General features: G+C 67.8%; 51 protein-coding genes, 1 pseudogene and 2 riboswitches (2 of these 54 only partly in view). Of the genes and pseudogenes, 25 read left to right on the top strand and 27 right to left on the bottom strand.

The window, feature by feature from the left end:
* Positions 1–892, top strand: partial view of a PH domain-containing protein gene (locus AASM09_RS19700; RefSeq protein WP_049428936.1) — the 3' portion only. It extends 647 nt beyond the left edge of the window; only the last 892 of its 1,539 coding nucleotides appear in the window; the start codon falls outside the window, past its left edge; it ends in the stop codon at positions 890–892.
* A gap of 69 nt (positions 893–961) precedes the next feature.
* Here the strand turns inward: AASM09_RS19700 and AASM09_RS19705 are convergent, their stop codons facing one another.
* Positions 962–2,020, bottom strand: coding sequence for a CDP-glycerol glycerophosphotransferase family protein (locus AASM09_RS19705; RefSeq protein WP_049428935.1), 1,059 nt, complete (start codon positions 2,018–2,020; stop codon positions 962–964).
* Here AASM09_RS19705 and AASM09_RS19710 point away from each other — a divergent pair.
* Entirely contained in the window at positions 2,019–2,837 is an 819-nt protein-coding gene (locus AASM09_RS19710) for a glycosyltransferase family 2 protein (protein WP_049428934.1), read from the top strand. The genes AASM09_RS19705 and AASM09_RS19710 overlap by 2 nt on opposite strands.
* A gap of 43 nt (positions 2,838–2,880) precedes the next feature.
* Entirely contained in the window at positions 2,881–4,002 is a 1,122-nt protein-coding gene (locus AASM09_RS19715) for a glycosyltransferase family 4 protein (protein WP_049428933.1), read from the top strand.
* On the opposite strand, the gene AASM09_RS19720 is transcribed toward AASM09_RS19715, so the two are convergent.
* The 5 genes from AASM09_RS19720 to def all read right to left on the bottom strand — a co-directional run bounded on the left by AASM09_RS19720 (position 3,975) and on the right by def (position 10,018).
* Entirely contained in the window at positions 3,975–5,264 is a 1,290-nt protein-coding gene (locus AASM09_RS19720) for an O-antigen ligase family protein (protein WP_049428932.1), read from the bottom strand. The genes AASM09_RS19715 and AASM09_RS19720 overlap by 28 nt on opposite strands.
* Before the next feature lie 117 nt (positions 5,265–5,381).
* Positions 5,382–7,103, bottom strand: coding sequence for an ArnT family glycosyltransferase (locus AASM09_RS19725; protein WP_049428931.1), 1,722 nt, complete (start codon positions 7,101–7,103; stop codon positions 5,382–5,384).
* Between the two features lie 23 nt (positions 7,104–7,126).
* A complete protein-coding gene (gene rsmB / locus AASM09_RS19730; RefSeq protein WP_049428930.1) occupies positions 7,127–8,458 on the bottom strand; it encodes a 16S rRNA (cytosine(967)-C(5))-methyltransferase RsmB in 1,332 nt (443 codons plus the stop codon).
* 3 nt (positions 8,459–8,461) lie between these two features.
* Entirely contained in the window at positions 8,462–9,385 is a 924-nt protein-coding gene (fmt, locus tag AASM09_RS19735) for a methionyl-tRNA formyltransferase (RefSeq protein WP_049428929.1), read from the bottom strand.
* 120 nt (positions 9,386–9,505) lie between these two features.
* The gene (gene def / locus AASM09_RS19740; RefSeq protein WP_010481177.1) at positions 9,506–10,018 is read right to left on the bottom strand and encodes a peptide deformylase; all 513 of its coding nucleotides are present in this window, start codon (positions 10,016–10,018) and stop codon (positions 9,506–9,508) included.
* Positions 10,019–10,144: 126 nt separating this feature from the next.
* Between def and AASM09_RS19745 the strand changes: the two genes are divergently transcribed.
* The 9 genes from AASM09_RS19745 (at position 10,145) to AASM09_RS19785 (ending at position 19,772) form a co-directional block, all read left to right on the top strand.
* Positions 10,145–11,278, top strand: a complete 1,134-nt coding sequence (locus AASM09_RS19745) for a LysM peptidoglycan-binding domain-containing protein (protein ID WP_049428928.1) — start codon at positions 10,145–10,147, stop codon at positions 11,276–11,278.
* A 198-nt stretch (positions 11,279–11,476) separates the two neighbouring features.
* Positions 11,477–12,604, top strand: a complete 1,128-nt coding sequence (gene dprA / locus AASM09_RS19750) for a DNA-processing protein DprA (protein ID WP_049428927.1) — start codon at positions 11,477–11,479, stop codon at positions 12,602–12,604.
* 43 nt (positions 12,605–12,647) lie between these two features.
* Positions 12,648–13,121 (top strand): DUF494 family protein, encoded by a 474-nt coding sequence (locus tag AASM09_RS19755; protein WP_005411195.1) that lies wholly within the window; start codon positions 12,648–12,650, stop codon positions 13,119–13,121.
* A 39-nt stretch (positions 13,122–13,160) separates the two neighbouring features.
* Positions 13,161–13,919, top strand: coding sequence for a pilin (locus AASM09_RS19760; protein WP_049428926.1), 759 nt, complete (start codon positions 13,161–13,163; stop codon positions 13,917–13,919).
* A 49-nt stretch (positions 13,920–13,968) separates the two neighbouring features.
* On the top strand, positions 13,969–14,901 hold the full coding sequence (locus AASM09_RS19765; protein WP_049428925.1) for an RDD family protein: 933 nt from the start codon (positions 13,969–13,971) through the stop codon (positions 14,899–14,901).
* 193 nt (positions 14,902–15,094) lie between these two features.
* The gene (locus AASM09_RS19770) at positions 15,095–17,575 is read left to right on the top strand and encodes a DNA topoisomerase I (protein WP_100443699.1); all 2,481 of its coding nucleotides are present in this window, start codon (positions 15,095–15,097) and stop codon (positions 17,573–17,575) included.
* A gap of 94 nt (positions 17,576–17,669) precedes the next feature.
* On the top strand, positions 17,670–18,260 hold the full coding sequence (locus AASM09_RS19775) for a Sua5/YciO/YrdC/YwlC family protein (RefSeq protein WP_080354994.1): 591 nt from the start codon (positions 17,670–17,672) through the stop codon (positions 18,258–18,260).
* Between the two features lie 43 nt (positions 18,261–18,303).
* Entirely contained in the window at positions 18,304–18,993 is a 690-nt protein-coding gene (locus AASM09_RS19780; protein WP_049428924.1) for a DUF4124 domain-containing protein, read from the top strand.
* Positions 18,994–19,028: 35 nt separating this feature from the next.
* Positions 19,029–19,772 (top strand): hypothetical protein, encoded by a 744-nt coding sequence (locus AASM09_RS19785; protein ID WP_100443700.1) that lies wholly within the window; start codon positions 19,029–19,031, stop codon positions 19,770–19,772.
* Positions 19,773–19,887: 115 nt separating this feature from the next.
* Here the strand turns inward: AASM09_RS19785 and AASM09_RS19790 are convergent, their stop codons facing one another.
* Positions 19,888–20,664, bottom strand: a complete 777-nt coding sequence (locus AASM09_RS19790) for an SDR family oxidoreductase (protein ID WP_019660789.1) — start codon at positions 20,662–20,664, stop codon at positions 19,888–19,890.
* A gap of 111 nt (positions 20,665–20,775) precedes the next feature.
* On the opposite strand from AASM09_RS19790, the gene AASM09_RS19795 reads away from it, so the two are divergent.
* Positions 20,776–20,988: a hypothetical protein gene (locus tag AASM09_RS19795; protein ID WP_049427513.1), complete on the top strand. Its 213-nt coding sequence runs from the start codon at positions 20,776–20,778 to the stop codon at positions 20,986–20,988.
* 120 nt (positions 20,989–21,108) lie between these two features.
* On the opposite strand, the gene sppA is transcribed toward AASM09_RS19795, so the two are convergent.
* The 4 genes from sppA to AASM09_RS19815 form a co-directional block, all read right to left on the bottom strand.
* Positions 21,109–23,031, bottom strand: coding sequence for a signal peptide peptidase SppA (sppA, locus tag AASM09_RS19800; protein ID WP_049427515.1), 1,923 nt, complete (start codon positions 23,029–23,031; stop codon positions 21,109–21,111).
* 115 nt (positions 23,032–23,146) lie between these two features.
* Complete coding sequence (locus tag AASM09_RS19805) at positions 23,147–24,511, bottom strand: MATE family efflux transporter (protein ID WP_014038646.1); 1,365 nt, start codon at positions 24,509–24,511, stop codon at positions 23,147–23,149.
* Between the two features lie 295 nt (positions 24,512–24,806).
* Positions 24,807–25,391 carry a DUF3106 domain-containing protein gene (locus AASM09_RS19810; RefSeq protein ID WP_049427519.1) on the bottom strand — a complete coding sequence of 195 codons (585 nt, stop codon included), beginning with the start codon at positions 25,389–25,391 and terminating at the stop codon, positions 24,807–24,809.
* Positions 25,384–26,388 carry a hypothetical protein gene (locus AASM09_RS19815; RefSeq protein ID WP_049427521.1) on the bottom strand — a complete coding sequence of 335 codons (1,005 nt, stop codon included), beginning with the start codon at positions 26,386–26,388 and terminating at the stop codon, positions 25,384–25,386. The genes AASM09_RS19810 and AASM09_RS19815 overlap by 8 nt, the downstream gene beginning before the upstream one ends.
* 413 nt (positions 26,389–26,801) lie before the next feature.
* Between AASM09_RS19815 and AASM09_RS19820 the strand changes: the two genes are divergently transcribed.
* On the top strand, positions 26,802–28,979 hold the full coding sequence (locus AASM09_RS19820; protein WP_049427526.1) for a primosomal protein N': 2,178 nt from the start codon (positions 26,802–26,804) through the stop codon (positions 28,977–28,979).
* Positions 28,980–29,075: 96 nt separating this feature from the next.
* Here the strand turns inward: AASM09_RS19820 and AASM09_RS19825 are convergent, their stop codons facing one another.
* Positions 29,076–29,696 (bottom strand): glutathione S-transferase family protein, encoded by a 621-nt coding sequence (locus AASM09_RS19825; RefSeq protein WP_049427522.1) that lies wholly within the window; start codon positions 29,694–29,696, stop codon positions 29,076–29,078.
* A 79-nt stretch (positions 29,697–29,775) separates the two neighbouring features.
* Between AASM09_RS19825 and AASM09_RS19830 the strand changes: the two genes are divergently transcribed.
* Positions 29,776–29,967 carry a hypothetical protein gene (locus tag AASM09_RS19830; RefSeq protein WP_152906551.1) on the top strand — a complete coding sequence of 64 codons (192 nt, stop codon included), beginning with the start codon at positions 29,776–29,778 and terminating at the stop codon, positions 29,965–29,967.
* A gap of 34 nt (positions 29,968–30,001) precedes the next feature.
* Here the strand turns inward: AASM09_RS19830 and AASM09_RS19835 are convergent, their stop codons facing one another.
* Entirely contained in the window at positions 30,002–30,781 is a 780-nt protein-coding gene (locus AASM09_RS19835; protein ID WP_010481148.1) for an NYN domain-containing protein, read from the bottom strand.
* Between the two features lie 123 nt (positions 30,782–30,904).
* On the opposite strand from AASM09_RS19835, the gene AASM09_RS19840 reads away from it, so the two are divergent.
* The gene (locus AASM09_RS19840; protein WP_049427525.1) at positions 30,905–32,185 is read left to right on the top strand and encodes an NAD(P)/FAD-dependent oxidoreductase; all 1,281 of its coding nucleotides are present in this window, start codon (positions 30,905–30,907) and stop codon (positions 32,183–32,185) included.
* Between the two features lie 128 nt (positions 32,186–32,313).
* On the opposite strand, the gene AASM09_RS19845 is transcribed toward AASM09_RS19840, so the two are convergent.
* The 3 genes from AASM09_RS19845 to AASM09_RS19855 form a co-directional block, all read right to left on the bottom strand.
* Positions 32,314–32,769: a hypothetical protein gene (locus AASM09_RS19845; protein WP_049427680.1), complete on the bottom strand. Its 456-nt coding sequence runs from the start codon at positions 32,767–32,769 to the stop codon at positions 32,314–32,316.
* Positions 32,770–32,772: 3 nt separating this feature from the next.
* On the bottom strand, positions 32,773–33,204 hold the full coding sequence (locus tag AASM09_RS19850) for a nuclear transport factor 2 family protein (RefSeq protein WP_049427681.1): 432 nt from the start codon (positions 33,202–33,204) through the stop codon (positions 32,773–32,775).
* Between the two features lie 147 nt (positions 33,205–33,351).
* Positions 33,352–33,627: a GIY-YIG nuclease family protein gene (locus AASM09_RS19855; protein ID WP_049426995.1), complete on the bottom strand. Its 276-nt coding sequence runs from the start codon at positions 33,625–33,627 to the stop codon at positions 33,352–33,354.
* Positions 33,628–33,667: 40 nt separating this feature from the next.
* Positions 33,668–33,757: riboswitch (glycine riboswitch) on the top strand.
* Between the two features lie 13 nt (positions 33,758–33,770).
* Positions 33,771–33,874, top strand: a riboswitch (glycine riboswitch).
* Between the two features lie 84 nt (positions 33,875–33,958).
* Here AASM09_RS19855 and AASM09_RS19860 point away from each other — a divergent pair.
* Positions 33,959–34,576, top strand: coding sequence for a trimeric intracellular cation channel family protein (locus tag AASM09_RS19860; protein ID WP_049426993.1), 618 nt, complete (start codon positions 33,959–33,961; stop codon positions 34,574–34,576).
* 197 nt (positions 34,577–34,773) lie between these two features.
* Here AASM09_RS19860 and AASM09_RS19865 read toward each other — a convergent pair whose 3' ends face one another.
* The 7 genes from AASM09_RS19865 to AASM09_RS19895 all read right to left on the bottom strand — a co-directional run bounded on the left by AASM09_RS19865 (position 34,774) and on the right by AASM09_RS19895 (position 40,219).
* Positions 34,774–35,847: a 3-deoxy-7-phosphoheptulonate synthase gene (locus AASM09_RS19865; protein ID WP_049426992.1), complete on the bottom strand. Its 1,074-nt coding sequence runs from the start codon at positions 35,845–35,847 to the stop codon at positions 34,774–34,776.
* A gap of 296 nt (positions 35,848–36,143) precedes the next feature.
* The gene (locus AASM09_RS19870) at positions 36,144–36,401 is read right to left on the bottom strand and encodes a hypothetical protein (RefSeq protein ID WP_049426991.1); all 258 of its coding nucleotides are present in this window, start codon (positions 36,399–36,401) and stop codon (positions 36,144–36,146) included.
* A gap of 90 nt (positions 36,402–36,491) precedes the next feature.
* Positions 36,492–36,830, bottom strand: a complete 339-nt coding sequence (locus AASM09_RS19875) for a DUF6616 family protein (RefSeq protein WP_100443701.1) — start codon at positions 36,828–36,830, stop codon at positions 36,492–36,494.
* Between the two features lie 46 nt (positions 36,831–36,876).
* Positions 36,877–37,617 carry a DNA alkylation repair protein gene (locus tag AASM09_RS19880; RefSeq protein ID WP_049432067.1) on the bottom strand — a complete coding sequence of 247 codons (741 nt, stop codon included), beginning with the start codon at positions 37,615–37,617 and terminating at the stop codon, positions 36,877–36,879.
* Positions 37,614–38,108 (bottom strand): MarR family winged helix-turn-helix transcriptional regulator, encoded by a 495-nt coding sequence (locus tag AASM09_RS19885; protein WP_049432069.1) that lies wholly within the window; start codon positions 38,106–38,108, stop codon positions 37,614–37,616. Before AASM09_RS19885 ends, AASM09_RS19880 begins: the two co-directional genes overlap by 4 nt.
* Positions 38,109–38,180: 72 nt before the next feature.
* Positions 38,181–39,479, bottom strand: coding sequence for a sensor histidine kinase (locus AASM09_RS19890; RefSeq protein WP_049432072.1), 1,299 nt, complete (start codon positions 39,477–39,479; stop codon positions 38,181–38,183).
* A gap of 32 nt (positions 39,480–39,511) precedes the next feature.
* Positions 39,512–40,219 (bottom strand): response regulator transcription factor, encoded by a 708-nt coding sequence (locus AASM09_RS19895; protein WP_049432076.1) that lies wholly within the window; start codon positions 40,217–40,219, stop codon positions 39,512–39,514.
* A 106-nt stretch (positions 40,220–40,325) separates the two neighbouring features.
* On the opposite strand from AASM09_RS19895, the gene AASM09_RS19900 reads away from it, so the two are divergent.
* A complete protein-coding gene (locus AASM09_RS19900; protein WP_049432078.1) occupies positions 40,326–41,255 on the top strand; it encodes a pepsin/retropepsin-like aspartic protease family protein in 930 nt (309 codons plus the stop codon).
* Positions 41,256–41,325: 70 nt separating this feature from the next.
* Positions 41,326–42,490, top strand: a pseudogene (locus tag AASM09_RS19905) (serine hydrolase domain-containing protein).
* Between the two features lie 28 nt (positions 42,491–42,518).
* On the opposite strand, the gene AASM09_RS19910 reads toward AASM09_RS19905, so the two are convergent.
* The 3 genes from AASM09_RS19910 to AASM09_RS19920 form a co-directional block, all read right to left on the bottom strand.
* A complete protein-coding gene (locus AASM09_RS19910) occupies positions 42,519–43,130 on the bottom strand; it encodes a DUF6445 family protein (RefSeq protein ID WP_049432082.1) in 612 nt (203 codons plus the stop codon).
* Positions 43,131–43,263: 133 nt separating this feature from the next.
* Entirely contained in the window at positions 43,264–44,913 is a 1,650-nt protein-coding gene (gene groL, locus AASM09_RS19915; protein WP_100443702.1) for a chaperonin GroEL, read from the bottom strand.
* Between the two features lie 81 nt (positions 44,914–44,994).
* A complete protein-coding gene (locus AASM09_RS19920; protein WP_049427125.1) occupies positions 44,995–45,282 on the bottom strand; it encodes a co-chaperone GroES in 288 nt (95 codons plus the stop codon).
* A 351-nt stretch (positions 45,283–45,633) separates the two neighbouring features.
* Here AASM09_RS19920 and AASM09_RS19925 point away from each other — a divergent pair, with 351 nt between their 5' ends.
* The 5 genes from AASM09_RS19925 (at position 45,634) to AASM09_RS19945 (ending at position 53,925) form a co-directional block, all read left to right on the top strand.
* Positions 45,634–47,424 (top strand): endonuclease, encoded by a 1,791-nt coding sequence (locus AASM09_RS19925; protein ID WP_049427126.1) that lies wholly within the window; start codon positions 45,634–45,636, stop codon positions 47,422–47,424.
* 68 nt (positions 47,425–47,492) lie between these two features.
* A complete protein-coding gene (gene cutA, locus AASM09_RS19930; protein ID WP_343368575.1) occupies positions 47,493–47,831 on the top strand; it encodes a divalent-cation tolerance protein CutA in 339 nt (112 codons plus the stop codon).
* Entirely contained in the window at positions 47,828–50,209 is a 2,382-nt protein-coding gene (locus tag AASM09_RS19935) for a protein-disulfide reductase DsbD family protein (RefSeq protein ID WP_049427130.1), read from the top strand. Before cutA ends, AASM09_RS19935 begins: the two co-directional genes overlap by 4 nt.
* Positions 50,206–50,769 (top strand): TlpA family protein disulfide reductase, encoded by a 564-nt coding sequence (locus AASM09_RS19940; RefSeq protein WP_049427132.1) that lies wholly within the window; start codon positions 50,206–50,208, stop codon positions 50,767–50,769. The genes AASM09_RS19935 and AASM09_RS19940 overlap by 4 nt, the downstream gene beginning before the upstream one ends.
* Before the next feature lie 633 nt (positions 50,770–51,402).
* Positions 51,403–53,925 carry a PepSY domain-containing protein gene (locus AASM09_RS19945; protein WP_100443704.1) on the top strand — a complete coding sequence of 841 codons (2,523 nt, stop codon included), beginning with the start codon at positions 51,403–51,405 and terminating at the stop codon, positions 53,923–53,925.
* 120 nt (positions 53,926–54,045) lie between these two features.
* On the opposite strand, the gene AASM09_RS19950 is transcribed toward AASM09_RS19945, so the two are convergent.
* Positions 54,046–56,586 (bottom strand): methyl-accepting chemotaxis protein, encoded by a 2,541-nt coding sequence (locus tag AASM09_RS19950; protein ID WP_049428688.1) that lies wholly within the window; start codon positions 56,584–56,586, stop codon positions 54,046–54,048.
* Positions 56,587–56,789: 203 nt separating this feature from the next.
* On the opposite strand from AASM09_RS19950, the gene AASM09_RS19955 reads away from it, so the two are divergent.
* On the top strand, positions 56,790–56,995 hold the start of the coding sequence (locus AASM09_RS19955; RefSeq protein WP_100443705.1) for an arylamine N-acetyltransferase family protein. 634 nt of this gene lie beyond the right edge of the window; only the first 206 of its 840 coding nucleotides appear in the window; it begins with the start codon at positions 56,790–56,792; its stop codon lies beyond the right edge, outside the window.

Raw genomic sequence — 56,995 nt, forward strand, 5'->3', positions numbered from 1 at the left:
GCGGCCGGTGATGGACGATGCCATCCAGCGCGGCGGCCGTGAGGCCTTCGGCTATGCCAGCCACCTGCATCCCGGCGTGACCGGTGCCTTCCTGCTGGTGGCGGCAGCCCTGCTGCTGGGCTGGCTGGCGCTGCGCATGCTGTCAGTGGTGCTGACCCTGTTGCGTTACCACGGCTTCACCCTCGTCGAGCAGGACCGCCGCCTGACGGTGTCGGCCGGGATGTTCAGCCGCACCCGCAGCAGCGTGGCACGTCGCCGCATACAGGCCTGGACCCTGCGCGAAGGCACCCTGCAGCGCTGGTTCGGGCTGCGCCAGCTGCGCATCGACAGTGCCGCCGGTGGCCCTTCGCGTGATGAGGACCGCGCCCTGCGCGAACTGGCGCCGCTGGCAACCCGCGAACACTGCACACAGCTGGTGCAGCACCTGCTACCCCAGCTGCACTGGCCGCCAGCGCAATGGCAGTCCATTCCGCAGCGCGGCTGGTGGCGGCTGTGCCTGGGCGCGCTGCTGCTGGTGCCACTGCTGGCCGTCGCCGCGTACTGGCGTTGGGGCCCCTGGGGCCTGGTCGTGCTGGCCTGGCTGCCGGTCGCACTATTGGTCGCACACCGGCAGATGGCGCGCATGGGCTGGTATCTGGACGAGCACTATGTGGCCGTGCGCGGCGGCTGGTGGAAACGCTGGTGGCGCTGGGCCGAGCTGGACAAGGTGCAGGGCCTGCGCCTGCAGCGTTCACCGCTGGACAAGCTGCTGGGCACCAGCAGCCTGCAACTGGATACCGCCGGTGCACATGGCGACGTGGCACTCACCCTGCATCATCTGCCGCAGGCACAGGCACAGCAGGCGATGGATCAACTGGCGGCCGCGCTGGCGCGGCGCAAGCTGCGCTGGTGATGCGGGCATCCACGCATGGCGTGGATCTACTGTAGAGCCGAGCGTGGGCTCGGCTCTACATCCCCCCGATCATCGCTGCGAGGGGCCCCAGTAGCCCAGATCCTTGCGGATCTGCAGGTCGCGCATCCAGCTGCCGAACGGCTTGCGGCGCAGCGCCCCCATTTCACCGGACAGGAAATCCTCGGTGGCCGCGATCACGCGCTCGCTGGAAAGGCCATCGCGGTACGGGTGGATGGCATCGGCGTAGCGCACGATTTCCGCCTGCAGCGCGGCGTCCGGGTGCAGCGCGCGCTGCAGCATCGCCGGCAACTGTGCCTGGTCGTCGAAATCAATCATGTGCGGCTTCGGCACGCGGTTGCGGAAGGTCACCACCGGCTTGTGCTGGACGATGAATTCCGAAACGATCGACGAGGTGTCCGACACCAGCACATCGGCGGCACGCTGCGCGGCCATCACCTGCTCCGGCTCGATGAAGCGGGCATTGGTACCGGCCAGCGCGCGGTAGCGCTCGAACAGTTCCGGCGGACATTTGGGATGCAGGGTCAGCAGCCAGTAACGCCCACCGGCCGCGATATCGGCGGCGATCTGCGGATGCAGGTGCGGGGCCGCGCTCAGCCGCTCGGTGAAGGTAGAACCAAACAGGATCACCGGGCGGTCGCCGGCCGGCGCGCGCAGTGCGGCGCTCTCGCCACCGTCATCGCGGAACAGCGGGTCCAGCTTCGGCCAGCCGGTCTCGGCCACCGCGAAGTGGCCCTGCTGGGCCGCGATCTCGCGGAACGGCGTGGTGGTGGCCGGCCCCTGCGTGCAGTACAGGTCGAACATGCCGCGCACCCGGAAGTGGCCGCGCGCACTGTCGCGCTTTTCCACATTGAAGCCATGGAACAGCTGTACCTTGGCCCCCGAAAGGAAGGTCGGCACCCAGTTGGCCGCGCTGAACACCGCCCGCGGGCGCATTGCCAGGGCCTGCTTCAGGCCAACGTTGGGCACCCCCGGCAAGCTGCTGCCGGCTGCGCCGCCTTCGAACCAGGCCGCAACTTCCTGCCCGGACGCGTGCAAGGCCTGCGCCAACGGGGCGAGAATAGGCAGCGCATAGCGCTCCGTCGCAAACAACAGGTATCCGGCCATCATGTCCTCCACGACCGCTCCCATCGAACGGCCTCGCATCTCGGCGTGCATTATCGCGTTCAACGAGGCCGGGCGCATCGGCGACTGCCTGGCCTCGCTGGCCTTCTGCGATGAGATCGTGGTGGTGGACTCGCAGTCCACCGATGCCACCGTGGCCATCGCCGAGGCGGCCGGTGCCCGCGTGCTGCAGCGCGTGTTCGAGGGCTTCCGCAGCCAGAAGGCGTTCTGCGTCGAACAGGCCAGCCACGACTGGGTACTGTGCCTGGATGCCGACGAGCGCATCAGCCCCGAGCTGCGTACGGCCATCGAACAGGCCCGTGACGGCGGCTTCGCCGACCACGCCGGCTACCGCTTCGCTCGCCTGTCCGAATACTTTGGCAGGTTCCTGCGCCACGGCAATGCCTACCCGGACCGGGTGATGCGCCTGTTCGACCGTCGCCAGGGCGGCTGGCGCGGCAAGCGCGAGATCCACGAGGCGGCCAGCGTCGACGGCAGCGTCGGCACCCTGCGCGGCGATCTCATCCACTACCCCTATCGATCATTGCAGCAGCAGCTGGCCAAGACCGAGAAGTACGCGCGGATGATGGCCGAGCACGAATTCGCGCGTGGCAAGCGGGCCACGCTGGGCAAACTGGTGCTGGCCCCGGCCTGGCGGTTCTGGCGCGGCTTCCTGTTCCGCGGCGGCTTCCGCGACGGCTGGCACGGCCTGGTCTATGCCTATGTGCGTGCCAACTACGTACGGCAGAAAACCATCATGCTGTGGATGCTGGGCAACGGACAGGCGGTGGCCGATCCTCCGGCTCCCGTGGAACGGCCCTGAGCCGGCTGTGTCACACTTGCCGCGCGTTGCCTGAAGATCCCCCATGAAAATCCTCTACACCAACTTCCACTACGGCGACGGTGGCGGCCACACCACGTACATCGTGTCGCTGGCGCGAGCCCTGCATGGCCAGCACACGCTCCATGTCGCAGCCCCCGCCGACAGCCGCCTGCTGCGTACGGTGGCCGAGGAAGGAATCGCCACCCCGCTGCCGATGGCCTTTGGCAGCGGCCTGCCGACCCTGCCACAGCAACTGGCCGAGCAACACGCGCTGCGCCGGCTGGTGCGTGACGAGGGCATCGACCTGGTCCACGTCAACGGTGCTCGTGACCACCGCTTCGTGATGCAGGGACTGCTCGGCATGCGCCGCCCACCGATCATCCTGACCAAGCACAACAGCAAGCCCACCCGTACACTGGGCAATGCCGTCAGGGCACGCTGGGCCACCGACCGTGTGATTGCGGTTTCGGCCCACACCGGGCGTCTGCTCGAGCAGGGGCCCTACCGACGCTGCCCGATCGATGTTGTCCGCAACGGCGTCGACCTGGACCGCTTCGCACCGCTGCCGGCCGACGCCGGCCAGGCGATGCGACGGCAATGGACGCAGGACCCGGATGCGCTGCTGCTGGTCAGCAACGCCGGCACCGATGACTACAAGGGCTGGATCGACCTGGCGCAGGCCATTGCCCTGCTCCCCGACGCGATCCGCCCGCACGTGCACATGGCGGTCGCCGGGCACCTGCCCAGCGCGCAGCAACGCGCGCAGGTGCAGGCCCTCGGTGACGTCGCCGCGCAGGTCCACTTCACCGGCCTGCTGGCCGATACGCGGCCACTGATCGCCGCCGGCGACGTCGGCTTCGTACTGTCCAACGACATCGAAACGATCTCCTTCGCCTGCCGCGAAATGATGGCCAGCGCCAGGCCGATGCTGGTCAGCGACTACGCGGGACTGCCGGAAAACATCGAGCAGGGTGTCGACGGCTGGGTCGTGCCCACCCGCAACGTGGCCGCCATCGCCGCGCAGGTGCGGGCGGTGTATGAACAACGCCAGGCGCTGCCGGCGATGGGCATGGCCGCACGCCGCCATGCGGAGCGCGAGTTCGGCCTGCAGACTTTCGCCGGGGCGACCCTGGCCAGTTACGAAGCGGTGCTGGCCTCGGCCTGATCTGCCCGGCGCGGCTCGGACAGGGCCAGCAGCAGGGCAACCCAGGCGGCATAGAACGAAGCGGTTCGCATGTCACGCAGCATCATTTCGGTGACCCCGAAGACGGCGAATGCCACGCAGATGCTCAACCCTGCCGCGGCATGCAACCGCGACCGTTCGTCGCCACGCCACAGGCGTGGCACGAACACCAGCGCAGGGGCCACGTAGACCAGCACCAGGCCAAGCCCCCCCAGCACGCCGTAGGTGGCCAGGAAATACAGCAGGTCGTTGTGGGTCTCGCCGAAATCACGCGCGACCATCGCCGACACCTTTCCCTGTCCTGCAAGTCGTTCCAGTTCCTGGCGGAAGCGATCGCCACCACCGACACCGAACACCGGCTGCTCGCGGATCATGTAGCCCGCCGCGGTCCACAACTGAAGGCGGATGCAGACCGAGGTATCGGCCAGGTGGTCGGCACTGCAATCGCCATACTCGCTCACGCCAGCATCGATGCGATCGCGCAGCGCACCATCATGGGTGGCGATAATGCCGACACCGGCCGCCAGCACCAGGCCCAGCAGGATCTTCATCCGGCCAAGCCGGCGCCCCATCACCAGCAGGCCGATCAGCAGGAAGCAGGGAATCGCCAGCAGGCCACCGCGGGTCTGTGTCCACAGGAATGCGACCAGGCCAAGGATGCCGGTCAGCAGCTTCAGCGTGGCTTCGATGCGAGTGAAACGGGTCACCGGCAGGCCCAGCGACAACAGGCTCAGCACACCGAACAACAGGGTCAGGTCGCCGTAGGTCACCGCATTGAACTGCTGGGTGGCAGGCCGCACGCCTGTCTCCAGCGCCAACCAGCCAATGATGGCTGCTGCCGCCCATACTGCGGGCAGGGTGCCAAGCATCGCCCGCGCGAGGATCCTGCGCGGCACCCGCAGCGCGGCGAACAGGATCAGCAGCATCGACAACAGGCGCGCGGCCTTCTCGACCTCCGATCCCTTCCAGATGCCATGCACGCCCAGGCTGATCAGCACGCCGGCCAGCATCACGCCCATGCCGATGCCCATCCACGCATAGCGCCGGGCGGAACCGGGCAGCAGGCGCGGAGCAGCCGAGGGGACCAGCAGCAGGACGACCGACAGCAGGATCGCCAGGTAGAACCCCGCGCTGCCGCCCTCCATGGTGATCATCAGCAACGTCGGCAACGCGCCCAGCACCACGGCGTAGGCGCCGGCCAGCAGGCCCGTCGTGCGGGAGGTAGGCAGGGAAAGCGGAGTCACGTGGTGCGGTCGGCAGGTCGGTAGCGATAGACCGGCACGGTGCCGGGAGCGGTCCTCATTCTAGGACAGAGCAGGCCGCTGGTTGATGCAGGCTGGCCACGTCTGTCGCTCATTCGTTCAGTCCGCATCCGGTGGCCCCTGCAGCCGGTACTCGCGCTCCAGCTCCTTCAGGTCAGGCACGCAGGCCCCGGACACCGCCGTGGCGGGAACAAGCCACCAGCGACGGCGGTTGGATATGCCGGCCATCTCCGCCTGCGAACGATCAATGCACCCCTGCATCGCATCGTCATTCACCAGCAACCAGCGATGCAGGGGGGACAAGCGCTGCCAGCGCACGGCCGCCTGCAGCTGTTCATGCCAGCGGTTCTCGAATCCAAAGGTTGCCGCGCGGCGGTCCGCCATCAGCAGATTCTGTTCCTTCCAGGCCACCAGCCCCAGCTCCGCGTCTGGCCCGAGACGCGTGCCGACGTCACGCATCAGACCACGCGCGGAGCTTGAATCATTCAGCAACGGGTAGCCGAGCAGGCCGTAGAGCACCCAGGCCACGGCCAGGGTCGATACCAGCGCCAGATGGCTTCGACGCCAGCCAGCCACCACCAGGCTCAAGCCACCCCAGAGCCCCATCGCAAGGATCGTCCACGCCAATGCATCGGTGGCGCCGGGCGGCAGTCCACGTCCATGGGCAAGGTTCACCTCGAAGCGCGGATCACCCAGCAACGCGAGCGCCCCGACCAGGCTCAATCCCAGTGCCAGCAACGCGGCAAACCCTCCCAGTACCGCCTGCACATCCCGTCGCTTCAGCAACCCGGGCAGCAGCGGTGCCAGCGCCAGGCAGAACATCGGCAGCGCCGGCAGGATGTAGACATCACGCTTGCCCTGGGGAATCGAGAAGAACAGCACGACCAGCACCCACCAGGCCAGCGGCAGCAGGTAGCGTGGATCGCGGCGGCACAGGCGCCGGCGCCACGCCGGGATCGCCCATGGCAGCGCCAGGAACGCCGGTATCCACATCGCTGGCATGACACCGAAGAAGTACCACCACGGCTGGTGATGGTCCCAGGACTGCGTGTAGCGGCGGGCCGTCTGCCGCACCAGGATGTCGTTGATGTAGGCACGGTACTCGTCCGACCCGGTGCCCAGCGCGGCCAGCAGCATCGGCGCCAGCCACAGCGATACCGCCAGCAGGAAGGCCAGCGGTGCCAGCCAGAAGCGGCCATCGCGCGCGTGCAGGGAAACACGGGGCCAGTGCAGGGCTGCAGCGATGGCCGCCGGCACGATCATCAGCAGCGCCAGCATGCCCACGCCCTTGGTGATCACCCCGATACCGGCAAAGAACCAGCCCAGCCACCACCAGCGCCAGGCCGGGCCCAGCAGCAGGTGGCGCAGCAGGCCATAGTTGGCCAGGGTGATGAACAGCACCAGCAGCGGATCGATCTGCGCCTTCTTCGCCTGGAAGGTGAACTGCAGCGCGAACAGCAGTGCCCATCCGGCGTAGAGCCCGACCTGGCGCGTCCACAGCCGGCGCCCGAGGTCGACCACGCACCACAGCGTACCCAGTGCGGCCAGCAGCGAGGGCAGCAGGAAGGCCACGCGCCAGTGGCCAACCAGGCCGTACAGCGAGGCCTGCCACCACATCAGCATCGGCGGCTTGTCCGAATACAGCTCGGTTCCGCGATGCGGGAACAACCAGTAACCGCTGTCGACCATCTGCCGGGCCACCAGCGCGAAGCGTGGCTCGTCAGAGGGCCACGGATCGCGGAGACCGAGACCGGCCCCCAGCACCAGCAGGGCCACCACCACGAACAACCACGTCTGGCGCGACGCGTGGGTTTTCAGCATGGGACTCGAAACGGCAGCGGGGGTCAGCCTGCTTTTATCAGACGCGCGTAGAAGAAACCGTCAGCATCGTTGTCACCGGGCAGCCGCTGGCGTGCCACGCCCTCGCAATCCACGCCGAATGCGTCACCCAGAGGCTGTGCCACGGCGTCCGGATGCCACTTCAGGAACGCGCGCACCTGGTCGATGTTTTCGGCGCGCAGGATCGAGCAGGTGGCATACAGCAGCACGCCGCCCGGGCGCAGCATCGACCAGCAGGCCTCCAGCAGGCGCGCCTGCACGCCCACCAGTGCATCGATGTCTTCGGCGCGACGGTGGAACATCACATCCGGCTGGCGGCGGATCACGCCGGTGGCCGAACACGGCGCATCCAGCAGGATCGCGTCGAACGGCACGCCGTCCCACCACGCGCCGGGATCGCTGGCATCGGCGACCAGGGTCTGCGCATGTTCGCCCACACCGGTGCGGGTGTAGGTGTCGCGCGCACGGGCCAGCCGGCGCGCGTCGATATCCAGCGCCAGCAGGCGCAGGCTCGGGTCACGCTCCAGCAGATGCGCCGACTTGCCGCCGGGTGCCGCGCAGGCATCCAGCACGCGGGCACCGGTCGCGGGCGCCAGCGCATCGGCCGCGCATTGCGCCGACAGGTCCTGCACCGACAGTGCACCGTCGCCGAAGCCCGGCAGCTGGTTCACGGCAACGGGGGCCGCCAGGCGCAACGCATCGGCACACAGTGCAGTGGCTTCAGCGGCAATGCCGGCCTCGGCCAGCGTCGCCAGGGCCTTGTCGCGACCACCGTGCTGGCGGTTGGCACGCAGCCACAACGGCGCGGGTTGCAGGCTGGCGCTGAAGATCGCCTCGGCCTGCGTCGGCCAATCGCGTTCGATCGCATCAGCCAACCATTCCGGGAAGGCGTCGCGCGCAGGCTGTTCGGGGAATCCCTCGCGCTGGGCGCGGCGCAGGATCGCGTTGACCAGGCCGGCCTGGCGCTCACGGCCCAGCGCGCGCGCCGCATCGACCGTGGCCGAAAGCGCCGCGTGCGCAGGCAGTTCGAGTACGTCCAGCTGGGCGAAGCCGACCATGAGCAACGTACGCAGGTCGGCATCACGCGCCGAAAGCGGCTTCTGCATCCAGGCCTGCAAGGCCGCGTCATACGTGCTGCGACGGCGCAGCACAGCGAAACACAGGGCTTCCAGCAGCGCACGGTCGCGGCTGTCGGCCAGCTTCGGCAGTGCCCAGGCCAGTTCGGCCTTCAGCGAACGGCCACGGGTGAACACCTGTGCCAGCACGCGTGCGGCCAGCATGCGCGTGGCCGCGCCCGGTGCCGCCTTGGCGACGGAGAAATCGTTCTGCTTGGACACCGCTTATGCCCCCACGCGCAGATCGCGGCGAGCGTTGAGGTAGTCGGCAGCGGTGATCGCCTTGCCGCCTTCACGCTGCAGCACGCGCAGGCGCAGCGCGCCCTGGCCACAGGCAATGTCGATGCCGTCGCGGCCGGCGGCCAGCACGGTGCCCGGTGCCTGGCCGTGGTCCGCCTCCAGCGCCACCGCGCCATGGATGCGCACCCGTTCACCGGCCAGCGTCGCCTCGGCGATCGGCCACGGATTGAACGCGCGCACGGTACGCGCCAGCGCGCCGGCGTCCTGCGCCCAGTCCAGCCTGGCTTCGGCCTTGTCCAGCTTGTGCGCGTAGGTCACGCCCTGTTCCGGCTGCGGCCGCGCGATCGGCTTGATGCCGGCGCGCAGCAGGCCCAGGCCGTCGGACAGCACCTGGGCACCCAGCTCGGCCAGCTTGTCGTGCAGCTGGCCGCCGGTATCGGTGGCCGCGATCGGAAGCTCCTGGTGCAGCAGCACCGGGCCGGTATCCAGGCCCGCTTCCATCTGCATCAGGCACACGCCGGTCTTCGCGTCACCGGCCTGGATCGCACGCTGGATCGGCGCGGCGCCGCGCCAGCGCGGCAGCAGCGAGGCATGCACGTTCCAGCAACCATGGGTCGGGATGGCCAGCACCGCCTTGGGCAGGATCAGGCCATAGGCCACCACCACCATCAGGTCCGGCTGCAGCTCGCGCAGCTGCTGCTGGGCGGCTTCGCCCTTCAGCGACTCCGGCTGGTAGACCGGAATGCCACGGGCCACGGCCTCAAGCTTGACCGGCGAAGGCGCCAGGCCACGGCCACGACCGGCCGGGCGGTCCGGCTGGGTGTAGACCGCCACGACCTCATGGTGGCGCGCGGCCGCGCGCAGCGACGACACCGCGAATTCCGGCGTACCGGCAAAGACAATCCTCATGGCTACCCCACTTGCAGGATGGATTCGTGCAGGAAAGAAAACGGCGCCGTCGGCCGGCGCCGTACAGCCCGCGCGAGCCGCGCAGGCACGGGCCACCCGAAGGGTGGCCCGGATTGGCGATCACGCCACGTGCTTGCGCTGCTTGGCCAGCTTCTTGCGCACCATCTCGCGCTTGAGCGGCGACAGATAATCGATGAACAGCTTGCCGTCCAGGTGATCCATCTCGTGCTGGATGCAGGTGGCCAGCACTTCGCCAGCTTCCATCTGCTGTTCCTGGCCGTTGCGGTCCAGGTACTTCACGGTGATGGTGTCGGCACGGGTGACGTCGGCGAAGATGCCCGGGACCGACAGGCAGCCCTCCTGGTACACCCGGCCCCCGTCCTTGGCGACGATTTCCGGGTTGATGAACACATGCGGTTCATTCTTTTCTTCGCTGACGTCGATGACCATGAAGCGCTTGTGCACGTCCACCTGGGTGGCGGCCAGGCCGATGCCCGGGGCGTCGTACATGGTCAGGAACATGTTGTCGATCAGTTCCTGGAAGGCCGGCGTGGTGACTTCGGCAGCTTCGATCAACGCGGCCTTGGTACGCAGGCGCGGATCGGGGAACTCGAGAATGGGGAGAAGGGCCATGGCTGTTTCCGGATAGGGGGCCGGCACGCCGGCATACGTCGCAGATTCTAGCTCCAACGCTTGCCTTGCGCCCCGGTTTCTGGACTATAGTGCGCGGACCTGTTGGGGAATCAGGGCTTCACACCTATGTTGCTTCGTTTTCGTACGGTCGTCGCCGCGGCGATGCTGACCGTGGCTGCCTATGCTACCGCCGTGGAAGTGAATGGCGGGCACCCGGACACCTATGTGGTCCGAAAAGGGGATACGTTGTGGGATATCGCCGCACGTTTCCTGCAGAAGCCGTGGCTGTGGCCGGAGATCTGGCAGGCCAATCCACAGATCGCCAACCCGCACCTGATCTATCCCGGTGACGTCCTGAGCCTGGCCTACCTGGACCGGGTGACCGTGGCGGCCCAGCCCGGCCCGCGCCAGGAGGCCCCGATCGACGCCATTCCGCTGGCCCAGGTCGAGCCGTTCCTGAAGCAGCTGAGCGTGGTCGACAGCATCGAGCAGCTGCCCTACGTGGCCGGCCTGGAAGAAGAACGCCTGCGCGCCACCAGCGGCCACGCCGTCTATGTGCGCCTGGCCGACGCCCAGGTGGGCCAGCGCTGGGCGGTCGTCCGCCCGACCGTGCGCTACGCCCAGCCCAAGCCGACCGAGGACCTGACCGCCAACGGCGACGTCACCCCGGGCAGCGGCAACCTGTGGCGCGCCTACAGCGCCCCCAACCACCGCCGCGGCGTGCTCGGCTATGAGCTGGCCCAGGTCGCCACCGGCACCATCACCCATGTCGCCGGCGGCAAGGTCGAGGCGTCCACCCTGGTGCTGGACAAGAACGAGGGCGGCCGCGAGGTGCGTGCCGGCGACCGCCTGGTGCCGATCGAGGCCAGGCCGTACGACCTGCAGTTCGTGCCCCATGTCCCCGCCGCCGGTGTCGAGGGCGTCGACGTACGCGTGCTGGCCGTCACCGACATGTTCACCGCCGGCGGCCCCCGCGACGTGATCGCGATCTCGGCGGGTCGCACGCAGGGCGTGGACAATGGAACCGTGTTCTCGCTGTGGCGCCCGGGCCGCCATGTGGCGCACCGCATGAAGTATCCGAACTCGTCGCGTACGGACGATTCGCTCAGCACCGGCGCCGGCCGGGTCTCGCTGCCGGACGAGTACGCGGCGCATGCCATGGTGTTCCGCACCTTCGACAACGTCAGCTACGCGCTGGTGATGCAGGGCGTGAAGCCGGTGCGCGTGGGGTACAACGCCCTGCACCCGGACGCGAAGTAGAGTCGACTGTGTAGAGTCGACTGTGTAGAGTCGACTGTTAGTCGACTGCTCTTCACCCCCCCCCCCCCGGAAACGCCCGCGCTGCACGCGATGGTCGACTGACAGTCGACTCTACAGGGGCGGTCTCCGGCAAACCCTGACGGTCACATGCGAAGGCGCCCTAGGGCGCCTTCGTTGTATCCGGCCGATAGTGGGGGAATGACCAGACAGATGGATGAGGCGCTGCTGCGCCTGGTGATGGCAGGCGGCGCGCTGGCGCCACGGCGGGCCCTGCTGCAGGCCGCGGGCAACGCAGAGATTGCGATCGCGCAGGGCGCCGCGAACTGGCGCGCACACGGTTGCACGCCAGAGCAGTGCGCTGCACTGGAACGCCCCGACGCCCGCGCCTGGACCGCGGCACGGCACTGGCTGGAAGACGACGACCACCATCTGCTGTCCTTTGCCGACGCGGCCTTTCCGCCGCCCCTGCTGGACGTCCCGAACCCGCCGCTGGCGCTGTTCGTGGCGGGCGATCCAAGCGTGGCCTGGCGCCCCTCGGTGGCGCTGGTCGGCAGCCGCTCGCCAACCCCGGGAGGACGCGCGCTGGCCGCGCGCTTTGCCAGCTGCTTCGTCGAGGCCGGACTGGCCGTAACCAGTGGCCTGGCGACCGGCATCGACGCCGCCGCCCACCTGGCCACGCTGGAGGCAGGCGGCTGCACCGTAGCGGTGATCGGGACCGGCCCTGATCGGGCCTATCCGGACAGCCACCAACGGTTGCAGGGGCGGATCGCCGCCGAGGGCGCGGTGCTGAGCGAGTACCTGCCGGGCACACCGGCACGCCCGGGCCACTTCCCCGCGCGCAACCGGCTGGTGGCCGGGCTGGCGCTGGCGACGGTGGTGGTCGAGGCCGCGCAACGCTCCGGCGCCCTGATCACCGCACGGCTGGCTGCCGAGGCCGGCCGCGAGGTCTGCGCCCTGCCCGGCTCGGTACTCAACCCACGCGCAGCGGGCTGCCACCGGCTGATCCGCGAGGGCGCCGCACTGGTCGAGCGCCCCGAGGAAGTGCTGGAACTGCTGGCCCCTGCCCTTCGCCAGCAGCTGCCGGGCTTGCAATCACGTCTGGATGCCCCCACTGAACAGGGACCGCCGGCGCTCCTGCCGGCGCGCTGGGCCGACGACCCTGACTACCAGCGCTTGTGGCGGGCCCTGGACCACAACCCAACCAGTATGGATTCACTGATCACGCGCTGTGGATTGACGGCGCCCCAGGTGTCCTCCATGCTGCTGGCCATGGAACTGGCGGGAATCGTGGTGTGCGTACACGGCCGCTACTGTCGAACTCCCTAGTTTCTTCACCTCCACAGCGTCGCGCGACGCAGGCCGAGGGGCAATGAAAGAGAGCATCCTGGACGTACTGCTGTACCTGTTTGAACACTATTTCAGCGAAGACGCGGACCTGATCCGTGACCGCGATTCGCTCCAGAACGGCCTGATCCAGGCCGGTTTCAGCCCAACCGAGATCAACAAGGCGTTCGACTGGCTCGACGCCCTGGCCGCGCAGCGGCCGAGCGTGGCCCAGGCACGGGTCGATGGCCCCGTGCGCGTCTACCACGGCCCCGAGCTGGACAAGCTGGACGTGGAATGCCGCGGCTTCCTGCTGTACCTGGAACAGCACGGCATCCTCGACGCCGACCAGCGCGAGCTGGTGCTGGACCGGGCGATGGCCCTGGACCAGGACGAACTGGACCTGGACGACCTGAAATGGGTCGTGCTGATGGTGCTGTTCAACCAACCTGGCTCCGAAGCGGCCTATGCCTGGATGGAGACGCAGATGTTCATGGACGAGCCAGAACCCCTGCACTGACCGTACACTTGGGGGCATAGCGCATTCAGGAGCGTCCCCGTGAGCGAGTGGTTCCATGCAGAAGGCAACCGGCAGCAAGGCCCGCTGCCGGCGGAACAGTTGGTCGAGTTGTTCCGCAACAACCAGATCACCCTGGACACCCTGGTCTGGCGCGACGGACTGCCGCAATGGCAGCCGTTGCGCACCGTCGTGGACGAACTCGGCCTGATCGTGCCGGCGCTGGACGCCGCCGCACCGCCGGTCGAACCCGAGCCGGAACCGGAACCCGTCGCACCGCCTCCGCCGCAGCCACCGGTACTGCCGGCGTCCACGCCCTACGCCACCAGTGCATCGGCCACCGTCCTGCCGGCACCGAAAAAGAAGCTGTCCGGCTGTGCGCTGACCGCCATCATCGGTGGTGGCCTGCTGCTGGTGCTGGTGCCGATCCTGGCCATCCTCGCCGCGATCGCACTGCCGGCCTACAACGACTACACCGTGCGCAGCAAAGTCGCTGGCGCCGTGGCCGCGCTGCAGCCGCTGAAGGACCAGGTGCAGCATTTCGCCGATGACGAAGGCCGCTGCCCGGGCGCCAACGACGCCGGCTTCCCGGCCCCGGGCGACTTCGCCAACGTGGGTCTGTCGGCCGTGAACATCGGCCGCTTCAACAACGGCCACTGCGGCATCGAAGCAACGCTGGCGGTACCGGGCAAGGGCATCGACGGCGACCTGCTGTGGCTGGAATACGACCGTGACAGTGGCCGCTGGGCATGCAGCGGCGAAAGCGACGACAAGTACCTGCCGCAGTCGTGCCGCGGCTGAGCCGCGCGCATGCCAGCACCTCCATGGACGATCCAACAGGGAACACGCAATGACTGAGTGGTATTACGCCGAAGGACAGCAGCGCCAGGGCCCGCTGCCGGTGCAGGAAATCCGCCAGCGCTTCCAGCGCGGCCAGTTGAACCTGGACACCCTGGTCTGGCGCGAAGGCATGGACCAGTGGGCGGCGCTGCGCCAGGTGGTCGACGAGCTCGGGCTGCAGACCCTGGCCGATGCAAGTACCGCCACCGGCAGTGGCGGTTTCGACCTGCGCAACGACTATGCGGCCATCGACAACGGTACCGCGCCGCTGCCCGGCACCGGTGCCCTCAGCAGCTCACCCTACAGCGCCCCGGCAGCGCTCGGTGCCGGCGGCCATGTGCAGCCGGTGGTCGGCGGCGAAGTCGTCTATGCGGGCTTCTGGAAGCGCGTGGCAGCCTACGTGATCGACTACTTCGTGCTGGTCATCCCCGGCAGCATCATCGGCGTCATTCTCGGGGTGATCCTCGGCGCCGGCATGGGTGCGGTGGGCAGTGACGAGTCGGCCATCGAGATCGTGGCGCAGCTGGCCAGCGCACTGATCAACTTCGCCATCGGCATGGCGTACTACACCTGGTTCCATGCCTCGAAGGGCGGCGCCACGCTGGGCAAGATGGCGGTGGGCATCAAGGTCGTGCGCGGCAACGGCGAGCGCCTGACCAAGGCCCGCGCGTTCGGTCGTTACTGGGCCATGCTGCTGAGCAGCTTCACCCTCGGCATCGGTTTCCTGATGGCGGCCTTCACCGAGCGCAAGCAGGGCCTGCACGACATGATCTGCGACACCCTGGTGGTCGACCGCTGGGCCTACACCGACCAGCCCCACTTGCAGCGCCGCGAGCTGGGCACCGTCACCGTGCTGGTGCTGGTGTTGACCGGCCTGCTGTCGCTGGCGGGCCTGGCGCTGCTGGTGTTCGCGGTCGGCTTCATCGCCAAGATGGCCTCCTGAACGGCCATCCTCACGCCTGGCTGCTTGACACGGGCTGGCCGGGCGTGATTCCTCTAATAAGGTGAAACCTGAACGCCCGGCACATTACCGGGCGTTCAGTTTATGGATTTGCGCGTGGCCGCTTCACTAATGCGGCCATTTGCTCCACCCTAGCGGCCCCTTCCCCACGGTTCGCCCCACAGACCCTGCTGCCATGCCCAAGCACCTGCTCATCGTCGAATCGCCGGCCAAGGCCAAGACGATCAACAAATACCTCGGCAAGGACTACACCGTCCTGGCCTCGTATGGGCATGTGCGTGACCTGATTCCGAAGGAAGGCGCGGTCGACCCGGACAACGGGTTCGCCATGCACTACGACGTGATCGACAAGAACGAGAAGCACGTCGATGCGATCGCCAAGGCCGCCAAGGGCGCCGACGACATCCTGCTGGCGACCGACCCGGATCGCGAGGGTGAGGCGATCAGCTGGCATATCGCCGAGATCCTGAAGGAACGCGGGCTGGTCAAGGACAAGCCGATGCAGCGCGTGGTGTTCACCGAGATCACCCCGCGCGCCATCAAGGAAGCCATCAGCCAGCCGCGCGCGATCGCCAGCGACCTGGTCGATGCCCAGCAGGCGCGCCGCGCGCTGGACTACCTGGTCGGCTTCAACCTGTCGCCGGTGCTGTGGCGCAAGGTCCAGCGCGGCCTGTCCGCAGGCCGCGTGCAGAGCCCGGCGCTGCGCATGATCGTCGAGCGCGAGGAAGAGATCGAAGCCTTCATCGCCCGCGAATACTGGTCGATCGCCGCCGAGTGCGCGCATCCCAGCCAGCACTTCAACGCCAAGCTGATCAAGCTGGACGGGCAGAAGTTCGAGCAGTTCACCATCACCGATGGCGACACCGCTGAAGCGGCGCGCATGCGCATCCAGCAGGCCGCGCAGGGCTCGCTGCACGTCACCGACGTGGCCAGCAAGGAGCGCAAGCGCCGCCCGGCGCCGCCGTTCACCACCTCCACCCTGCAGCAGGAAGCCTCGCGCAAGCTCGGCTTCACCACCCGCAAGACCATGCAGGTGGCGCAGAAGCTGTATGAAGGCGTAGCAATCGGCGAAGAAGGCACCGTCGGCCTGATCTCGTACATGCGTACCGACTCGGTGAACCTGTCGCAGGATGCGCTGGCCGAGATCCGCGACGTGATCGCCCGCGATTACGGCATCGCCTCGCTGCCCGACCAGCCCAACACCTACCAGACCAAGTCGAAGAACGCCCAGGAAGCGCACGAAGCGGTACGCCCGACCTCGACCCTGCGCACCCCGGCCCAGGTCGCACGCTTCCTCACCGACGACGAGCGCCGCCTGTACGAACTGATCTGGAAGCGTGCAGTGGCCTGCCAGATGATTCCGGCCACGCTCAACACCGTCAGCGTCGACCTGTCGGCCGGCAACGAGCACGTGTTCCGTGCCAGCGGCACCACCGTGGTCGTGCCCGGCTTCCTGGCCGTGTACGAGGAAGGCAAGGACAACAAGAGCGCCGAGGACGAGGACGAAGGCCGCAAGCTGCCGGCCATGAAGCCCGGCGACCGCGTCCCGCTGGAACGCATCCAGGCCGAACAGCATTTCACCCAGCCGCCGCCGCGCTACACCGAAGCGGCGCTGGTGAAGGCGCTGGAAGAGTACGGCATCGGCCGTCCCTCGACCTACGCCTCGATCATCCAGACCCTGTTGTTCCGCAAGTACGTGGAGATGGAAGGTCGCAGCTTCCGCCCGTCCGACGTCGGCCGTGCGGTGTCCAAGTTCCTGTCCAGCCACTTCACCCAGTACGTGGATTACGACTTCACCGCCAAGCTTGAAGACGAGCTCGATGCCGTCTCGCGTGGCGAAGAAGAGTGGATCCCGCTGATGTCGCGCTTCTGGGAACCGTTCAAGGAACTGGTCGAAGACAAGAAGGAATCGGTCGACCGCGCCGAGGCCAGTGGCGCGCGCGAGCTCGGCACCGACCCCAAGACCGGCAAGCCGGTCAGCGTGCGACTGGGCCGCTTCGGGCCGTATGCCGCCATCGGCAGCACCGCCGAGGATGCCGAGGAGAAGCCGAAGTTCGCTTCGCTGCGCCCCGGTCAGTCGATGCACACCATCTCGCTGGAAGACGCGCTGGAACTGTTCCTGATGCCGCGCGCGCTGGGCGAGGACAAGGGCGAGCCGGTCAGCGTCGGCATTGGCCGCTTCGGACCGTTCGCCAAGCGCGGCAGTACCTATGCCTCGCTGAAGAAGGAAGACGACCCGTACACCATCGACCTGGCCCGCGCCGTGTTCCTGATCGAAGAGAAGGAAGAGATCGCGCGCAACCGGATCATCAAGGAGTTCGAGGGCAGCGACATCCAGGTGCTGAACGGCCGCTTCGGCCCGTACATCAGCGACGGCAGGATGAACGGCAAGATCCCCAAGGATCGCGAACCGGCCTCGCTGACCTTGGCTGAAGTGCAGCAGCTGATGGAAGAAACCGGCAAGCCGGTGCGCAAGGGCTTCGGTGCCAAGAAGGCCGCTGCGAAGAAGGCGCCGGCCAAGAAGGCCGCGGTGAAGAAGGAAGCCGCGCCGAAGAAGGCTGCCGCCAAGAAGGCACCGGCCAAGAAGGCGGTGAAGAAGGTGGTGAAGAAGGCTGCCGCGAAGAAGGCACCGGCCAAGAAGGCCGCCAAGAAGTAAATCCACGCCATGCGTGGATGAGGCGAGTGCGGGCCAACGGTCCGCACCCACCCGGGTTGCAGGTTCCACCCCCTCTGCACGCTGCAGGGGGATAATGAAGGCCCACGCCGGGCCGGTCGCCGCCATGAAAGAACTCACGCTGGACTCTGCTGTCGCCACGCTCCGCGCGGGCGGCGTGATCGCCTACCCGACCGAAGCGGTCTGGGGCCTGGGCTGTGACCCTTCGCACGAAGCGGCAGTGCACACGGTGCTGCGGTTGAAACAGCGACCGATCGAGAAGGGCATGATCCTCGTTGCCGCCGAACTGCCTCAGCTGGAAGGCTGGGTGCGCCTGCAGGCGCTGCCGGATGCACGCCAACGCGCAGTACTGGCCAGCTGGCCCGGCGCCAACACCTGGATCCTGCCGGCCGGACCCCGTGCCCAGCCGTGGGTCACCGGAGAGCACAGCGGCATCGCCGTACGCATCAGCGCCCACCCGCTGGTGGCCGAACTCTGCCGTGCCTGGGGAGGCCCGCTGGTCTCCACCAGCGCCAACCTGGCCGGCGAGCCCCCAGCGCGCCGCCGCGAAGAACTGGATCCACGCCTGCTGCGCCTGCTCGACGGCATCCTCGATGGCGAAACCGGTGGCCTGGCCCAGCCCACCCCGATCCGCGACGCGCTCAGCGGCAACGTGCTGCGCTCCTGATCGGCCAATTGCGCTGCCCCGGACAATCACGCACCCTGCCTTCATGAACCTGCTGCGCACCGCCCTGGGACTGTGCCTGCTGCTGCCATCGATGGCACCGGCGGCCGAGGATGTGCGCGTTTACCGCTGCGTCGCCAGCAACGGTGCGGTGGCCCTGCAGGACACGCCCTGCAACAGCGGCCGCCAGGAAGTCCGCGACCTGCAGCGCCCGCGCGATCCAGCGCCGCGGGTGGTTCGCAGCGATGCTTCGCCCGCACCGCCGGACGAAGCTCCGGTGATGCGTGACCGCGAGGTCCGCCACGTCTACATCCAACCGCCGCAGCCGCTGTACGAATGCGTGCGCGACGACGGCCAGCGCTATACCAGCGACAGCAACGAGGGCAATCCGCGATGGGTGCCGTTGTGGACCAGCGTCTGGCTGCCACACGGGCATCGGGGCCCGGCCTACCCGGGTCCGCGCCCGGCCATCGGCACACCGATCGGTTCGCCCGTCGGCGAGGGTGCAGGTTACCGGCCGCCGGCAGTCGGCGTGGGCGTGCAGGTCCCGGCCGGCAGCGTGCTGGTGCGCGACAGTTGCCACGCGCTGCCGCCGCAGGAGGTCTGCGCACGCCTGCGCGACCGCCGCTGGGAACTGGATCGTCGCTACAACAGCGCACTGCAGAGCGAGCGCACCGCCATCAGCAACGAGCAGCGTGGCATCGACGCGCGCCTGTCACGCGACTGCCAGCGCTGAGCGCAGCCCGGCATCGCAGCCTGTACGCTGTAGGCATGAACAGACTGATCTGGCTGGCCCTGGCGTTGTTGCCCGGCACGGCACTGGCCGAAGCCGGCGTGGTGTACCGCTGCACGTCCAGCAACAGCGACATACCGACCCTGCAACGTACGCCCTGCCCGTCCGGAACCAAGCAGCAGGTGCTGCGCGTGCCCGAGCCGGCCAGTGCACAGCCGGCGGTGGTCGCCGCGCCCCAGGCACCAGCACCTGTTGTCACCAGGACGCCCGCCGCGGCTCCGACCAGGCCCGAAGCAGTGCCTGCGGCCGCAGCGGCACCAAGGCGCGCGGACGAAGGGCGCACCATCATGGAAGCGGGAATGGTTGAACGCGAAGGTGGCAACCAGATTCTCGACAGTGCGACCCTGCGCCGTGATGCCGACGCTCGTGCCGAAGCAGGCAACGGACCACCGAAGCCACCACTTCCCCCGATCTTCCAGTGCACCGACGGACAGGGTGGTAGCTATCTGCACGAGTACGAGGCATCACCCGGCCGCTGCGAACCGATGACGGTGCAGGGCCTGGGCGGGGTCACGCCGATGAACGCGGCCGGCTGCGAAGTCGTGCGCGACCGTTGCGAGGAACTGCCCGAAGCACAGCGATGCGGCAGCTGGCAGCAGCGCTTCCGCGATGCCCGCGGCCGTGAGCGCTTCGCCGCGCCGGAGAACCGCGAAACCGCGCGCGGAGAACGCGAGCGGCTGCAGGGCGTGCTGGAGGCCAGTACCTGCCCGGTACCGGGGTGACAGCGGCGGCATGGCCGCACCAGCCCAAGGGGTGGATCTGTTGTAGAGCCGAGCCATGCTCGGCTGCCGTTGGCGGAATGCAGCCGAGCATGGGCTCGGCTCTACAGCAGAGCGATCAGAACCCGTAACGCAGGAAACCGCCATCCACCGCGATGCACTCACCAGTGACATAGCTGGCGGCCGGCAGGCACAGGAAGCCCACGGCCGCGGCCACTTCCTCCGGCTCGCCAATGCGGCGCATCGGCGTGCGGTTGATCACTTCCTCGTAGTAATCCGGGTCCGACAACGGACCGGAGGTCCGCCGCGTGCGGATGTACCACGGCGCCACGGCATTGACCCGGATGCCATCCTCGGCCCACTCGACGGCCAGGTTGCGGGTCATCTGGTGCATCGCGGCCTTGGTCATGCCGTAGACCACGCCGCTGCGCACGTGGGTCAGGCCGGACACGCTGCCGACGTTGACGATCGACGAAGATGCGTGGCGAGCCAGCAGTGGATGCGCGTAGCGCGACAGCTCGAACGCCGAGAACAGGTTGGTCTCGAAGATCTTCCGCCATTCGTCCTCGGAATACTCCGTGGCCGCCTTGGTGACGTTGCCACCGGCGTTGTTGACCAGGATGTGCAGGCCATCGCTGTGGTCTTCCACCCAGTCCAGGATCTGGCGGCGGTCTTCGTCGTCGGAGACATCGGCGGCCAGCGCGTGCACCTGCATCTGCGGATACACGTCCAGCAGCTCGTCGCGCGCGGTCTCCAGCATGTCGATGTCGCGCCCGACGATCATCAGGTCAGCGCCGAAGCCGGCCAGTTCATGCGCGATGGCCAGGCCGATACCGGCGCTGGCGCCGGTAATCAGGGCCGTCTGGCCGTCCAGGCGCCACCGTTGCTGGGTCATGTGTCCTCCGGGGCCGCGCCCGCTGCATTTCGATGCGGCAAGGATACGCGCTCACGGTGGCCCCCTGCCGGGGATGCGACACTGCACCTACGCCCACCGCGGAGAGCCGCCATGCGCATCCTGACCCTGTCCTCGTCCCTGCTGGCCAGCGTGCTGCTGGTGGCCTGCCAGCGGCCGCCGACGCCGAACCCGGAGAAGCCACCGGTGCCCAAGGCGATGTCGCGCGCGATGCAGGAGCCGCTGGACCGTGCGAAGGTCGCACGGAAGGCCGTGGAAGAGGCCGCTGCACGCGAGCGCAAGGCCGAAGCCGACGCGACGCAATGACGGGTCGCTTGTGGGGTCAGAGCCCTTTTCTGAGCAAAGGGATCCGACCCCATGAACGAAAACGCCCGGCCGAAGCCGGGCGTTTCCAAGAGATCCACGCCATGCGTGGATGCTTTCCGATCAGAACCCGCAGAAGCAATACGCCAGCGCCTTCACCGGCGCGCCATTGCCCTTCTCGCGGGCCGCGTTCTCGACGAAGCGCAACTGGGTGTCCACTTCCGGCATCGTGCGCGCCAGCATCATCCTCGCCATGCCCGAGTCGGACAGCATCCAAGCACCGGCGCGGCTGCCGGCGAAACCGCTGACGAACTGCGCGAACGGCGTCGCCGCCTTCTCGATGTAGCGCACGCGGTAGGCATCGGCCTTGCCCAGCTTGGCACGGCTGGCGGCATCGGCCACGGCGTCCTTCAGGCCACCGAAGGCGTCGACCAGGCCACGTTCCTTGGCCTGCGCACCGCTCCACACGCGGCCACGGGCCACTTCATCGACCGCCTCGACCGGCTTCTTGCGGGCATCGGCGACGCGACCGGTGAAGTCGGCATAGCCCTTGTTGATCACCGTCTGGATGACCTGGCCCACGGCCGGGTCCATCGGGCGGGTGACGTCGAAGGCACCGGCGAAGCGGGTGGTGCCCACGCCGTCGGTATGCACGCCAATCTTGTCCAGCGCGCGGCTGAAGTTCGGCACCATGCCGAAGATGCCGATCGAACCGGTGATGGTCGACGGATCGGCGTAGATGCGATCGGCGTTCATGCTGATCCAGTAGCCACCGGAAGCGGCCAGGTCACCCATCGACACCACCACCGGCTTGCCGGCGGCCTGCAGCGCCACCACTTCGCGGCGGATCTGCTCGGAGGCGAACACTTCACCGCCCGGCGAATCCACGCGCAGCACCACGGCCTTCACGTTCTCGTCGTCACGCGCGGCACGCAGCAGCGCCGAAGTCGATTCGCCACCGATGCGGCCGGCCGGCAGGTCACCGCCGCTGATCTCGCCTTCGGCCACCACCACCGCCACCTGCGGACGCGAGTCCACCGGGTTGCGGCGCGCGTCGAGCAGGGCCAGGTAACGACCGAAGTCGACGTTGCGGAAACCGCCGTCGGCATCGTCGTCGGCCACCCCGCGCTCGATCATCAGATCCTCGAATTCCTCGCGGGTCTTCAGTGCGGTCACCAGCTTCTGCTGCAGGGCGAACTTGGCCAGGTCGCCACCGGCGGCGGCGATGCCTTCCGGCAGCGTGTCGATGCCGGCGGCCAGCTGTGCCGGATCCAGGCGGCGTGCCTTGGCGATGTCGGCCAGGTAGCGCTGCCACACATCGTTCATCCAGAACAGGTCGGCTTCCTTCGAAGCCGGCGACGCCGCATCAAGCACGTACGGCTCGGCGGCGGACTTGTACTCGCCCACCTTGAACAGGTGCACGTCCACGCCCAGCTTGTCCTGCAGGCCGGTGCGGAAGTACTGGCGGTAGCGGCCCAGGCCCTCGAGCACCACCGACCCCATCGGGTCCAGGTAGACCTCGTCGGCCTGTGCGGCCAGCAGGTACTGCGACTGGCCCATGCTCTCGCTGTAGGCCACCAGCTGCTTGCCGGACGCACGAAGGTCCTGCAGCGCCGCGGCCACTTCACGCAGCGAGGCGAAGCCCGACGGCTGCAGCTTGTCCAGCTCCAGCACCACGCGCTCGATCTTCTTGTCTTCCTTGGCCGACTCGATCACCCGCAACAGGTCGCGCAGCTGGATCTCTTCGGCGCCGTTGTCGCCCACCGCCTTGGCCAGCGCACGGCTGACCGGATCAGCGCTGAACTGCTCGACCAGGCGGCCTTCCGGCGCGATCACCAGGGTGGTGCGGTCCTGCAGCGATTTGCTGGCACCGGCGCCCATGCCGGCGGCGATGACGAACATCACCAGCAGCAGGAACAGCAGGCCGAAGAACACCAGGTTGAGAATCAACCGGCGGGTGAAGTTCATGACGTCCCACAGCCCGATGAAGAAACTGGCGACGGGATTGCGACGCGCCGGGGGCAGTGGGGGCACGGGTTGATTCATGGAGCGCTCCGGATGGCTTCTTGCCGTGGTACCAGCATAGCCGGTGCCGCGTGATGCGGCATCGGACACAAGTCAGGGGATCGCCCGCCATGGGTCGGCATGGCAGGCGGGAGGATCAGGACAGCATCGACTGGCCGATGCGCAGGCTGCTGCGGCGCAGGCGCCAGCCCATCAGGATGGCGGCGGCGGTCAGGCCGACGATCAGGCCGATCCACATGCCCTGCGGGCCCATGCCCAGGCCCAGGCCGAGCCCGGCGCCGAGCGGCATGCCCAGGCCCCAGTACGCGAACATGGCGATGAACATCGGCACGCGGGTGTCCTTCAGGCCACGCAGCGCACCGGCCGACAGCACCTGGATGCCATCCGGGAACTGGAAGGTAGCCGCGTACAGCAGCAGCGTCGAGGCCAGGCCGGCCACCGCCAGGTCGTTGGTGTAGACACCGACGATGGCGTCGTGGCCGAACAGCAGCACCGCCGCCGACAGCGTCTGCGTGCCCATGATGATCGCGTAACCGGCCCACGCCGCGCGGCGCACACCAAAGCCATCGCCGCGGCCGACCGCATGGCCGACGCGCACGGTGGTGGCCTCGGCCACGCCCATCGGGATCATGAAGCACAGCTGCGCCACGTTGATCGCAATCTGGTGCGCGGCCGCTTCATTGGCACCGAGGCGGCCGATGAGCAGCGCGGTGACGATGAACAGGCCGCCTTCCATCAGCACGGTGATGCCGATCGGCAGGCCGGTGCGCAGCAATTCCCAGATCGCCTTCCAGCGCGGCCCCTCGAAGTGCGAGAACAGCTGCAGGTGGGCGAAGCGCTTGGTGAACCACAGGTAGGTGGCGAACGCGATCGCCTGCAGCCACATCATCACCGCCGAGGCGATGCCGAGGCCCTCCGCGCCCATTTCCGGGAAGCCGAGCTTGCCGTTGGCCAGCACGTAGCCCATCGGCGCCAGCACCAGCAGGCCGCCGAAGCCGAGCAGCATGGTCGGCAGCGTCCAGTGCATGCCCTCGCTGAGGTAGCGCATGCAGAAGTACAGGGTCAGCGCCGGACCACCCCAGCGCACCGCATGCAGGAACGCGGTGGCACCCGGCACGATGTCCGGCGCGATGCCGAACGCCGGCAGCAGCGGTGGCACCACGGTGAGGAAGGTGAACATGATCAGGCCCAGGCCCAGCGCCAGCCACAGTGCCTGGCGGAACAGCGGGCCGATCTCGCGCTCGCGGCCGGCGCCATGCAGCTGCGACACCGATGCGGTAAGCGAGATCAGGGTGCCGATCGGGATCAGCATCGGCAGCCACAGCAGCGCCGTGCCGATGGTCACCGCAGCCAGGGTCGCGGTGGCGTGGTGGCCGGCAATCACGTTGTCGACGAAGGAGATCAGGCCGGTGGACACATGCCCGAGCACAAGCGGCAGGGCGAGCAGACCGGTGGCGCCGACTTCCTTGCTGAAGCGCGGCGTGGAGGTTGCAGTAGACATAAGGTGCTTGACGCGAACTACGGTTGCGCGCGAAGGGCACAGGCACCGGGTTGCGGCCGGTCATCTTACGCGCGCAACGCGCGCATTCCCATGACATGGCGTGAATGCCGGGTTCCGGCAGGCCCCGGCATCACGCGTTGCGATCGCGTTACCGGAAAAGACGCCCCCCTGTAGAGTCGACTGTCAGTCGACTGCTCTTCATACAGGACCGCGAAAACCCCGCGCTGCGCGCGGAAGTCGACTGACAGTCGACTCTACCCTGTCGAGGTTACCCGTCGACGCTACGCCTTCGGGTTTACTGGCCGGCCTGGCGCTTGAGCCAGGTGTCGCGCTCGGCGGCGGGCACGGCGAGGAACGCGCCACGCACCGTGTCGCGTTCCTGCGGTGGCGTGCGCTGCGCGACCAAGGTCAGCTGGGCCAGCTGCGCCGGGCTGAGCTGGCGCAGCACGGCCAGCGCGGCCTCGCGCTGTTCCGGTGGCACGAAGCCGAACAGGCCATGCAGCTTGGGGAACTCCAGTCCCAGCTGCGGGCCCAGCCGCCAGCCTTCACGGAAGGCCTGGTCCTGCGCCTGGAACTGCTGGCGCAGACGCTGCTGCTGGTCCGCCGGCAGCGCGTTGAACCGCGCCGCAGCCTGCCGGATGCGCTCCCGCTCGCTCTCCGGCAGGGCGCGCCAGGCCGCGTAGTCGGCTCGGCGCTGACGCTGCTGCGGAGCATCGAGCTGGGCAAACGATGCGGGCGCAGCAGGTGCAGCTGCCGGCGCTGGCGCGGCAGATGAGGTGGCCGGCACCGGCGGCGGCAATGGGACGTTCAAGGTCTGCGGCGCAGCGGACAGCGACAGCGGCAGGGCCAGCAGCAGGCTGGCGAATACGGTCTTATTCATCGGCAGCAGCGGTTTCCAGCGTGGCGCTGGCCGGCTCCGGCCGGCTCGGTCTGGATTGCGATTCATCCACCGGCAACGGGCCGCCCGCGGCGGTCCAGGCATACAGATCGGCATCAGCCACCAGCGGATAGTCGCGATCAGCCAGCATCGTGGCGTCGTCGGAGGCCTGGGCCGGGGTCGCATCCGGCGTAGCGTTGACCTTGCTCGGCGGAAGCGCTTCCACCGTGACCGGGCCAGCTTCACCCACGACGCCTTCCGGCAGAGGAGCATCGCTACCGGATGAATGTACTTGCCAGTAGCGCCAGCCCAGCGCCGCGGCCAACAGCACCGCCACCGTCACCAGCAGGATCACCGGACCGCGCCAGCGCGGCCTGGCATTGGGCCGCCGCCGCTTGCCCTGGGCGGCCGCACGATCATCGCGCTGCGGTGCGCGCCAACTGGTCGAGGGAGCTTCATTGCTGGCGGCTGGTGCAGCTGGCTGCTGCAGCTGCTGCAGGCGCTTGGCCGGCAGGTCGCGGATGCGCAGCTGCACCTGTTCGGCCAGCTGGCGCCAGGCCGACGCATCGGGCTGGCCATGTGCATCGCGGGGGCAGGCATCGGCCAGCAGGTGCTGGTAGCCCGCTTCGTCCTGATCGAGCACGCGCATGGCGATGCCCTCGTCCAGACTGCCGCCCACCCGCAGAAGGAGCGCCAAGCGTGACAGCGGCGCCATCTCGCCCAGCGCAGCCAACGGCGGCAACCACTGGCCGCCCACCGGCTCGCGCAGCGCCTGGCGCTGGCCCAGCAGGGTCCAGAAGCGGGTCGGCCACTGCGCCATCGGCAGGTCGCTGGCCACCGCGGCAAAGGCGCGCATCACCGCCACCAGGGTCTGCTCGGCACGCGCGGCGTCGCCGCACTGCAGCTCAGCCACCACCAGGGCGCGGCGCTCGACGCCGCGCAGGAACGCCGACAGCGCGCCGGCCGCGGTCGAGGAAACAGGGGCGGGCACAGCCGTCATCGGTCACTCCAAAGGTCTGCCAGCATGATAGCGGCAGCCCCTCGGCACCCGTAGGACTTGCGCCCAAAGGCACTTCGTGCTGCAGGTTGTGCACAGCACCACGCCCGCCTCGGGGAAAACTGCGGCATCCAGCTGAATTCACTCTGTTTCAGCAATGTTTCACACTCAAGTTGTTGATTTTGAATGACTTTGAAGTGTGGCGATTTTTTGACCAACCCAAGCGTGAGCTCGTCGCCATCGGCCTCCTGCGTTCCCGTCGACCGGTAACGCACAACGTTATCCACAGAACATGTGGATAAGACTGAATCTCCAATGGACACCGATATTTAGGTGACATTTATGATTCAACGGGGGCTCCCCGGCCGCCTCCGCCCCCTGCCATTCGCGCGCGCATGGCCCGTTACACTGGCCCGATGCTTTCACCCATTCCGACCCTGCAGGTCGCCCTGCCCGTCCCGCTGCCACGCCTGTTCGACTACCTGTCGCCGGAGGGCGATGGGCCCACGGTCGCGGTCGGCTGCCGCCTGAAGGTGCCGTTCGGCAACCGCGAGCTGGTCGGCGTGGTGGTCGGCCACGGCCAGACCGATGACGGCCAGGGACTACGCCAGGCCCTGGCGTGGTGCGACCCGCAACCGCTGCTGCAGGGCGAGTTGTGGCAGAGCCTGCAGTGGCTGGCGCGCTACACCCATGCGCCGCTGGGCGAGGTGCTGAGCACCGCCCTGCCGGGCCCGCTGCGCCATGGCGACGCCCTGCCCGACACCCACCACTGGGGCTGGCAGCTGACCGCCGAAGGCCGCGCCCAGCGCGAAAAACTGCGTGCCGGCAGCCGCCCCCGGCAACTGGCCGAACTGCTGGCCGACGCCATCGTCGATGAAGACGTGCTGGGAGAACGCATGGACGACTGGCGCACCGCCGCGCGCAGCCTCGCCAAGCGGGAACTGGCCGAGCGCGTAGCGCTGAGCGTGGCGCCGCAGCACGCGCAGCCACTGCCCGGCCCCACCCTCAACCCGGACCAGGCCGAGGCCGTGGCGGCAATCAACGCAGTCGAGGGCTTCCAACCGTTCCTCCTGGATGGCGTAACCGGCAGCGGCAAGACCGAGGTCTACCTGCAGGCCATCATCCACTGCCTGGCGCAAGGCAGGCAGGCGCTGGTGCTGGTGCCGGAAATCGGCCTCACCCCGCAGACCCTGGCACGCTTCCGCGGCCGCCTCGGCATCGCCGTGCATGCCCTGCACTCGGGATTGAACGACAACGAGCGCGCGCGCGTCTGGGCAGCGGCCTCCCGCGGCGAAGCGCGGGTCATCGTCGGCACCCGCTCGGCGGTGTTCACGCCACTGCCGCAGGCCGGCCTGCTGATCGTCGACGAGGAACATGACGGCAGCTACAAGCAGCAGGATGGCATCCGCTACCACGCACGCGATTTCGCCCTGGTGCGGGCCAAGGCGCTGGGCATCCCGGTGCTGCTGGGCAGCGCTACGCCTTCATTGGAAACGCTGCACAACGCCTATGCCGGGCGCTACACCCACCTGCGCCTGAAGCAGCGTGCCGGTGATGCGCGGCCACCGCGCGTGCGCATCCTCGACGTGCGCAAGCGGCCGCTGCACGATGGCCTGTCGGCCGATGTGCTGGCCGGCATCAGTGAGCACCTGCAGCGCGGCCAGCAGGTGCTGGTGTTCAAGAACCGCCGTGGCTACGCACCGGTGCTGCTGTGCCACGACTGCGGCTGGACCGCACCGTGCAACCGCTGCGATGCGCCGATGACCGTGCATGGCGGCGGCCGTCGCCTGCAGTGCCATCACTGTGGCGCGCGGCAACCGGCACCGCTGGCATGCCCCGCGTGCGGGAGCCTGGCGCTGCAACCGCAGGGCATCGGCACCGAGCGCCTGGAAGAGCATCTCACCGCCGCCTTCGCCGATTTTCCGGTTGTGCGCATCGACCGCGGCACCACGTCACGCCGCGATGCACTGGAACAACAGCTGGCGAAACTGGGCGACCAGCCCGGCATCCTGGTCGGCACGCAGATCCTGGCCAAGGGCCACGACCTGCCCAAGCTGACCCTGGTGGTGGTGGTCGGCATTGATGAAGGCCTGTTCTCGGCCGACTTCCGCGCCAGCGAGAAACTGGCGCAGCAGCTGATCCAGGTGGCGGGCCGTGCGGGTCGTGCACGTGATCCCGGCGAGGTCTGGCTGCAGACCCATCACCCCGGGCATCCACTGCTGGAAACGCTGGTCAGCGGTGGCTACCACCCGTTCGCACAGGCCGAATTGAACCAGCGCCAGGCCGCCGGATTCCCCCCCTTCGCGCATCTGGCGCTGATGCGCGCCGAAGCGCAGCAGGTGGAGCATGCCAATGCGTTCCTGCTGGCAGCGCGACAGCTGCTGGGCGAGCAGAACGTGGTGGAGGCGTATGGGCCGATGCCGGCGCCAATGCCGCGGCGCGCCGGCTACCAGCGCACGCAGCTGCTGCTGTCTGCCGTGCACCGGCCGCCACTGCACGGCGTGCTCGGGCAGCTGGTGCCACAGCTGTACGCGCTGCCGGAAGCACGCAAGGTGCGCTGGTCGCTGGATGTGGATCCGACGGATCTGTATTGAGGGGTCAGAGCCCACCCGTCGGGTGGGATCCGACCCCGCGGTATTGGGGTCGGATCCCTTTTCGCAGAAAAGGGCTCTGACCCCGAACGCTCTCGCTTAGGTCAGCGGCGACATCACGCCGCGCTGGTAGGCGGGACGCTGGCGAAGGCGGGCGTACCATTCGGCCAGGTGCGGAAGCTCCGGGCGCTGGATCGGCAGTTCGAACCAGGCGTAGATCAGCGAGCCCAGCGGGATGTCACCCATCGCGAATTTTTCGCCCGACAGCCACGGCTGCCTGGCCAGGGTGGCATCGGCCATCGCCAGGTAGTCACCGGCACGGACGATGGCCGCGCTGATCCGCGCTTCGTCGCGGTCGGCCGGGGCGGTGCGCATGATGCCCCAGATCAGGTCGCTGTACAGCGGCGCCATCCGCGAGGTGCTCCAGTCCATCCACTTCTCGGCCTGGGCGCGCTCCATCGGGTCTTCGGCGTACAGCGTGCCCAATGCGTAGCGTGCGCTCAGATAGCGCACGATGGCGTTCGATTCCCACAGCGGCAGGCCGTGGTCTTCGATCACCGGTACCAGGCCATTGGGATTCATCGCCTGGTATTCCGGCGTCTGCGTGCCGCCATGGCTGCCACCGACTTCGATGGATTCATACGGCAGACCGATCTCCTCGGCACACCACAGTACTTTGCGGACGTTGCTGGAATTGCGGCGGCCCCAGATCTTCAACATTGCGGATTTCCTTGCCTGCAGCGGTGCGCCACGGTGGCGCGGAAACGCTACGATACGCCCATCCACAGGGAGAGACGACGTGACTGCATGGGATGCTTTGAACTACGTTCTGCTGGCAGCAGGGCTGGGGATGCTGGTGCTGGGCTACCGCCGCTCCAATCGCAATCTGCTGCTGTGTGCGGGCCTGTTGCTGCTGGCCTTCAACGGCGTTGAGGATTTCGCCGCCGGGTTCGCCGACGGCTATGCGAATTCGGAAGCACGGGTGATCTGACCCGTTTGGGTGATGTGCCGGCCAGTGGCCGGCACTACCGGTTCTTTTTTGGCAGCGCGCGCACGTAGGACGACTTGCCGTCCTTCTTCAGCTCGAACAGGCCGATCGCCGCCAGCAGATCGCTGAGCTTGCCGTAGCCGTAGTTCCGCGGGTCGAACGAGGCCTGGTTGCCGATCTGGCTGCCGACCGGTCCCAGGTGCGACCAGCCATCCTCACCCTCGGCCGAGGACACCGCGCGACGCAGCATCTTCACCAGCCGCGTGTCGCTGCGCATTTCCGCACCACTCTTGCGCGGCCGGGCATCGTCGTTGGCCACCGGCTCATTCGATGCCTGTTCGCTGGACGCCTGTTCGGTATCCGGCACGCTGGCATGGGTCTGGCCCAGCGCTTCCAGATAGGTGAATTTCGAGCACGCATTGACGAAGGGCTCCGGCGTCTTCTTCTCGCCGAAGCCATACACCTTCACGCCATCGGTCAGCAGGCGCATCACCATCGGGGTGAAGTCGGCATCGCTGGACACGATGGCGAAGCCGTCCAGATTGCGCGCGTACAGCAGGTCCATGGCATCGATCACCATCGCCATGTCCGAGGCGTTCTTGCCCTTGCTGTAGGCGAACTGCTGGATCGGGCGGATCGCGTATTCGTGCAGCACGGCTTCCCAGCCCTTCAATCGCGGGCTCTTCCAGTTGCCGTAGGCGCGGCGCACGTTGGCCACGCCGTAGCGGGCCACTTCGGCCAGCACTTCGTCGATCTTCGAGGCCGGCGCGTTGTCGGCGTCGATCAACAGGGCGATGCGCTTTTCCGGTTCGCTCATGGACTCCTCGCGGGCGGTTGCCTGAACCCGAGTATCGCCGATCCACGCGGGCGCTGACGTGACAGGCGGTCGCCGTGCGAAGATGCCAGGCGCTTCCCCCAATGCCCCCACTGGAGTGAGTCGATGAGTCGCGAGCGCGTTCCCCACCTGGTCGTTGTCGGCGGCGGTTTTGCCGGTCTCTGGGCCACCCGTGCCCTGGCCCGCGAGCGCATGCGTATCACCCTGGTCGACCGCCGCAACCATCATCTGTTCCAGCCGCTGTTGTACCAGGTGGCCACCGCGGGCCTGTCCGCGCCGGATATCGCCGCACCGCTGCGCCACATCCTCGGCCACCAGCGCAATGTGGAAGTCCGCCTGGGCGAAGTGGTGGTCATCGACAAGCAGGCCCGGCAGATCCGCATGGCCGATGGCAGCGCGCTGGACTACGACAGCCTGCTGCTGGCCACCGGCGCCACCCACGCCTACTTCGGCAACGACCAATGGGCCGATGATGCGCCCGGCCTGAAGACGCTGGACGATGCCATCGCACTTCGCCGCAAGCTGCTGCTGGCCTTCGAACGCGCCGAGGCCGAACCGGACCCGGCAAAGAAAGCGGCGTGGCTGAGTTTCGCCATCGTCGGCGGCGGCCCTACCGGCGTCGAGCTGGCCGGCACGCTGGCCGAAATCGCGCGCCACACGCTGCGTAATGAATTCCGCCACATCGACCCGGCCAGCGCCAAGGTGCGGCTGGTCGAGGCCGGTCCGCGCGTGCTGTCCTCGTTCCCGGAAGTCCTTTCGCTGAAGGCGCGCCGGCAGCTGGAAAAGCTCGGCGTGGAAGTGCTGACGGGTACCCCGGTGAGCGACATCGACAGCCAGGGTTTCAAGCTCGGCGATCAGTTCGTGCCGGCACGCACCGTGGTGTGGGCCGCCGGCGTGGCCGCTTCACCGCTGGCGCGCACGCTGGACGTGCCGCTGGACCGCGCCGGACGCGTGCAGGTGCAACCGGACCTGACCCTGCCCGGTCACCCGGAGCTGTTCGTGGCCGGCGACCTGGCCGCGCTGAACCAGGCCAATGGCAAGCCGGTGCCCGGTGTGGCGCCCGCGGCCAAGCAGATGGGCAAGTACGTGGCCGAGGTGATCCGCGCGCGCCTGCACGGCAAGCCCGAACCCGGTCCGTTCAAGTACGCCGACTACGGCAACCTCGCCACGATCGGCCGCATGGCCGCGATCGTGCACCTGGGCCGGCTGCAGTTATCTGGTGTGCTGGCTTGGTGGTTCTGGCTGGCCGCGCACGTGTTCTTCCTGATCGGCTTCCGCAACCGCATCGTGGTGCTGCTGAACTGGGCGGTGGCGTACTGGAGCTACCAGCGCAGCGCACGCATCATCTTCGGTGATGACCGCGACGACCGGCGGCCGAAGCGGTAGGGCTGCACGCAACAGGGGTCGGATCCCTTTCCGCAGGAAAGGGCTCTGACCCCTTGCAGTAGATCCACGCCATGCGTGGATGAGCGCCTGTGCAGGCCGCATGGGGCTCAGCCACGCATGGCGTGGCTCTACTTCCTCATCGGGCCGCCCGGCACCCGCCGTTTCGACCATGCCCGGCAGAAATCCTCTTTTCTCGCGGTGTCGGCAATCTGCGCGGTACTCCAATGCCGGGTGATCCAGATCGTCAATGCGGTGCTGCTGAGATGCCAGCGCAGCATGTCTTGCTGCGGTTGCCGCCACAGGTGGCGTCGGGCAATCCAGAAGGCCTCCCGCTCCACTTCAGGCACCTTCTTCTTCATCACGTCCTTGTCGAAGAACTGGGCGATGAAACGCCACGGGTTCATCGGCTGGTATCCCGTTCGTGGTTCACTGGTGCACGCAGCCACACCACTCGGCACACGGTCTGCCGGCTGCGGCCGGCCTTCGACCAGCGTCAGCCCGAGCAGGTACAGCAGGCCAGGCAGCAGCGCGATGCCGGCGACCAGCACGACGACGGAGATCCATGCCTTGCCGGCGGCACGCATCGGTCACTGCGCCTTCGGCTTCGGGTACCACAGTGCGTTGACGATGACCCAGCGCTGCCCGAAGCGCCCCATGTGGAAGTAATCGACGAACCACGGTGTTTCCAGCCGCACCGAGGCGGCGCTGCCGGTCACATCCAGCACCGTGCAGCGGCGGTCCCATTGCTCCTTCGGGGTCTTCAGCGCGCCCTGCTTCGTCAGTGAGACCAGCTCTTCCTTCGACATCCGGCGCAGGCCAAGGCGCTCATCGGGTGTATCACCGAGGACCGCGCGCTTGGCCAGGTCCGGGTGCAGGGACCGTGCGACGCGCTGTGGGTCCGCCTCCAGCTGGCCGTCGACGTAGTCATGGCAGGTGGCTTCGATGGCCTCGATGGTGGCCGGGTCGGCGGCGGGGCTTATGGCTGCGGAAAGGGCGAACAGCAGGGCGATCGTGGACATCCGGGTCTCCAGCGCTGGGCGCGAGGCGATCATCGCACGGGCCGGGTAGCCCATCCACGCGTGGCGTGGATCTACTGTAGAGCCGAGCCCATGCTCGGCTTGACCATCAGGCAGCAGCAGCAACAACAGCCGAGCACGGGCTCGGCTCTACAGAAGCGCGGGATCCGGCGCCTGCAGCCAGGCCAGCTTGCGTTCGCGCGGCTGCTGCTTGAGCTGCCACTCGGCGCGCGAGGCGGCGGAACGGTCCGGGTATTCGCGTACGGCCAGCACGCGCAGTGGCGGCCGGGCCCGGGTGTAGCGCGCGCCCTTGCCGGCCTGGTGGGCGGCGAAACGCGCGTCAACGTCGGTGCTGATACCTGCGTAATAGCTGCCATCCCGGCATTCGAGCAGGTACAGGAACCACGGGCGGAGGGACGGGGCCATGCCTGGATTATGCCGTGCTGCACTGCAGCGGATATACTGGCGGCCGAATGCAGGAGAGAGGCGCCGCGCTGGCGCCCGCCGAAGGCGCAGGCTCCCATGATCGCTCAGGCCGGTGGGCTGGAATCCCACCAACCATGCATTCGACTCGCCGAGCTGGAGAGAGGTCACCGGGCACGCCCGGGACGATCCGCCGAAGGGGCACGCGGCCCATGCCGCTGAACTCTCAGGCAAAAGGACAGCGGGAGCGGCACCGGTCATCGTCATCCCGTCATTGCGCAGGCAGTGGCGGTATAGGCGCATGGCCGGCCCCACCGCGCCCGGAGCCTGTCCCATGCTGCTGTCCATCATCTACCTGATCGCCATTTCCGCCGAAGCCATGACCGGCGCGCTGTCCGCCGGCCGCCGCCGCATGGACCTGTTCGGCGTGGTCATGATCGCCTGCGTCACCGCACTCGGTGGCGGTTCGCTGCGCGACATCCTGCTCGGCCACTACCCGCTGGGCTGGGTGAAGCACCCCGAGTACCTGGGCTTCACCGTGTGCGCGGCGCTGATCGCCACATGGGTGGCGCGCTGGATGCACCACTTCCGCCGTACCTTCCTCGTGCTCGATGGCTTGGGCCTCATCGCCTTCACCCTGATCGGCTGCTCGATCGCACGCGAAGCGGGCCATGCGATGCCGATCGTGCTGATCGCCGGCATGCTGACCGGTGCGTTCGGCGGCGTGCTGCGCGACATCCTCTGCAACGAAGTACCGCTGATCTTCCAGAAGGAGCTGTACGCGATCATCGCGCTGCTGACCGGCGCGGCGTATCTGTTGCTGCTGCACTGGGGCGTGGCCGACGCCACCGCGATCCTGTGTTGCCTCGGTGGCGGGTTTGCGCTGCGCCTGTTGGCGATCCAATACCGCTGGGAAATGCCGAAGTTCGTGTATCACGACGAGGTGCATTGAACGATGGCGTGTTCGCCGGGCATGGCCCGGCGCTACCAGTCAAAGCCTGCACCACCCCGGCGATGTACCTGGCGCTGTCGCACATACGCAGCGCCAGGCGCATCGCCGGTGCGGACGGGTCGGCCTCCAACTCCGACCGACCCTGATCGCGGCCGCACCCCCGCAGGCGCTGGCCGCCATCCACACACATGCCGCACTCAGGCGGCTTCGGACACCTTCACTTCACGACGGGCGCGCACGGCCGCAGCCAGTCGCTCCAGCACCGTCACGGTGGTGTCCCAGTCGATGCAGCCATCGGTGATGCTCTGCCCGTAGACCAGCGGCTGGCCTTCCACCAGTTCCTGGCGGCCACCGACCAGATGGCTCTCGATCATCACACCGACGATGCGCTGTTCGCCGTCTTCCAACTGAACGGCGATGTCTTCGATCACCTTCGGCTGGTTCTCGGGGTTCTTCAGGCTGTTGGCATGACTGGCGTCGATCATCAGGCGCGTCGGCAGCTTGGCCTTGGCCAGCGCCTGGCAGGCCTCGCCCACGCTGGCCGCATCGTAGTTCGGCTGCTTGCCGCCGCGCAGGATCACATGGCAATCCGGGTTGCCGGTGGTCGAAACAATGGCGGTGCCGCCCTGCTTGGTCACCGACAGGAAATGATGCGGATTCGAAGCAGCACCCACCGCGTCGGCGGCGATCTTCACGTTGCCATCGGTGCCGTTCTTGAAGCCGACCGGGCACGACAGTCCCGAGGCCAGTTCGCGGTGCACCTGGCTTTCGGTGGTGCGCGCACCAATGGCACCCCAGGCCACCAGATCGGCAATGTACTGCGGCGAGATCACGTCGAGGAACTCGACGCCGGCCGGCAGGCCCAGCTTGTTGATGTCGCGCAGCAGGCCACGGGCGATGCGCAGGCCCTTGTCGATCCTGAAGCTGCCATCCAGGTCCGGATCGTTGATCAAGCCCTTCCAGCCCACCGTGGTACGCGGCTTCTCGAAGTACACGCGCATGACGATTTCCAGCTCGCCGGCCAGTGCGTCACGCAGCGGCTTCAGGCGCTGGGCGTATTCGATGGCGGCGTGCGGGTCGTGGATCGAGCACGGGCCGACCACCACCGCCAGGCGGTCGTCACGGCCATGCAGGATCTGGTGCAGGGCCGCGCGCGAGGCGCTGACGGTGTCGGAGGCTTCATCGTCACACGGCAGCATCGCCAGCAGCTGGGCAGGCGGTGTCAGCGGTTCGATGGTGCGGATACGCAGGTCGTCGGTGTGCGGGGGCATTGGGGGGAGGTCTCCGGAACGTTGGGGGTCCCCAGCGTGGCGGCATGAAAAAAGCCGCCAGGTTCGCTGGCGGCTTTCGGGAATGCGTCTGAAGCTTTCTTCAGGGTGAGCGCAGTCCTTCCTCCGCCAGTGGCTTCGGAAAGTAATACCAGTAAAAGCTGGTGGGGGCTGCGTTCATGGGTTCTATTGATAGCACAGCTTCTGCGCAGTGCAAAATGTTTCATCCGCAACTGGGGGCGCGGTTCAGCGAGTCGCGCACCTGGGCCATCCATGCGGCGCCAGGCACGCGAAGTCGCTCATCTGCCATGCACTTCCACGTCCAGCAGCAGGCCTTCATGGATGTCGGCCCAGCGCTCCAGCACGCGCCCCAGTTCCTGCCGGGCCTCATCCAGCTGCTCGGGATTGAGCAGGGAACGGGCGGTGTAAAGGTCGGATACCAGCCGCCGCAGGAGCGGTTCCGGGATCGCCACCGACGGCCCTTCCACCTGCGGCAGCTGCAGCGCCGGGGTGTCGCCAAGCGGGCCGTACAGCGTTACCTGGAGCGTGCTCTGCATGATCGACTTCCGTGCGGATGGACAGGGGCAGTGCACTGTTTACCGCGTCCGGGTGACAGGCGCATGTGCCATGCGCGTCCGAAGGAGCCGCTACAAGGCAGCCAGATCGGCCAGGTGCTGCCCCATCCCATCGTCCGCGCCGACGACATTGGTGGTGGCGAAGTACTGATGCCAACCGGTGGCGGCAATGCCTTCCACCAGGGCATCGGCGTCTTCCCGGCTCGCACATCTCCAGACAGCATGGAACTGCTCGCTGCCGCCGTGCGCTGCATCCGCGGCCACGCGGCCCATCGCCACCGGCGTGATGCGGGCCGGATCGAACTGTTGCATGCCGGCGCCGATGCGGGCGAAGAAGGCGGTGCGCTGGTCAGGCGGGAGCGCAGTCCAGGCAGGGGTGGCTGTGTAGAGCTCGATGAAGATGTGGGACATGGGGTTCTTCCTTGAGGGTTTGAGGGTTGCCGGCCAGCGGCCGGCACTACCGCAGCGAGCGTAGTGCGCGCCTGCGGATGTAGGCGTTGGCGCTGCCGTCGTGTTCACGCTGCCAGCGCGCGCACAGATCGCGCAGCCAGCGCGGCTGGGTCTTGCCGGCATCGTTGAGCCAGTTGCCAACCGAGTCCTGTACGTAGCGATCCGGATCGTCGGCCAGCGCTTCAAGCAGCGGCAATGCATGGTCCGGGTGCTGCTTGAACAACGCGATGTGCGTGGCCCACACGCCACGCGGGCGCAGTGCTTCGCAGGCGAAGCGACGCAGGTAGGGTGAAGCTTGCTGCGTCCATGGCTGCAGGCACTCCAGCGCCTGCAACGGTGCAGCAACGATATCTGCACGCAGCGCGAGCCACGCCCACTCACGCACGCCGAAGTGCGGATCATCGGCGAGCGGACGCATCGCACGCAGCTTGGCCGGTAACGTTGCGCTGGCATCGCTGCCAATCAGGTAGCAGGCCCAGCCACGCACGGAATCGGACGCATGCTCCTGCCATTTCGCAGGAGCGCCCTGCCCGCTTTCGCGCAGCAACCGGGCAGCCAGGGCCATGCGCTGGGTGATGCCCTTGCCTTCAGCATCGCGCATGCGGTGCAGCGCGTCATGTTCAAGTGCGGGTGCCACCGCCTGTAACAGCGCAGCGAAATCCACCGCCAGGCATTCAGCCAGATGGCTGGCGGCGACGCGGCCAGTGTTGAGCGCATTCAATCGCTCAGCTGTCAGGGTCCCGCTCATGCCCCACGACCTGTATCGGTGTGCCGCCAGACCTTGTGCAGCAGCTGCGACAACTGCTGCTGTTCTTCCGCGTCCAATCCGCTGAACAAGCCGCCTATCCATTGCGTGTGCTGGTTGAACAGCGCCTCGGCAAGGCGTTTCCCCTGTGTGGTCAGCACGATCTGCAGGCGCCTGCCATCTTCGGCGTCACTGCGCCGCTGCAGCAGCCCTTCGCGCTGCAGGCCATCGATCAGGCCACTGATCGTGGCGCGGGTGACACCTGCGCGCTCGGCCAGTTCATGCGGTGGCAGCGTGCCACCGGCACCGTGCAGCAGGAAAAGCACGGTGAATCGCCCTTCACTGAGCCCGTGCGGCGCCAGGCGTGTGGCGCAGTCGCGATCGATGGCCGATGACAGCGACAGCAACTGGAAACACAGGCGCAGCTGCGCGACGCCAGTATGGCCGCGCCGTTGCGCTTCATCCAGCAGGGCACTGTGCTTGGCTTCCAGCATGGCTTCATCCAATATGATTAGGTGCCTAATCATATGCTATAGCATAGGCATTACGTTAATATCCCAGCGATATCAGGAAACCGGCCCCAGCAGCAGGCGTGCGATCAGTCCGCCGCCATCACGCTGCAGCAGCAGAAGCTCGCCCCCATGCCGTCGTGCGACGTTGGCCGCCACCGCCAGGCCCAGGCCGGTCCCACCCGTGGCGCGGCTGCGCGAGCTCTCGCTGCGCTGGAAGGGTTGCAGCAGGCGTGCGCGGTCGTCCTCGGCGATGCCCGGGCCGCGGTCCATCACATCCAGCTGCATCCGATTGCCTGCCATGGCGGCGTGCAGGTCTACCGCACCGGCGTAGCGGTCTGCGTTGTCGATGAGGTTGTCGATCGCCCGCCGCAGCAGGAGCGCGTCACCCTGCCACGGCAGGGCATCCGGTCCCTCGATGGAGATTTCGATGCCGCGCAGCAGGGCACTGTGCACGCATTCCTCCAGCAACGCGGCCAGATCCAGCGGCCGCAACTGCAGTGGTTGCAGTTCGCCGCGTGCGTAATCGAGCACCTGCTCGATCATCGTATCCATGCGTTCGATGTCAGCCACCATCCGCGCGGCCTGTGCCGGCGGTGCGAACTCCGCACGCAGACGCAGGCCGGTCAACGGCGTGCGCAGGTCGTGCGCTACTGCGGCCAGCATGCGCGTCATGTCCTGGGCCTGTTCGCGCAGGCGCTCGCGCCCGGTGCTGATCGCTGCGGCCAGCATCTGTACTTCGCGTGGGCCGTCGTCCGGCAGTGGTGTGCCGTCCTGCAGTTCGACCTGTGCACTGGCCTCGGCCAGCCGCCGCAGCGGCCGTCCCAGGCGGACCGATGCCCAGGCGGCAAGGGGTGCCAACAGCACGGTCCCCGCTACCAGCGCCAGCACGACCTGCCGACGCCACGCCGCCAGATCGCTGTGGTCGCTGCCGACCACGTGCCATCGGCCATCAGCTTGGCGCACCGCCAGTTCAAAGGGTGACCACTGCATCTTGGTCAGCACTGACACCTGCGCCTGCAACGCGTCCGTCCGTGCATTTCCATCGAGTTCCATGCCGCCTTCGATGACCTTCACATCAGGCGCCTTGCCGCGGCCACTCCAGACCAACCGCACGTGTTCCAGCGGCAGGCCCATCTGCGACGCAACCAGGTGGGTGAGCCAGCCATTGCTGCTGCCCTGCGGCGGCGACGCACGGGTTTCGAGATGCAGCCCCAGCGGCATGGCGGGCCGTTCGCCACGAACGACCTGCATGGCCTGGTCCAGCCGCATGGGGGGCGGTGCGGGTCGTGGCATCCAGCCCACCACCGCGACGCTGACCAGCGTGGCCAGCAGCAGGCTGGCCAGGGCCACCATCGCGATCCAGCGTGCAGTGGACCAACGAGCCCTCACAGCACATGTACCTCGGCGCCGAAGCGATAGCCTTCGCCGCGCAGCGTCTGCACAAGCGCTTCCGCGCCGGGAGCCGCCTGGCCCAGCTTGCGGCGCAGCCGGCTGATCGCCAGATCGACGGCGCGGTCGACGCTGTCGCTGTCTTCGCCATGGGTCAACTGCAGCAGCTGCTCCCGTCCCAGCACGCGTCCGGGGCGCTCGGCCAACGCCAGCATCAGGGCGAACTCCCCCCGGCTGAGCGCGAGTTCACGGCCATCGGGTGTGAACAGGCGGCGCTGATCGGGTAGCAATCGCCAGCCGGCAAACCGCAGCTCGCTGGCGACCTGGGCGCGCAGCTTGTCCTGCCGGCGCAGCAGGGCACGCACCCGCGCCAGCAGTTCGCGTGGATCGAAGGGCTTGGCCAGATAGTCGTCCGCTCCCATTTCCAGGCCGATCACGCGGTCCGGTGTGGCCCCCATCGCCGACAGCATCAGGATCGGGATGGCCCGCGCCTGCAGCCGGCGGCACACCGACAGGCCGTCCTCTCCGGGCATCATCCAGTCCAGGATGATGGCGTCCGGACGCTCGTTCAGCAGCAGCAGATCCAGGCCTGCAGCGTCGGCTGCCACGCGCACCTGGTAGCCATGCAGCAGCAGGCAGTCGGCGATGGCGTCACGGATGCTGGCATCGTCATCGACAACGATGACCCGGGCAGGAGTGTTCATGCAGCCAGTATCCCGCAGGCATGTATCAGGACGGTATCAACGCCGATATTCGCGGGATACGCCGATGCACGCCAATAGGCCTCCACTTCTAGTCCGGAGATCCAACGTGCGCCTGTCCGTTCTGCCCCTGCTTGCCGCTGCATTCCCCGCGCTGGCCGCCGCCCCGCCTGTACACGTGCTGCCGATGTGGATGCAGGGCAACCATCCGGCAGTGGCCGTCTCACTGAACGGAAGCGCCGAACCGCTGCGCTTCGTGGTCGACAGCGCGGCTGGGGTCACCCTCGTCGACGGTCGGGTAGCCCGCCGCCACGGGCTGGAGGATCCCCGGTCCGCCACCACGCATGCGCAGGGGGCCAGCGCCCAGAGCGCGCCGCTGCAGCGCATGCACACGACCTCCTGGCGGATTGGCGGATGGCAGCTGCGCGTCAGCGGTGTGCAGGCCGACCTTTCCAATCTGCAGAAGGACGATGACCCCGCCGTCGACGGCCTGATCGGCAACGACCTGACCGGCCGTTGGGATACCCGCTGGGACTTCAGCCGTGGTGAGCTGGCGCTGTGGAAGCCCGGGCAGCTTGGCGTCGATGGTCGCCAGTGCCAGGCCAATGCACTGCCTGATCGGCGCGACGGCTTGGAACACTTCGCCTTCATTACCGTGAAACTGGGTGAGGCGGAAGTGGAAGCCATCGCGGTGGTCGACACCGGTGCCGCGCAGACCGTGCTCAATGCCGAAGCCGCCCGCGCACTGGGCCTGCGCATCGACGGCAGCGATGAGCGCCTGCGGGTCCGCGAGAAAGGCACGCAGGGACTGGGGGGCCAGCCGCAGGCGACGTGGTTGTACACCCTGTCCGGCATGTCCGGCACCGGTTGGCAGCACCCGGCGATGGAGGTCAGGATCAGCGAACTGTCGGTGTTCAGGTCCATCGGGCTGGAGGCTCGCCCCGCACTGATCCTCGGCGCCGACGCCATGGTCGCCAGTCAGGTGGACATCAGCGCCGGCGCCGCCCGGATCTGCCTGCGCCAGCCGGCGGTGACGTGACCCCGGCGTGCCATGACGCGGACCGCGGGCTGGCGTAGCATCGCGCCACGTCCCGCCAGGAGGTCCACGCATGCGCCGTGCTGCCCTGTTGTTGCCGACGCTGTTCCCGCTGGCCGTGCTGGCCGCACCACCCCCGGTACCCTCGCCGGCCCGCATCGATGCCGAAGTGCAGCGGCTGATGCGGGCCGCACAGGCGCGTGGCCTGGCGCTGGCGGTGATCGATGGCGGCAAGGTGGTGCACGTGGCTGCCTACGGCGAACGCAACGCCGCAGGCGAGCCGCTGCGCACCGATACGGTGATGTATGCCGCCTCGCTGACCAAGATGGCATTCGGCCATCTGGTCGCGCAGCTGGCGCAAGACGCGCAGGATCGATCTGGATGCCAGCATCGCCACAGCGCTGGACAAGCCGCTGCCGGACTATCCGCCCGAAACGAAGAAGTACGCCGACTACAGCGTGCTGGCCGATGATGCGCGCTGGCGCCAGCTCACCCCTCGCCTGCTGCTCAACCACGCCAGTGGCTTTGCCAACTTCGGGTTCCTCGAACCGGACGGCCGGCTGAAGTTCCACTTCGATCCGGGCAGCCGCTACGGCTATTCCGGCGAAGGGTTGATCCTGCTGCAGTTCGTGATCGAGCGCGGGCGGCTGGGCGAGGATGTGGGCGCGTTGATGCAGCAGCGGGTGTTCGACCGCTTCGGCATGACCCGCACCAGCATGATGTGGCGCGAAGACTTCGCCACCAACCTGGCCGATGGCTGGACCATGGAGGGCACCGCCGAGCCGCACGATGAGCGCAGCCGCGTGCGTGCGGCCGGTTCGATGGATACCACCATCGCCGACATGGCCCGCTTCGCTGCCGGCTACGTGCGCGGCGATGGACTGTCAGCGGCGATGCGCAAGGAGCTGGTGCGGCCGCAGCTGCCGATCACCACCGCTAGCCAGTTCCCCACCCTGCAGCCGGAGTTGCCGAAGGCGCAGCAGCGCAAGGACCTGGCGGCGGGCCTGGGCGTAGTGACGTTCCGTGGCCCGCAAGGCGCAGGCTTCTACAAGGGCGGCCACGATGATGCGGTGGGCAACACGCTGGTGTGCGTGGAGCGGCAGCAGCGCTGCGTGGTGATCCTGGGCAACGATGTGCGCGCCGAAGCGACCTTCCCGGCGCTGGTGGCCTTCGTGCTGGGCGACACCGGCGTGCCGTGGCAGTGGGAGTACGGCGCGGAGAAGGCATTCGTGAAGTAGATCCACGCCATGCGTGGATGGCTTCTGCTTACCGCGCCTGCTCGAAGAACATCAGGTAGACCAGCCGCCCATTTTCCGGCCGGTCGCCGAAGGCCGGGCCAGCGGTATGCCAGAACCACGGGCGCAGCAGCACCAGGCGGTTGAAGCGCATCGGGATGCGCATGGTCATCTCCCACTGGCTGTCGTCAATGCTGTCGCGTTCGATGATGTCGCGATGCATGTCGCCGCCATTGGCGTAGCCCAGCGCAGCCAGCTCGTGGGCGTTCAGCGCCATGCGCTCGGTGTTGGTGCGGCGATGGCGGAAGAATTCGGTACCGCCTTCGCAGTGCTCCGGAGCGCTGAGGTAGAGGATGCCGGACCAGTGCGAATGATCGGTGTGCACCTTGGCGCGACCGACATCGCTGGCCAGGGTCAGCCGGAACTTGCCGTGCGACTGCAGCGGATTGACCGGCCGCAGCGGCTCGTTGACCAGCCGCGATGCGGCCTCGGACAGGCCGTCCAGCTCCAGCCGCTCGAGCGAATTGCGGCCGGGGAATGCACCCTCCTGCGCCGGGTAGGTCAGGCCCAGGCCGGCCTGGCGCAGGCCGTGCGCATCGGCCGGAGAGAGGAAGTCGTCGACGACGATGAACGAGGTAGGCATGGTCGCCGAGCGTAGCGACGCGGCGCCATGGCGGCAACCGTGCAACAAAAAACCCCGCCTCGCGGCGGGGTTTTCCTTTGCATCGGGGAGACGCGCCGGCCAGGGCCGGCAACGTCCGACGCGGGCGTGGACCTTAGAAGTCCATGCCGCCCATGCCACCCATGCCACCCATGCCACCGGCGCCACCCATGGCCGGCTCGTCCTTCTTCGGAGCTTCGGCAACCATGGCTTCGGTGGTGATCATCAGGCCAGCGATCGAAGCAGCGTTCTGCAGCGCCGAACGGGTCACCTTGGTCGGGTCCAGGATGCCGAACTGCAGCATGTCGCCGAACTCGCCGGTGGCGGCGTTGTAGCCGAAGCTGCCGGTGCCTTCCTTGACCTTGTTGATGATGACCGACGGCTCTTCACCGGCGTTGGCAACGATTTCGCGCAGCGGAGCTTCCATCGCGCGCAGGGCGATCTGGATGCCGTGGTTCTGGTCTTCGTTGGCACCCTTCAGGCCAGCCAGTGCGGTGACCGCACGGACCAGGGCAACGCCGCCGCCCGGGACCACGCCTTCTTCAACGGCTGCACGGGTCGCGTGCAGGGCGTCGTCGACGCGATCCTTCTTTTCCTTCATTTCGATTTCGGTCGAAGCACCGACCTTGATCACGGCAACGCCGCCGGCCAGCTTGGCCACGCGTTCCTGCAGCTTCTCGCGATCGTAATCGGAGGAGGTGTCCTGGATCTGGGTCTTGATCTGGCCGACGCGTGCGTCGACGGCAGCCTTGTCACCCACGCCATCGATGATGGTGGTGTTTTCCTTGGAAACCTGCACCTTCTTGGCGCGGCCCAGGTCCTTGATGGTGGCCTTTTCCAGCGACAGGCCAACTTCTTCGGAGATCACGGTGCCGCCGGTCAGCACGGCCATGTCTTCCAGCATCGCCTTGCGACGGTCGCCGAAGCCCGGTGCCTTGACGGCCACGACCTTGACGATGCCACGGATGGTGTTGACCACCAGGGTGGCCAGCGCTTCGCCTTCGACTTCTTCGGCAACGATCAGCAGCGGCTTGCCGGCCTTGGCGACGCCTTCCAGCACCGGCAGCAGGTCACGGACGTTGGAGATCTTCTTGTCGTGCAGCAGGATGAACGGGTCATCCAGGTCAGCGGTCTGCGACTGCTGGTTGTTGATGAAGTACGGGGACAGGTAGCCGCGGTCGAACTGCATGCCCTTGACCACGTCCAGCTCGTTGTCCAGGCCCGAGCCTTCTTCAACGGTGATCACGCCTTCCTTGCCGACTTCCTTCATCGCGTCGGCGATGATCTGGCCGATCGACTCGTCCGAGTTGGCCGAGATGGTGCCGACCTGGGCAATCGCCTTGTCGTCGGCGGTCGGCTTGGAGATGTTCTTCAGCTCGGTGACGGCGGCCACGACGGCCTTGTCGATACCGCGCTTGAGGTCCATCGGGTTCATGCCGGCGGCCACAGCCTTGGCGCCTTCGCGGATCAGGGCCTGGGCCAGCACGGTGGCGGTGGTGGTGCCGTCGCCTGCGTCGTCGTTGGTGCGGGAAGCGACTTCCTTCACCATCTGCGCGCCCATGTTCTCGAACTTGTCAGCCAGTTCGATTTCCTTGGCGACGGAGACGCCGTCCTTGGTGATGGTCGGGGCGCCGAAGCTCTTTTCCAGCACGACGTTGCGGCCCTTCGGGCCCAGGGTGGCCTTGACGGCATTGGCGAGAACGTTGACGCCGCGCACCATGCGCGAACGGGCGTCTTCACCGAAACGAATATCCTTGGCAGCCATTGCGATTACCTCGATGTTTGCACCGGGCCGGGCCCGGCGACGAAAAGGGATGTCTTACAGAAAAGCAGGTCGCGCCGAGGCTCAGCCGATGATGGCGAGCACGTCGTCTTCACGCAGGACCTTGTACTCGACGCCTTCGCTCTTGTACGAGCTGCCGGCGTACTGGCCGTAGATGACCTTGTCGCCAACCTTCAGCGACGGCGCACGCACGCTGCCGTTGTCCAGCGGCTTGCCCGGGCCGACGGCCACGACTTCACCCTTGGTGGACTTTTCCTTGGCCGAATCCGGAATGACGATGCCACCGGCGGAGATTTCGTCGGCTTCGATCGGCTTGACCACAACGCGGTCGTGCAGCGGCTTGATGCTCATGAGAGACCTCTTAAGTTATTGATTGGTCTGAAAAAGTCTGGCGATGTTAGCAGTCGCACCGGGCGAGTGCCAGCAACGCGCGTGAAAAAGCCCGACAAGTCGGGAGCACGACAGAGATGGAGACCTCCACAGGCCTTTCAAGGGCCGATCCCGAAATTTTTCTCCGGGCCCGGAAACCTCCTTCCCTGCGTGGACGCCTGTATAGGGATGCAGTGCCGCAAGCCAAGGGGGGAACGGGTGACATTTGGTGACCAATGTCCCACTGTCAGATATCTGACGTTCATTTACGACAAAGTGTCACTGGATCGGCCTTAGGCTCGGCCGCGCATTCCCAATCACAAGGAGTTGTCGATGCGATTGCTGTCCCCGCTTGCCGCCGCCTGCCTGCTGGCGCTGGCCGCCGCGCCGGCCCAGGCCGAGGTCTTCATCAACGAACTGCACTACGACGACAGCACCGCCGCCGGTGACGTCGGCGAAGCGATCGAGGTCGTCGCCACCGCCGGAGAGGACCTCTCCGGCTATCGGCTTTACCTCTACAACGGCAGCAATCCTTCGGCTGCCGCGGTCTACGCCAACAACCCGGTCCCGGCCGGCACCGCCGCAGGCTGCGGCAGCGCGACCATCGCCGTGGTCAACTACCCGACCAACGGCATCCAGAACGGCCCGAACGATGGCATCGCCCTGGTCGATGCCAGCGGCAAGGTGGTCCAGTTCCTCAGCTACGAGGGCGCCATCACCGCCTCCGGTGGCCCTGCCGCCGGCATGACCAGCCAGAACATTCCGGTGGCCGAGACCAACAGCACGGCCCCGGGCACCTCGCTGCAGCTGACCGGCAGCGGCAGCCAGTACGCGCACTTCACCTGGGCCGAGTCGGCCAGGCAGACCTTCGGCAGCTGCAACAACGGCCAGACCTTCAGCGGCGGCGGCACCCCGGGCCCGAACACACCACCGTCGGTGTCCACCACCACCCCGGCACAGGGCAGCAGCACCTTCCCGGCCGCGGCCGATCTGGAAGTGGTGTTCAGCGAGACGGTGAACCTGGCCAGTGGCGCCTTCGCGCTGAGCTGCGGCACCTCCGGCAGCGTGCCGCTGACCTTCCCGGCCAGCGGCCGCAGCGTGAAGCTGTCCACCAACACCGCGCTGGTGGCCGGTGAGGCCTGCCGCTTCGATATCCGCGCCGCGCGCATCACCGACCTGCAGGGCGCGCACCCGGCCGCCGACAGCCGCATCGCGTTCACCGTGGCCAGCACCGGCGGCAATCCGGACCCGGGCAACCCGGGCGTGCCGGCCGGCTACTACTCCAAGGTGAACACCTCCAGCCCGAGCCAGCTGCGCTGCTCGCTGCACGCCACCATCAAGGGCCACACCGCCTACCCGTACAGCGGCTCGGGCACCAGCACCTGGACCATCCTGGAGATTGCCGACGAGGACCCGAACAACCCGAACCGCATCCTCGACGCGTATCGCAACCGCAGCTACGCCAAGGTGACCGATCGCGCCGGCAGCGGCAGTGGCCTGAAGTACAACCGCGAACACACCTGGCCGAACTCGCTGGGCTTTGCCAGCACCACCGGTGACAAGGGCCTGCCGTACGCGCCGTACACCGACACCCACATGCTGTACCTGACCGATGCACAGTGGAACGCCGACCGTGGCAACAAGCCGTACGCCAAGTGCGATGCCGGCTGCGGCGAGCGTGCCACCGAGGCCAACAACGGCCAGGGCGGCGGCAGCGGTGGCTATCCGGGCAATTCCAACTGGGTGCGCACGCCGGACGGCAACACCGGCACGTTCGAGGTGTGGGGCAAGCGCAAGGGCGACATGGCGCGTGCGGTGATGTACATGGCCATCCGCTACGAGGGCGGCAAGGATGCGGCCACCGGCCAGTCCGAGCCGGACCTGGAGCTGACCGACGACCGCAGCAAGATCGTCAAGACCAGCAGTTCGCCGGCCTACATGGGCCTGCTGTCCACGCTGATCGACTGGCACCTGTCCGACCCGCCGGATGATGCCGAACGTGCGCGCAATGACGTGATCTACAGCTTCCAGGGCAACCGCAACCCGTTCATCGACCACCCCGAGTGGGCGACCCCGGGCCTGTTCACCTCGGCCAAGCCGGCGACCTGCCAGCTGGCCAACTGACCGCGCAACGCAGCGGTCCACTGCCGCCGCCGGGCCCTGACCCGGCGGCGGCCCTATACTCGACGGCCATGTCGACCGTCGATCCCGTCCTGCTGCTGTTGACCACCTGCCCGGACCGGGTCAGTGCCGAGCGCATCGCGCACGCGCTGGTCGGCGAGCGCCTGGCCGCGTGCGTGACCCGCCTCGATGGCGCACAGTCGACCTACCGCTGGCAGGGCGAGGTGACCACCGACGCCGAGCTGCAGCTGCTGGTGAAGACCACCGGAAGCCGCGTCGATGACGCGATTGCCCGGATCGTCGAACTGCATCCGTATGAACTCCCGGAGTGCATCGCGGTCGAAACCCGGGCCGGCCTGCCGGCGTATCTGGATTGGATCCGGGCACAGACCCGGGAGGACACTGATTGAAGACTCTGTTTGCGCGTGGCGCCGCCCTGTGCGCCCTGTTGTGGCTCTCGCTGCCAGCGTTCGCGCTGGATGAGAAGGACCTGCTGCCGGTGGACCAGGCGTTCGCGCTGACCGCCACCGCCCCCGAGCGCGGCCAGGTGCAACTGCAGTTCAAGATCGCACCCGGCTACTACCTGTATCGCCACCGCACCAGCGTCAAGGCCGATCCGGCGTTCAATGCCGGCGCGCTGCAGATGCCCAAGGGCGACAAGCACCACGACGATTTCTTCGGCGAAGTCGAAACCTATCGCGAACGCCTGCAGGCTACCCTGCCCGGCACGCCGACCGATGCCGCAGGCACCATCAGCCTGGAAGTACGCTACCAGGGCTGTGCCGACGCCGGTGTCTGCTACCCGCCGCAGAAGCGCGTGGTACAGGTCAGCCTGCCCGGTGCCGGTGCACAGGCCGCGGCCCCTGCCGCGCGTGCCGGTGCCGCCAGCCCGTTCAACAATCCGCTGGCAGGTGCCGGCAACAGCGGCGGGCTGCGCCTGCCGGGTGCCGCCAGCAACAGCCAGGCGCTGCCGCTTCCGTCCGAGCAGGCGTTCGGCTTCGATGCCATCGCCAGCGACGGCAACACCCTGCTGCTGCGCTTCAGCCCGGCGCCGGGCTACTACCTGTATCGCGACCGCACCTCGCTGAAGCTGGAAGGCAGCACCGGCGCGCAGGCCGGCACGCCGCGCTGGCCGGCTGCGCAGTCGCATCGTGATGAACACTTCGGCAATGTATCGGTCTACTTCAACCAGGTGGAAGTACCGCTGCCGCTGCGCCGCTCCGTTGCCGACGCGGTCGACAGCACCCTGGTGGTGACCTTCCAGGGCTGCCAGACCGATGGCATCTGCTACCCGCCGATGACCCGCCGGGTGAAGCTGTCGATCCCCGCCGGCAAGGTCAGCGCCAACGCCGACCAGACACCGCCGCGCAACGAGGTGATCAACCCGCTGCCCGGTGCCGTCGGTGCACCGCGCGAAGCTGCCAATGGCGCCCCACTGCGCCTGCTGCCGACCGTGCCCAACACCGAAGCGGCGTCGGCCACTGCGGGTGACGTTGCCTCCGGCAATGAATTCGCCGCCGATGCGCAGGGTGACAACGCACTGCGCACGCGTCCGCCGGCGACCACGCCGAACCCGGACCGCTCGTTCGTCTGGGTGCTGTTGTTGGCCTTGGCCGGTGGCTTGGTATTGAACCTGATGCCGTGCGTGCTGCCGATCCTGTCGCTGAAGGTGCTGAGCCTGGCGCAGAGCGGCGAGAGCCCGCAGCGCGCGCGCAGCCACGCGCTCTGGTACACGCTGGGCGTGCTGGTCGCCTTCGCGGTGATCGGCGCCTTGATGGTCGGCCTGCGCGCGATCGGCAACGCCGTCGGCATCGGCTTCCAGCTGCAGCATCCGGGCGTGGTGGCGGCACTGGCCTACATCATGTTCGCGGTGGGGCTGAGCCTGTCCGGTGTGTTCACCCTCGGCGGTGGCATCGGCAACCTTGGCCAGTCCCTGGCCAGCCGCAGCGGCCCGGCCGGCGACTTCTTCACCGGTGCGCTGGCCTGCGTGGTCGGCAGTGCCTGCGTCGGCCCGTTCATGGGTGGCGCGATCGCCTACGCGTTCATTGCGCCGCCGCTGAAGGCGATGACCGTGTTCCTGTTCCTCGGCCTGGGCCTGGCGCTGCCGTTCCTGCTGATCGGCTTCGTGCCGGCGCTGGCGCGCCGCCTGCCCAAGCCGGGCCCGTGGATGGAAACGCTCAAGCACGTGCTGGCCTTCCCGATGTATGCCACCGCGCTGTGGCTGCTGTGGGTGCTGGGCAAGCAGCGCGGCGTGGACGGCATGGCGCTGGTGCTGGGTGGCCTGCTGCTGTTCGCCTTCGGCCTGTGGCTGTTCGAGCGCAACCGCTGGACCGGCTCGCGTGCAGTGACCCTGCTCGGTGTGCTGCTGGCGATCGGTGCATTGGTACCGGCCTGGGGCGTGACCCAGCTGGCACCGCCGGCACGCGCCGCACAGGCGGCCAGCGACAACGTGGTGGAGTACTCGCCGCAGCTGCTGGACCGCCTGCGCGCCGACAACCGCGTGGTGTTCGTCAACATGACCGCCGACTGGTGCGTGAGCTGCAAGGCCAACGAGCGCGCCGTGCTGTCGCGCCCGGAGTTCAAGGACCTGCTCAAGCGCACCAACGCGGTGTACATGCGCGGTGACTACACCAACGTCGATCCGCAGATCACCACGTTCCTGGAAGAACACAAAGCCGTCGGCGTGCCGCTGTACGTGGTGTACGGCCCCGGTGCACCGCCGACCGTGCTGCCGACGCTGCTGACCCAGGCCGTGGTCGAGGAAGCGCTGCTGCGCACCGCACGATGAAGTGGCAACGGCCAGCGCTGCTGTGGACAGCGGTGCTGGCCGCCGGCCTTGGCCTGTGGGCCGGCCATCGATTGGCACCGGCGCCGGTGATGCCTGGGGCCATGCCGGCGGCGCCCGCCGTCGCGCCTGCGACGCCGGTCCTGCAGGTTGGCGACAGCCTGCCCGCATTGTCGCTGCCCGATCTTGAAGGCCGCCCCCTGGACCTGCACCAGCGCTTCGCCGGCCGCCCACTGCTGATCAACGTCTGGGCCAGCTGGTGCGCCCCCTGCGTGGAAGAGATGCCGGAACTTGCCCGCTTCGCCCAGGTGCAGGGCGACGACGGTGTGCAGGTGCTGGGCCTGGCACTGGATACCCCGGAAGACGTGCGCCGTTTCCTGCGGCAGGTGCCGGTGGATTACCCGATCGTGATCGAGACACCGGGCCCGCGCGATGCCAGCGTGCAGCTGGGCAACGCGCAGGGCCTGCTGCCCTACAGCGTGCTGTTCGATGCGCAGGGGCGGATGGTCAAGGCGAAGCTGGGACCGTTCGCTCACGGCGAAATCGAACGCTGGGTGAAGTGAGGGTTCGGCAGGGTTGCACCCTGCACCCGCTTCAGGCCAGAGCAACAGCCGAAGCAACAGCTACAGCGGGCTTTCCGTGGGATGGCGGGGCGATGTCGGAGTGCGGGGACGCTGCAAGTACGTCCCTGTAAGCTTGGCAGCCGCATCCATGCGGCTGACACCCCGCACTCCGACACCGCCCCACCTCTTACAGATTCCGATGGCTGTTGGTAGATGTCGACCTTGGTCGACACGGTAGATCCACGCCATGCGTGGATGGATCTCCATCGAAATCGAATATTCCGACAATTGAACGAAGAGCATCCACGCATAGCGTGGATCTACAGATCGCGGAGATCTGTCGAAGGCGGGGTGGGTCCGGTGGCGGGGGTGTCCGCGGCATGGATGCCGCGGCCAAGCCCCCAAGGACGGGTTTACGGCGTCCCCCGCCACCGGACCCACCCTGCCATCCCACGGAATGCACGCTGTTGCTGTTGCTGTTGCTGTTGCCCTGGCCTGAAGCGGGTGCCGGGCGCCGCCCGGCCGATACCCCCTGCTTGACCGCAGGCAGGGCGCCCCGGAGAATTACGCGACTAATTCTCATTTGCTGTTGCGCAGGATGCGGGCGGCAGCCTTCCGGGCCCTCCTCCTCCGATGTTCAAGAACGTCCTGTTCCAACTGCACTGGCTGCTGGGCATCACTGCCGGTGCCGTCCTGGCCGTGATGGGCCTCAGCGGCGCCGTGCTGTCCTTCGAGGACGAACTGCTGCGTGCCGCCAACCCCGGCTTCGCCGAAATCGCCGAACACCATTCCGAAGGCCAGCATCCGCTGGCGCTCACTGAACTGGTGCCGCTGCTGCAGGCCGGCAGCGAGCGACCACTGCAACGCCTGCGCATCGATGCCACCGGACAGCGACCGTCAGTCGCACGGTTCGCTGGCGGCAAAGAGCACTGGGTGTACTTCGACCCGTACAGCGGCGAACGCTTCAGCGCGCTGCGCGGGCAGGCCTTCTTCGATTTCGTCGAAGACCTGCATCGCCACCTCGCTGCGGGCGAGCGCGGCAAATGGATCACCGGCAGCTGTGCCATCGCCCTGCTGTTCTTCACCCTGTCCGGCCTCTATCTGCGCTGGCCGCGGCGCTGGTGGCACTGGCGCAGCTGGTTGGCGGTGGAGTGGAAGCGCAGCGGCCGCGGGTTCCTGTGGAGCCTTCACTCGGTGGTCGGCACCTGGGTGCTGTTGATCTACCTGATGAGTGCGCTGACCGGCCTGTGGTGGTCGTTCGATTGGTACCGCAGCGCCGCCAACACCCTGCTGGGCGTCGCGCCGGCGGCCAAGCACAAGGTCGCCACCGACACGACGCTGGACCTGCGCCGCGTGGAAACCACCTTGTATGCGTTGCCCGGCGTGCGCACCGGCTTCATCGACCTGCGCCTGCCGGAAAAGCCCGGCCAGGTACTCAACGTGCGGGTGATGGCCGGTGATCCGTCTCAGCGCGGCGGCCACCATGACCGTGCACATGATCTGCTGCAACTGGATCCGGCCAGCGGGGCAATCCTCGATTCGCGCCCCTACGCGCGCCAGGGCACCGGCGGCCAGCTGGCCACCAGCGTGTTCGCGTTGCACTCGGGCAGCTACTTCGGCATACCCGGGCGCGTGGTGGTGATGCTCAGCAGCCTGGGCATGAGCCTGTTCTTCATCACTGGCTGGATGCTGTACCTGGACCGTCGCCGCAGCCAGCGTGCCGCACGCGGGCTGCGCCAGTCGCTTCCGGTTGCCGCCGCCGATGATGGCCGCGCACCTTGGCTGGTCGTGCATGCCAGCCAGAGCGGGCTGGGCGAACAGCTGGCCTGGCGTGCTGCCGCGCAGCTGCAGGCCGCTGGCCATGCTGTGCAGGTACTGCCATTGGCCCGGGTCGATGCCACGCAGCTCGCGCGCACTGCGCAGGCCTTGTTCGTGCTGAGCACCTTTGGCGATGGCGAACCTCCGGATGCGGCGCGGGGCGCTGCGCGACGGCTGCTGGCACAAGCGCCCGATCTGTCGGGCCTGCAGTTCGGCCTGCTCGCCCTCGGTGACCGCCAGTACCCGCATTACTGCGGCTTTGGCCGCCAATTCGATGGCTGGCTGCTGGGCAACGGTGCACGTGCGCTGTTCGGGCGCATCGATGTCGATGCCGCTGCGGTACCGGCGCTGCGCCAGTGGCAGCAACAGCTGGGCGCGCTGACCGGCATCGCCACCGATGACAGCGTGCTGCCGGCCGCCACGCAGATGCACGAGTGGCGCCTGCTCGGCCGCGACCGCCTCAATCCAGGCAGCATCGGCGGTGCGATCTGGCGCATCCGTCTTGCTGCGCCGGCCGAGGTGCAGTGGCAGGCGGGCGACATCCTGCATATCGCGCCCCGCCACAACGCACAGCACGCCGGTGCGGTACTGAAGGCACATGGGCTGGATCCCCTGGAGCCGCTGCTGATCGACGGCCAGCCGCGCACGCTGCTGGCGCTGGCCAGCGAGCGCGCGCTGCCCGATGCCGATGCTGCGCTGGCGGTGCAGGATGCGTGCCTGTGGCTGGCAGGGCTGTCACTGCTGCCGGGGCGGGAGTACTCCATCGCGTCCTGTACGGATGACGGTGCGGTCGAGCTGGTGGTACGGCTGGTCCATGACGAAGCCGGACGCACCGGCCTGGGCTCGGGCTGGCTGTCAGTGCATGCGCCGATAGGCGCCAGCATCGCCTCCCGCGTGCACCGCAATCCGGGTTTCCATCGCGTGACCGGTGCACCCATGGTATTGATCGGCAACGGCACCGGCATCGCCGGCCTGCGCAGCCTGCTGCGCGAAGCCGCCCATGCGGGAGAACACGGGCACTGGCTGCTGTTTGGTGAACGCCAGCGTGCGCACGATTTCCTGTTCGCCGACGAGATCGAGGCCTGGCAGGCCAACGGTCATCTTGCGCGGGTGGACCTGGCGTTCTCGCGCGATGGCGACGGCGGCTACGTACAGGATCGCCTGCGCGTGGCGGCCGATGCCCTGCGCGACTGGATGCAGCGTGGTGCCGTCATCCACGTGTGCGGTTCGCTGCAGGGCATGGCCGAAGGCGTGGACCAGGTGCTGCGTGAAGCGCTCGGTGATGAGGCGGTGGAAACACTGCTGGAGAGCGGGCGCTACCGTCGCGACGTGTATTGATTCCTGCCACCGCGCATTGGCGTGAGCCGGGCATGGGCTCGGCTCTACAGTGTTTCCCGAGCCCGATGATGTAGAGCCGAGCCTGCGCTCGGCTGATTCCCCTCCGGCCCACAGCACCGCCTAGGCCGCCGCGCGTGCCGCCCGCTGTTCCGGCTGCAGCCGGAACGCGCCCACCGCTTCGGCCAGCGCGTGTACCTGCGCCTGCATCTGCGCGGTGGAGGCACCGGCTTCTTCCACCAGGCTGGCGTTGCGCTGGGTGCTGGCTTCCATCTGCACGATGGTCTGGTTCACCTGCGCGATGCCGGCATGCTGGTCCTGCGATGCACTGCGGATACCGGCCAGCAGCTCGGCCAGCTGCTGCACGCTGCCAACGATCTCGCCCATGGTGGTGCCCGCCTGCTCGGCCTGCTGGTTGCCTTGCCCGACCCGCGCCACCGAATCCTCGATCAATCCCTTGATCTGCTTCGCCGCATCGGCACTGCGCTGGGCCAGCAGGCGTACTTCTGCCGCCACCACGGCAAAGCTGCGGCCCTGCTCGCCCGCACGTGCCGCCTCCACGGCCGCATTGAGCGCAAGGATGTTGGTCTGGAAAGCGATGCCATCAATCAGCTGGGTGATATCACCGATCCGGCGCGACGCCTCGCTGATGCCCTGCATGGTCGCCACCACCTGGCCCACCGCCTCACCGCCGCGCTGTGCCACCGCTGCGGCACCCTTGACCAGCGCGTCGGCACGCCCTGCGGCATCTGCATTGCGGCCAACGGTGTCGGTCAGCTCATGCATCGATGCGGCCGTTTCTTCCAGGTTGGCCGCTTGTTGTTCGGTGCGCTGCGAGAGGTCGTGATGACCGGCAACGATCTCGCCAACACCGGTGTCGAGGCTGGAGGTGGCGTGCTGGATGCGGGTGACGATGCGGCCGAGCTGAGCGACGGTGGCATTGGCATCGTCGCGCATGCGCGCGAACACCCCCTGCAGTTCACCCTCCATGCGCACGCTGAGGTCACCGCGGGCGAGCGCGGCAAGCAGTGCCTGCAGGTCGCCGAGATTGGTTTCAAAGGTCGCCAGCAGGCGATTGATGCTGGTCGACAGCGTGCGCACGAAGCCCTGCTTGCCCTCCAGCGCGATGCGCCCATGCAGGTCACCGTGAGCGGCGGCGTCGACCAGCGCGGCCACTTCGGTTTCCAACAGGGTTTCCAGCGCACGGCTGCGCCATTCCACCGCCACGCCAAGGAACTGGCCTTCGTCGATGATGGCGTTGGCAATCAGCTGGTAGCGCACCCCTGCATGGCCGATCTCGCGCTCCTCGCGCTGGCGCACGCTGGCCAGGCTGCCCAGCGCTGGATGCAGGCGCACCGCGTCGCTGCCCACCAGCTCTTCGATGCGGCGCTCGAGCTGCAGCAGCAGTGCCGGGTTGGCGTAGGCGACCTGCCCTTCCGCATCGATCACCATCAGGCCGGTCTGCGCGCTGTCCAACGCCTGGCGCACGCGGGTGTTGCCGCGCGCCACCGCCCGCTCGGTCTCGATGCGCGCACGCAGGCGTTGCTGCATGTCGACCAGGCGCTGGGCCAGCTGGCCGATCTCGTCGTTGGCGTTGTAGACGCGCAGGGTGGTGTCCAGGCGGTCGTCAGCGATGTCGCTGGCGAAACGCAGGGTGTCCTGGATCGGCTGGCGCACCGCGCGCAGGACCAGCACCAGGCTGGTGATCAATACACCGGCAACCAGCAGCAGCGTGAGTGCGAACAGCACGCTCATGGCGCGTGCGCCGGCTTGCTGGCGTGCCTGTGCACTGGCCAGCGCCGCGACCTGTGCCTGCTGGAATGCGGCCAGCGCCGGTGCCACGCCAGCGGCGGTTTCCAGCAGTGACTGTGCCTCCACATCCAGCCCGACACGCGCGGCGGTGTAGCCCAGCAACGCGATCTGGTAGCCCTCCATTCCGCTGCGCAGGGCGTCCTGCACATCGGTAGGCAGACCGGCCAGCGCCAGATCGAATGGCAGTTTTTCTTCGCTCGCACGATCAGCATGCGTGGAATCCCCATCGAGCAGCAACAGCGCCTCCTGACGGCGCATCTTCTGCAGGGACAGCGCCAGCGACGGTCGCTGCTGGGCGTCCACCTGGGTCTGCAGGGCATCGGCCGCCTGCTGCAGCTGCGCGGCAAGGCCAGCGTCGCCGCGACCCATTTCATCGACACGTTCGAACAGCGCTACCACACCCTGCGAGAACGCGTCAGCGGCCTCGGTCAGCGCCTGCAGGGCCTTGCGCCGGCCGGCATCCATCGGCATCGCACGCAGCGCCTGCAGATCGGCCTGCAGGGCTTTCTGGGTCACCAGCAACTGGTTGCGGTCGGCATCATCGAAACTGCGTGCATACTGGGTCTGCAGGCGGCGCGCTTCGGCCACCCGCGTGGCCAGGCTCGCAGCCAGATCGCTGCCGCGCTGGTAGCTGGCCTGGCTGCGTGCAGCCTGTGCGCTGGCGTGGCCGGTCCAGGCGTACACGGCAGCGATCGCGACCAGGCCAAGCCCACAGACCCACAGGGTCGCCTTGAGTTTGTTGGCCACGCTGAGCCGATGCGGCTGCAGCCAGCGCAGCAGGCCGGGGGACGCCGAGCGCAACGTGCCAAGGCGCGCGCGCAGGGACCTGAGGTGGGGGACAACGGCCGACATGACAGACTCCAGGCGGAAGGACGCACCTGTATCGGCTGGATCTGACAGAACTTTAGGATTTTTTTCGTTCGCCCACGCCGATCGCTGACGGACGCGGCCTTTGTACCGGGCACAGGCGACGGGGGGATGACATCGCCGGCGCGCTTGACCTCAACCCCGGTTGGGGGAGCACAGTGGACCTCCCTCCCCCGACCGGTGCCGCCATGACGACGCTCGATGTCCCCCGCTACCTGCAACGCCTGCAGCTGGATGCGCCGCCACCGCTGACGCTGGCCGGACTGACCCTGCTGCAGCAGCGCCACAACGCGCTGCTGCCATTCGAGACGCTCAGCTGCCTGCTGCGCGACGCGGTACCGATCGACCTGGACAGCGTGCAGCGCAAGCTGCTCGACGAGCGTCGGGGTGGCTA

It is taken from the genome of Stenotrophomonas maltophilia, from assembly GCF_039555535.1.
In the GTDB taxonomy this organism is placed as follows: domain Bacteria; phylum Pseudomonadota; class Gammaproteobacteria; order Xanthomonadales; family Xanthomonadaceae; genus Stenotrophomonas; species Stenotrophomonas maltophilia_Q.

Coding starts and splice junctions, on each gene's coding strand:
- AASM09_RS19710 (WP_049428934.1), top strand. CDS start 2,019: ATGTCCTCCACGACCGCTCCCATCGAACGGCCTCGCATCTCGGCGTGC.
- AASM09_RS19705 (WP_049428935.1), bottom strand. CDS start 2,020: ATGATGGCCGGATACCTGTTGTTTGCGACGGAGCGCTATGCGCTGCCT.
- AASM09_RS19715 (WP_049428933.1), top strand. CDS start 2,881: ATGAAAATCCTCTACACCAACTTCCACTACGGCGACGGTGGCGGCCAC.
- AASM09_RS19725 (WP_049428931.1), bottom strand. CDS start 7,103: ATGCTGAAAACCCACGCGTCGCGCCAGACGTGGTTGTTCGTGGTGGTG.
- fmt (WP_049428929.1), bottom strand. CDS start 9,385: ATGAGGATTGTCTTTGCCGGTACGCCGGAATTCGCGGTGTCGTCGCTG.
- def (WP_010481177.1), bottom strand. CDS start 10,018: ATGGCCCTTCTCCCCATTCTCGAGTTCCCCGATCCGCGCCTGCGTACC.
- AASM09_RS19745 (WP_049428928.1), top strand. CDS start 10,145: ATGTTGCTTCGTTTTCGTACGGTCGTCGCCGCGGCGATGCTGACCGTG.
- dprA (WP_049428927.1), top strand. CDS start 11,477: ATGACCAGACAGATGGATGAGGCGCTGCTGCGCCTGGTGATGGCAGGC.
- AASM09_RS19755 (WP_005411195.1), top strand. CDS start 12,648: ATGAAAGAGAGCATCCTGGACGTACTGCTGTACCTGTTTGAACACTAT.
- AASM09_RS19765 (WP_049428925.1), top strand. CDS start 13,969: ATGACTGAGTGGTATTACGCCGAAGGACAGCAGCGCCAGGGCCCGCTG.
- AASM09_RS19770 (WP_100443699.1), top strand. CDS start 15,095: ATGCCCAAGCACCTGCTCATCGTCGAATCGCCGGCCAAGGCCAAGACG.
- AASM09_RS19775 (WP_080354994.1), top strand. CDS start 17,670: ATGAAGGCCCACGCCGGGCCGGTCGCCGCCATGAAAGAACTCACGCTG.
- AASM09_RS19780 (WP_049428924.1), top strand. CDS start 18,304: ATGAACCTGCTGCGCACCGCCCTGGGACTGTGCCTGCTGCTGCCATCG.
- AASM09_RS19785 (WP_100443700.1), top strand. CDS start 19,029: ATGAACAGACTGATCTGGCTGGCCCTGGCGTTGTTGCCCGGCACGGCA.
- AASM09_RS19790 (WP_019660789.1), bottom strand. CDS start 20,664: ATGACCCAGCAACGGTGGCGCCTGGACGGCCAGACGGCCCTGATTACC.
- AASM09_RS19795 (WP_049427513.1), top strand. CDS start 20,776: ATGCGCATCCTGACCCTGTCCTCGTCCCTGCTGGCCAGCGTGCTGCTG.
- sppA (WP_049427515.1), bottom strand. CDS start 23,031: ATGAATCAACCCGTGCCCCCACTGCCCCCGGCGCGTCGCAATCCCGTC.
- AASM09_RS19805 (WP_014038646.1), bottom strand. CDS start 24,511: ATGTCTACTGCAACCTCCACGCCGCGCTTCAGCAAGGAAGTCGGCGCC.
- AASM09_RS19810 (WP_049427519.1), bottom strand. CDS start 25,391: ATGAATAAGACCGTATTCGCCAGCCTGCTGCTGGCCCTGCCGCTGTCG.
- AASM09_RS19815 (WP_049427521.1), bottom strand. CDS start 26,388: ATGACGGCTGTGCCCGCCCCTGTTTCCTCGACCGCGGCCGGCGCGCTG.
- AASM09_RS19820 (WP_049427526.1), top strand. CDS start 26,802: ATGCTTTCACCCATTCCGACCCTGCAGGTCGCCCTGCCCGTCCCGCTG.
- AASM09_RS19825 (WP_049427522.1), bottom strand. CDS start 29,696: ATGTTGAAGATCTGGGGCCGCCGCAATTCCAGCAACGTCCGCAAAGTA.
- AASM09_RS19835 (WP_010481148.1), bottom strand. CDS start 30,781: ATGAGCGAACCGGAAAAGCGCATCGCCCTGTTGATCGACGCCGACAAC.
- AASM09_RS19840 (WP_049427525.1), top strand. CDS start 30,905: ATGAGTCGCGAGCGCGTTCCCCACCTGGTCGTTGTCGGCGGCGGTTTT.
- AASM09_RS19845 (WP_049427680.1), bottom strand. CDS start 32,769: ATGCGTGCCGCCGGCAAGGCATGGATCTCCGTCGTCGTGCTGGTCGCC.
- AASM09_RS19850 (WP_049427681.1), bottom strand. CDS start 33,204: ATGTCCACGATCGCCCTGCTGTTCGCCCTTTCCGCAGCCATAAGCCCC.
- AASM09_RS19855 (WP_049426995.1), bottom strand. CDS start 33,627: ATGGCCCCGTCCCTCCGCCCGTGGTTCCTGTACCTGCTCGAATGCCGG.
- AASM09_RS19860 (WP_049426993.1), top strand. CDS start 33,959: ATGCTGCTGTCCATCATCTACCTGATCGCCATTTCCGCCGAAGCCATG.
- AASM09_RS19865 (WP_049426992.1), bottom strand. CDS start 35,847: ATGCCCCCGCACACCGACGACCTGCGTATCCGCACCATCGAACCGCTG.
- AASM09_RS19870 (WP_049426991.1), bottom strand. CDS start 36,401: ATGCAGAGCACGCTCCAGGTAACGCTGTACGGCCCGCTTGGCGACACC.
- AASM09_RS19875 (WP_100443701.1), bottom strand. CDS start 36,830: ATGTCCCACATCTTCATCGAGCTCTACACAGCCACCCCTGCCTGGACT.
- AASM09_RS19880 (WP_049432067.1), bottom strand. CDS start 37,617: ATGAGCGGGACCCTGACAGCTGAGCGATTGAATGCGCTCAACACTGGC.
- AASM09_RS19885 (WP_049432069.1), bottom strand. CDS start 38,108: ATGCTGGAAGCCAAGCACAGTGCCCTGCTGGATGAAGCGCAACGGCGC.
- AASM09_RS19890 (WP_049432072.1), bottom strand. CDS start 39,479: ATGGTGGCCCTGGCCAGCCTGCTGCTGGCCACGCTGGTCAGCGTCGCG.
- AASM09_RS19895 (WP_049432076.1), bottom strand. CDS start 40,219: ATGAACACTCCTGCCCGGGTCATCGTTGTCGATGACGATGCCAGCATC.
- AASM09_RS19910 (WP_049432082.1), bottom strand. CDS start 43,130: ATGCCTACCTCGTTCATCGTCGTCGACGACTTCCTCTCTCCGGCCGAT.
- groL (WP_100443702.1), bottom strand. CDS start 44,913: ATGGCTGCCAAGGATATTCGTTTCGGTGAAGACGCCCGTTCGCGCATG.
- AASM09_RS19920 (WP_049427125.1), bottom strand. CDS start 45,282: ATGAGCATCAAGCCGCTGCACGACCGCGTTGTGGTCAAGCCGATCGAA.
- AASM09_RS19925 (WP_049427126.1), top strand. CDS start 45,634: ATGCGATTGCTGTCCCCGCTTGCCGCCGCCTGCCTGCTGGCGCTGGCC.
- cutA (WP_343368575.1), top strand. CDS start 47,493: ATGTCGACCGTCGATCCCGTCCTGCTGCTGTTGACCACCTGCCCGGAC.
- AASM09_RS19940 (WP_049427132.1), top strand. CDS start 50,206: ATGAAGTGGCAACGGCCAGCGCTGCTGTGGACAGCGGTGCTGGCCGCC.
- AASM09_RS19945 (WP_100443704.1), top strand. CDS start 51,403: ATGTTCAAGAACGTCCTGTTCCAACTGCACTGGCTGCTGGGCATCACT.
- AASM09_RS19950 (WP_049428688.1), bottom strand. CDS start 56,586: ATGTCGGCCGTTGTCCCCCACCTCAGGTCCCTGCGCGCGCGCCTTGGC.